66 protein-coding genes and 1 pseudogene (1 of these 67 running past the window's edge) are annotated in these 55,289 nt (G+C 69.9%); 50 read left to right on the forward strand and 17 right to left on the reverse strand.

The window, feature by feature from the left end; genetic code table 11:
* From ACZ6C1_RS32940 to ACZ6C1_RS32950, 3 genes are all read right to left on the reverse strand, one after another.
* The coding region (locus ACZ6C1_RS32940; RefSeq protein WP_469246076.1) for a hypothetical protein at window positions 1–248 on the reverse strand (248 nt) is incomplete at its 3' end.
* Between the two features lie 107 nt (window positions 249–355).
* Window positions 356–691: a DNA methyltransferase gene (locus tag ACZ6C1_RS32945; RefSeq protein WP_469246078.1), complete on the reverse strand. Its 336-nt coding sequence runs from the start codon at window positions 689–691 to the stop codon at window positions 356–358.
* A gap of 350 nt (window positions 692–1,041) precedes the next feature.
* On the reverse strand, window positions 1,042–1,614 hold the full coding sequence (locus ACZ6C1_RS32950) for a hypothetical protein (protein ID WP_469246080.1): 573 nt from the start codon (window positions 1,612–1,614) through the stop codon (window positions 1,042–1,044).
* 911 nt (window positions 1,615–2,525) lie between these two features.
* Between ACZ6C1_RS32950 and ACZ6C1_RS32955 the strand changes: the two genes are divergently transcribed.
* Window positions 2,526–2,792 (forward strand): hypothetical protein, encoded by a 267-nt coding sequence (locus tag ACZ6C1_RS32955; RefSeq protein ID WP_469246082.1) that lies wholly within the window; start codon window positions 2,526–2,528, stop codon window positions 2,790–2,792.
* 196 nt (window positions 2,793–2,988) lie between these two features.
* Here the strand turns inward: ACZ6C1_RS32955 and ACZ6C1_RS32960 are convergent, their stop codons facing one another.
* From ACZ6C1_RS32960 to ACZ6C1_RS32995, 8 genes are all read right to left on the reverse strand, one after another.
* Window positions 2,989–3,219: a hypothetical protein gene (locus tag ACZ6C1_RS32960; RefSeq protein WP_469246084.1), complete on the reverse strand. Its 231-nt coding sequence runs from the start codon at window positions 3,217–3,219 to the stop codon at window positions 2,989–2,991.
* Window positions 3,220–3,547: 328 nt separating this feature from the next.
* Window positions 3,548–3,763, reverse strand: coding sequence for a hypothetical protein (locus ACZ6C1_RS32965; protein ID WP_469246085.1), 216 nt, complete (start codon window positions 3,761–3,763; stop codon window positions 3,548–3,550).
* 81 nt (window positions 3,764–3,844) lie between these two features.
* Window positions 3,845–3,997 (reverse strand): hypothetical protein, encoded by a 153-nt coding sequence (locus ACZ6C1_RS32970; RefSeq protein WP_469246087.1) that lies wholly within the window; start codon window positions 3,995–3,997, stop codon window positions 3,845–3,847.
* A 148-nt stretch (window positions 3,998–4,145) separates the two neighbouring features.
* Window positions 4,146–4,634, reverse strand: coding sequence for a GIY-YIG nuclease family protein (locus tag ACZ6C1_RS32975; protein WP_469246089.1), 489 nt, complete (start codon window positions 4,632–4,634; stop codon window positions 4,146–4,148).
* 9 nt (window positions 4,635–4,643) lie between these two features.
* Window positions 4,644–5,864 (reverse strand): hypothetical protein, encoded by a 1,221-nt coding sequence (locus tag ACZ6C1_RS32980; protein WP_469246090.1) that lies wholly within the window; start codon window positions 5,862–5,864, stop codon window positions 4,644–4,646.
* Window positions 5,865–6,084: 220 nt separating this feature from the next.
* Window positions 6,085–6,378 (reverse strand): hypothetical protein, encoded by a 294-nt coding sequence (locus tag ACZ6C1_RS32985; RefSeq protein ID WP_469246092.1) that lies wholly within the window; start codon window positions 6,376–6,378, stop codon window positions 6,085–6,087.
* A gap of 183 nt (window positions 6,379–6,561) precedes the next feature.
* Window positions 6,562–7,827, reverse strand: coding sequence for a helix-turn-helix domain-containing protein (locus ACZ6C1_RS32990; RefSeq protein ID WP_469246094.1), 1,266 nt, complete (start codon window positions 7,825–7,827; stop codon window positions 6,562–6,564).
* On the reverse strand, window positions 7,824–8,150 hold the full coding sequence (locus ACZ6C1_RS32995; RefSeq protein ID WP_469246096.1) for a putative quinol monooxygenase: 327 nt from the start codon (window positions 8,148–8,150) through the stop codon (window positions 7,824–7,826). Before ACZ6C1_RS32995 ends, ACZ6C1_RS32990 begins: the two co-directional genes overlap by 4 nt.
* Before the next feature lie 265 nt (window positions 8,151–8,415).
* On the opposite strand from ACZ6C1_RS32995, the gene ACZ6C1_RS33000 reads away from it, so the two are divergent.
* The 14 genes from ACZ6C1_RS33000 to ACZ6C1_RS33065 all read left to right on the forward strand — a co-directional run bounded on the left by ACZ6C1_RS33000 (window position 8,416) and on the right by ACZ6C1_RS33065 (window position 18,569).
* On the forward strand, window positions 8,416–8,679 hold the full coding sequence (locus tag ACZ6C1_RS33000) for a hypothetical protein (protein WP_469246098.1): 264 nt from the start codon (window positions 8,416–8,418) through the stop codon (window positions 8,677–8,679).
* The gene (locus ACZ6C1_RS33005) at window positions 8,679–9,149 is read left to right on the forward strand and encodes a hypothetical protein (RefSeq protein ID WP_469246100.1); all 471 of its coding nucleotides are present in this window, start codon (window positions 8,679–8,681) and stop codon (window positions 9,147–9,149) included. The genes ACZ6C1_RS33000 and ACZ6C1_RS33005 overlap by 1 nt, the downstream gene beginning before the upstream one ends.
* Complete coding sequence (locus ACZ6C1_RS33010; RefSeq protein WP_469246101.1) at window positions 9,149–9,535, forward strand: hypothetical protein; 387 nt, start codon at window positions 9,149–9,151, stop codon at window positions 9,533–9,535. Before ACZ6C1_RS33005 ends, ACZ6C1_RS33010 begins: the two co-directional genes overlap by 1 nt.
* A 78-nt stretch (window positions 9,536–9,613) precedes the next feature.
* Complete coding sequence (locus ACZ6C1_RS33015) at window positions 9,614–9,823, forward strand: hypothetical protein (RefSeq protein ID WP_469246103.1); 210 nt, start codon at window positions 9,614–9,616, stop codon at window positions 9,821–9,823.
* Window positions 9,824–9,945: 122 nt separating this feature from the next.
* On the forward strand, window positions 9,946–10,140 hold the full coding sequence (locus ACZ6C1_RS33020; RefSeq protein WP_469246105.1) for a hypothetical protein: 195 nt from the start codon (window positions 9,946–9,948) through the stop codon (window positions 10,138–10,140).
* 14 nt (window positions 10,141–10,154) lie between these two features.
* On the forward strand, window positions 10,155–10,421 hold the full coding sequence (locus tag ACZ6C1_RS33025; protein WP_469246107.1) for a hypothetical protein: 267 nt from the start codon (window positions 10,155–10,157) through the stop codon (window positions 10,419–10,421).
* A 43-nt stretch (window positions 10,422–10,464) separates the two neighbouring features.
* The gene (locus ACZ6C1_RS33030; protein ID WP_469246109.1) at window positions 10,465–11,205 is read left to right on the forward strand and encodes a hypothetical protein; all 741 of its coding nucleotides are present in this window, start codon (window positions 10,465–10,467) and stop codon (window positions 11,203–11,205) included.
* Window positions 11,206–11,284: 79 nt separating this feature from the next.
* Window positions 11,285–12,463, forward strand: coding sequence for a hypothetical protein (locus ACZ6C1_RS33035; RefSeq protein WP_469246110.1), 1,179 nt, complete (start codon window positions 11,285–11,287; stop codon window positions 12,461–12,463).
* A 71-nt stretch (window positions 12,464–12,534) separates the two neighbouring features.
* Entirely contained in the window at window positions 12,535–12,975 is a 441-nt protein-coding gene (locus ACZ6C1_RS33040; protein WP_469246112.1) for a DUF6197 family protein, read from the forward strand.
* 1 nt (window position 12,976) lies between these two features.
* The gene (locus tag ACZ6C1_RS33045) at window positions 12,977–13,588 is read left to right on the forward strand and encodes a hypothetical protein (RefSeq protein WP_469246114.1); all 612 of its coding nucleotides are present in this window, start codon (window positions 12,977–12,979) and stop codon (window positions 13,586–13,588) included.
* Between the two features lie 224 nt (window positions 13,589–13,812).
* Complete coding sequence (locus ACZ6C1_RS33050; protein ID WP_469246116.1) at window positions 13,813–15,630, forward strand: hypothetical protein; 1,818 nt, start codon at window positions 13,813–13,815, stop codon at window positions 15,628–15,630.
* Between the two features lie 2 nt (window positions 15,631–15,632).
* Complete coding sequence (locus ACZ6C1_RS33055; protein ID WP_469246118.1) at window positions 15,633–16,013, forward strand: hypothetical protein; 381 nt, start codon at window positions 15,633–15,635, stop codon at window positions 16,011–16,013.
* A 94-nt stretch (window positions 16,014–16,107) separates the two neighbouring features.
* A complete protein-coding gene (locus ACZ6C1_RS33060; protein ID WP_469246120.1) occupies window positions 16,108–18,405 on the forward strand; it encodes a type IV secretory system conjugative DNA transfer family protein in 2,298 nt (765 codons plus the stop codon).
* Window positions 18,406–18,413: 8 nt separating this feature from the next.
* A complete protein-coding gene (locus ACZ6C1_RS33065; RefSeq protein WP_469246122.1) occupies window positions 18,414–18,569 on the forward strand; it encodes a hypothetical protein in 156 nt (51 codons plus the stop codon).
* Between the two features lie 291 nt (window positions 18,570–18,860).
* Here the strand turns inward: ACZ6C1_RS33065 and ACZ6C1_RS33070 are convergent, their stop codons facing one another.
* A complete protein-coding gene (locus tag ACZ6C1_RS33070; protein ID WP_469246123.1) occupies window positions 18,861–19,544 on the reverse strand; it encodes a hypothetical protein in 684 nt (227 codons plus the stop codon).
* Between the two features lie 152 nt (window positions 19,545–19,696).
* Here ACZ6C1_RS33070 and ACZ6C1_RS33075 point away from each other — a divergent pair, with 152 nt between their 5' ends.
* The 33 genes and pseudogenes from ACZ6C1_RS33075 (at window position 19,697) to ACZ6C1_RS33235 (ending at window position 51,382) form a co-directional block, all read left to right on the forward strand.
* Window positions 19,697–20,227, forward strand: a complete 531-nt coding sequence (locus ACZ6C1_RS33075; protein ID WP_469246125.1) for a sigma factor-like helix-turn-helix DNA-binding protein — start codon at window positions 19,697–19,699, stop codon at window positions 20,225–20,227.
* Window positions 20,208–21,770: a terminase large subunit domain-containing protein gene (locus ACZ6C1_RS33080; protein WP_469246127.1), complete on the forward strand. Its 1,563-nt coding sequence runs from the start codon at window positions 20,208–20,210 to the stop codon at window positions 21,768–21,770. The genes ACZ6C1_RS33075 and ACZ6C1_RS33080 overlap by 20 nt, the downstream gene beginning before the upstream one ends.
* Before the next feature lie 766 nt (window positions 21,771–22,536).
* Window positions 22,537–24,405 carry a hypothetical protein gene (locus ACZ6C1_RS33085; protein WP_469246129.1) on the forward strand — a complete coding sequence of 623 codons (1,869 nt, stop codon included), beginning with the start codon at window positions 22,537–22,539 and terminating at the stop codon, window positions 24,403–24,405.
* A gap of 65 nt (window positions 24,406–24,470) precedes the next feature.
* Complete coding sequence (locus ACZ6C1_RS33090) at window positions 24,471–25,292, forward strand: hypothetical protein (RefSeq protein ID WP_469246130.1); 822 nt, start codon at window positions 24,471–24,473, stop codon at window positions 25,290–25,292.
* Window positions 25,293–25,397: 105 nt separating this feature from the next.
* Entirely contained in the window at window positions 25,398–26,132 is a 735-nt protein-coding gene (locus ACZ6C1_RS33095) for a hypothetical protein (RefSeq protein WP_469246132.1), read from the forward strand.
* Window positions 26,133–26,145: 13 nt separating this feature from the next.
* On the forward strand, window positions 26,146–27,210 hold the full coding sequence (locus ACZ6C1_RS33100) for a major capsid protein (protein WP_469246134.1): 1,065 nt from the start codon (window positions 26,146–26,148) through the stop codon (window positions 27,208–27,210).
* 3 nt (window positions 27,211–27,213) lie between these two features.
* Window positions 27,214–27,606 (forward strand): hypothetical protein, encoded by a 393-nt coding sequence (locus tag ACZ6C1_RS33105; protein WP_469246136.1) that lies wholly within the window; start codon window positions 27,214–27,216, stop codon window positions 27,604–27,606.
* A gap of 103 nt (window positions 27,607–27,709) precedes the next feature.
* Window positions 27,710–28,054 (forward strand): hypothetical protein, encoded by a 345-nt coding sequence (locus ACZ6C1_RS33110; RefSeq protein ID WP_469246137.1) that lies wholly within the window; start codon window positions 27,710–27,712, stop codon window positions 28,052–28,054.
* Window positions 28,051–28,866 carry a hypothetical protein gene (locus tag ACZ6C1_RS33115; RefSeq protein WP_469246138.1) on the forward strand — a complete coding sequence of 272 codons (816 nt, stop codon included), beginning with the start codon at window positions 28,051–28,053 and terminating at the stop codon, window positions 28,864–28,866. The genes ACZ6C1_RS33110 and ACZ6C1_RS33115 overlap by 4 nt, the downstream gene beginning before the upstream one ends.
* The gene (locus ACZ6C1_RS33120; RefSeq protein WP_469246140.1) at window positions 28,863–29,072 is read left to right on the forward strand and encodes a hypothetical protein; all 210 of its coding nucleotides are present in this window, start codon (window positions 28,863–28,865) and stop codon (window positions 29,070–29,072) included. The genes ACZ6C1_RS33115 and ACZ6C1_RS33120 overlap by 4 nt, the downstream gene beginning before the upstream one ends.
* On the forward strand, window positions 29,072–29,290 hold the full coding sequence (locus ACZ6C1_RS33125) for a hypothetical protein (RefSeq protein ID WP_469246142.1): 219 nt from the start codon (window positions 29,072–29,074) through the stop codon (window positions 29,288–29,290). Before ACZ6C1_RS33120 ends, ACZ6C1_RS33125 begins: the two co-directional genes overlap by 1 nt.
* A gap of 6 nt (window positions 29,291–29,296) precedes the next feature.
* Complete coding sequence (locus tag ACZ6C1_RS33130) at window positions 29,297–30,028, forward strand: spherulation-specific family 4 protein (RefSeq protein ID WP_469246144.1); 732 nt, start codon at window positions 29,297–29,299, stop codon at window positions 30,026–30,028.
* 4 nt (window positions 30,029–30,032) lie between these two features.
* Window positions 30,033–30,611 carry a 3'-5' exoribonuclease domain-containing protein gene (locus tag ACZ6C1_RS33135; protein ID WP_469246145.1) on the forward strand — a complete coding sequence of 193 codons (579 nt, stop codon included), beginning with the start codon at window positions 30,033–30,035 and terminating at the stop codon, window positions 30,609–30,611.
* Window positions 30,608–30,988 (forward strand): hypothetical protein, encoded by a 381-nt coding sequence (locus tag ACZ6C1_RS33140; RefSeq protein WP_469246147.1) that lies wholly within the window; start codon window positions 30,608–30,610, stop codon window positions 30,986–30,988. Before ACZ6C1_RS33135 ends, ACZ6C1_RS33140 begins: the two co-directional genes overlap by 4 nt.
* The gene (locus ACZ6C1_RS33145) at window positions 30,988–31,428 is read left to right on the forward strand and encodes a DUF6093 family protein (RefSeq protein ID WP_469246149.1); all 441 of its coding nucleotides are present in this window, start codon (window positions 30,988–30,990) and stop codon (window positions 31,426–31,428) included. Before ACZ6C1_RS33140 ends, ACZ6C1_RS33145 begins: the two co-directional genes overlap by 1 nt.
* Entirely contained in the window at window positions 31,425–31,814 is a 390-nt protein-coding gene (locus ACZ6C1_RS33150) for a hypothetical protein (RefSeq protein ID WP_469246151.1), read from the forward strand. Before ACZ6C1_RS33145 ends, ACZ6C1_RS33150 begins: the two co-directional genes overlap by 4 nt.
* Entirely contained in the window at window positions 31,811–32,278 is a 468-nt protein-coding gene (locus ACZ6C1_RS33155; protein ID WP_469246153.1) for a hypothetical protein, read from the forward strand. The genes ACZ6C1_RS33150 and ACZ6C1_RS33155 overlap by 4 nt, the downstream gene beginning before the upstream one ends.
* Before the next feature lie 102 nt (window positions 32,279–32,380).
* A complete protein-coding gene (locus tag ACZ6C1_RS33160; RefSeq protein WP_469246155.1) occupies window positions 32,381–32,857 on the forward strand; it encodes a phage tail tube protein in 477 nt (158 codons plus the stop codon).
* Between the two features lie 94 nt (window positions 32,858–32,951).
* Window positions 32,952–33,509: a hypothetical protein gene (locus ACZ6C1_RS33165; RefSeq protein WP_469246157.1), complete on the forward strand. Its 558-nt coding sequence runs from the start codon at window positions 32,952–32,954 to the stop codon at window positions 33,507–33,509.
* Window positions 33,464–33,913 (forward strand): hypothetical protein, encoded by a 450-nt coding sequence (locus ACZ6C1_RS33170; protein WP_469246159.1) that lies wholly within the window; start codon window positions 33,464–33,466, stop codon window positions 33,911–33,913. Before ACZ6C1_RS33165 ends, ACZ6C1_RS33170 begins: the two co-directional genes overlap by 46 nt.
* A gap of 20 nt (window positions 33,914–33,933) precedes the next feature.
* Window positions 33,934–38,325 carry a hypothetical protein gene (locus tag ACZ6C1_RS33175; protein WP_469246161.1) on the forward strand — a complete coding sequence of 1,464 codons (4,392 nt, stop codon included), beginning with the start codon at window positions 33,934–33,936 and terminating at the stop codon, window positions 38,323–38,325.
* Window positions 38,312–39,214 (forward strand): phage distal tail protein, encoded by a 903-nt coding sequence (locus ACZ6C1_RS33180; RefSeq protein ID WP_469246163.1) that lies wholly within the window; start codon window positions 38,312–38,314, stop codon window positions 39,212–39,214. Before ACZ6C1_RS33175 ends, ACZ6C1_RS33180 begins: the two co-directional genes overlap by 14 nt.
* 9 nt (window positions 39,215–39,223) lie before the next feature.
* A complete protein-coding gene (locus ACZ6C1_RS33185) occupies window positions 39,224–40,156 on the forward strand; it encodes a hypothetical protein (RefSeq protein ID WP_469246165.1) in 933 nt (310 codons plus the stop codon).
* On the forward strand, window positions 40,153–41,247 hold the full coding sequence (locus ACZ6C1_RS33190) for a hypothetical protein (RefSeq protein ID WP_469246167.1): 1,095 nt from the start codon (window positions 40,153–40,155) through the stop codon (window positions 41,245–41,247). Before ACZ6C1_RS33185 ends, ACZ6C1_RS33190 begins: the two co-directional genes overlap by 4 nt.
* 2 nt (window positions 41,248–41,249) lie before the next feature.
* Entirely contained in the window at window positions 41,250–43,133 is a 1,884-nt protein-coding gene (locus ACZ6C1_RS33195) for a hypothetical protein (RefSeq protein WP_469246169.1), read from the forward strand.
* A 158-nt stretch (window positions 43,134–43,291) separates the two neighbouring features.
* The gene (locus tag ACZ6C1_RS33200; RefSeq protein WP_469246171.1) at window positions 43,292–44,116 is read left to right on the forward strand and encodes a hypothetical protein; all 825 of its coding nucleotides are present in this window, start codon (window positions 43,292–43,294) and stop codon (window positions 44,114–44,116) included.
* Between the two features lie 1,118 nt (window positions 44,117–45,234).
* Window positions 45,235–45,519 (forward strand): annotated as a pseudogene (locus ACZ6C1_RS33205) (peptidoglycan-binding protein); the annotation flags it as partial.
* Between the two features lie 39 nt (window positions 45,520–45,558).
* Window positions 45,559–45,915 (forward strand): hypothetical protein, encoded by a 357-nt coding sequence (locus ACZ6C1_RS33210; RefSeq protein WP_469246173.1) that lies wholly within the window; start codon window positions 45,559–45,561, stop codon window positions 45,913–45,915.
* Between the two features lie 25 nt (window positions 45,916–45,940).
* Window positions 45,941–46,291: a hypothetical protein gene (locus ACZ6C1_RS33215; RefSeq protein ID WP_469246174.1), complete on the forward strand. Its 351-nt coding sequence runs from the start codon at window positions 45,941–45,943 to the stop codon at window positions 46,289–46,291.
* 1,988 nt (window positions 46,292–48,279) lie between these two features.
* A complete protein-coding gene (locus ACZ6C1_RS33220; protein ID WP_469246176.1) occupies window positions 48,280–48,534 on the forward strand; it encodes a hypothetical protein in 255 nt (84 codons plus the stop codon).
* A complete protein-coding gene (locus ACZ6C1_RS33225) occupies window positions 48,531–49,562 on the forward strand; it encodes a site-specific integrase (RefSeq protein WP_469246177.1) in 1,032 nt (343 codons plus the stop codon). Before ACZ6C1_RS33220 ends, ACZ6C1_RS33225 begins: the two co-directional genes overlap by 4 nt.
* 26 nt (window positions 49,563–49,588) lie before the next feature.
* Window positions 49,589–50,179 (forward strand): hypothetical protein, encoded by a 591-nt coding sequence (locus ACZ6C1_RS33230; RefSeq protein ID WP_469246178.1) that lies wholly within the window; start codon window positions 49,589–49,591, stop codon window positions 50,177–50,179.
* A 36-nt stretch (window positions 50,180–50,215) separates the two neighbouring features.
* Window positions 50,216–51,382, forward strand: coding sequence for a helix-turn-helix domain-containing protein (locus ACZ6C1_RS33235; protein ID WP_469246180.1), 1,167 nt, complete (start codon window positions 50,216–50,218; stop codon window positions 51,380–51,382).
* A 66-nt stretch (window positions 51,383–51,448) separates the two neighbouring features.
* Here ACZ6C1_RS33235 and ACZ6C1_RS33240 read toward each other — a convergent pair whose 3' ends face one another.
* The 5 genes from ACZ6C1_RS33240 to ACZ6C1_RS33260 all read right to left on the reverse strand — a co-directional run bounded on the left by ACZ6C1_RS33240 (window position 51,449) and on the right by ACZ6C1_RS33260 (window position 53,725).
* The gene (locus ACZ6C1_RS33240) at window positions 51,449–51,721 is read right to left on the reverse strand and encodes a hypothetical protein (protein ID WP_469246182.1); all 273 of its coding nucleotides are present in this window, start codon (window positions 51,719–51,721) and stop codon (window positions 51,449–51,451) included.
* A 208-nt stretch (window positions 51,722–51,929) separates the two neighbouring features.
* Entirely contained in the window at window positions 51,930–52,136 is a 207-nt protein-coding gene (locus tag ACZ6C1_RS33245) for a DUF6011 domain-containing protein (protein WP_469246184.1), read from the reverse strand.
* An 18-nt stretch (window positions 52,137–52,154) separates the two neighbouring features.
* Window positions 52,155–53,087, reverse strand: a complete 933-nt coding sequence (locus ACZ6C1_RS33250; protein WP_469246186.1) for a GIY-YIG nuclease family protein — start codon at window positions 53,085–53,087, stop codon at window positions 52,155–52,157.
* Between the two features lie 133 nt (window positions 53,088–53,220).
* Window positions 53,221–53,361: a hypothetical protein gene (locus tag ACZ6C1_RS33255; protein WP_469246188.1), complete on the reverse strand. Its 141-nt coding sequence runs from the start codon at window positions 53,359–53,361 to the stop codon at window positions 53,221–53,223.
* 16 nt (window positions 53,362–53,377) lie between these two features.
* Window positions 53,378–53,725 (reverse strand): hypothetical protein, encoded by a 348-nt coding sequence (locus ACZ6C1_RS33260; RefSeq protein ID WP_469246190.1) that lies wholly within the window; start codon window positions 53,723–53,725, stop codon window positions 53,378–53,380.
* Window positions 53,726–53,952: 227 nt separating this feature from the next.
* Here ACZ6C1_RS33260 and ACZ6C1_RS33265 point away from each other — a divergent pair, with 227 nt between their 5' ends.
* Window positions 53,953–54,474, forward strand: a complete 522-nt coding sequence (locus ACZ6C1_RS33265; RefSeq protein ID WP_469246192.1) for a hypothetical protein — start codon at window positions 53,953–53,955, stop codon at window positions 54,472–54,474.
* Window positions 54,475–54,557: 83 nt separating this feature from the next.
* Window positions 54,558–55,289: the 5' portion of an ERF family protein gene (locus tag ACZ6C1_RS33270; RefSeq protein ID WP_469246194.1), read on the forward strand. The gene runs 288 nt beyond the window's last position; 732 of the gene's 1,020 nt are visible here — the first part of the coding sequence; it begins with the start codon at window positions 54,558–54,560; its stop codon lies beyond the right edge, outside the window.

Genomic DNA, 55,289 nt, shown 5'->3' on the forward strand with positions numbered 1-55,289 from the left:
TCGGTGGTCGGCTCCCCGCGCAGCGCCTTGCGTACCTGCTCGCCGGACAGGCCGATGGTGCGGGTGATGGTGTCGCGGTCGATTCCGCGGGCGTGAGCGGCGCGCATGGCGGCGTTCCGGCGGGCGACGTGGGCCTTGCGGCGGGGACCGCCCGCGACGGTGTTCTGGAGGATGCGGGCCCACCACAGCAGGGCGCGGCCGGTCCACTGGGTGACGGGGTGGGGTGTGGGTGCGGGCGGGTTGGCCAACGTGTTCCCCCTCGGCTCGATGACTCGATACCGACGGTGACCGGGTCCGGGCTGGGCGGCAAGAGCGCGAACCAGCCGGTGGCGACCCCACGCCACCGCAAGGCCGGTCAGGTCACGTCGTCGAAGAGCAGAGCCTCGGCAGGCTTCGACAAGCGCTCCCGGCACAGCTCCGCGTACGGCTCGTGCTGCTCTATCCCCACCACCTCGAAGCCCTCCCGGACCGCGGCCTCCAGCGTCGTACCGGACCCCGCAAACGGATCCAGCACCAAGCCCCCGGGCGGCGTCACCAGCCGCACCAGCCACCGCATCAGCGCCAGCGGCTTCACCGTGCTGTGCGCCGTACCGTCCGCCAGCCGCGGCCGCTCCTTCGACGGCGCCTTCGCCTGGTACCGGAACACCGGGAAGAACCGCGAGGCCCCGCCACTGTCGCCAGGCGTCGGCACCCGCCCCTGGCCACCTAGCGGGGAGTACGTGCCGTGCTGTCCCCCGGCGCCACGCCCCGTGCTGGACGGCGATTGGCTCCACCCGCTCTGCGTGTCCAACTCGGCTACGGGGCAGCCCTCCACGCACCCCGTCGCGCACGCATCCCCGACCGGCATCCCCTGGTCGTCGACGACCGGAGGATGCGACAAGACCACATTCGTCGGCCACCGGCCGGCAGCGGGTGTCACGTACTCGACGGGCCCAGGCTTAGACAAGTCGCGACCGTAAATCTTGTCCCGGCCTACCTCGCTGCGGACCGCCGACACCTTGCTCCCGCCATCTGCGGCAGCCACCCGACACGCCTCGATGTTCAGCGCATCGGTGCCGTGCTCCAGCACGTTCGCGGCAACCGTGCCGGCAAAAGGGCGCCGAGCGAGGATGATCGGCTCCCATGCCGGCTTGATGGCTGTTCCCAGCCCGGCAGGAAGAGCTGGTTTGCCACACCTGCCACAAATCGGCCAGCTTCGCCCCGCTTGTGATCCGCGTTCGACGGATACAGCTCCAGGTTCTCCCTGACGTTGTTCCGCGGGTTGTGGTCGATGTGATTCACGACCTCGGTGCGCAGCAGCGGACGGCCGATCCAGCGAGCCATGACCAGACGGTGCTCCATGATGTAGCCGTCCGACCGGGCCATCACCATCAGATCCGCTGGACACCTGACGTACCTGGGCCCGATGTAGTTCCCCTTGGGCCGCTTGTACGTGACCCCGCCCTTCCAGGCCGGGTTGTTCTGGCCCGACATCTGCTGTCGCCACCGCTCCGTGGTCTCCATTGACCAGGCAGCCCGCCCCTTGCCGGCGTGCACCGTGAGTTCCCGACCTCGCCTCTTCCCGTTGCAACTGCGGCTGCACGTCGGCGACTTCACGCCCTTCAGCCACGCCATAGGGCGCTGGAACTCCGTCCCGCACTCCAGGCACGTGAGCGCCGCCAGCCTGAGCCGAGGACGCCTCTCCGCCTCTGCTCGAGCTTTGCTGACCGCCCGTGCCGCGCACTCCGGAGAACACGTCTTCTTCCGAGCCGCTTGGTACCGAGAAGTCGGGGTGAAGGAAGACCGGCAGACCGTGCAAGTCAGAGACGTGGGTAGCGTCTGCTTCGCTGCTCCCGCGCACGTCCGAGAGCAGTACTTGCGCTGCTGACTCGGCGGCAGCTTCGGTAGCGGGGTCGCGCACATCGGGCAGGCACTGGCAGACAGCTCTGTCACGCGACACCGCCTTTGACTTGGGAAATCCGCTTCCATAGTACCAAGCCAGCGCACCAGTAGAGCAACTGATGCTGTCTCGGAGCTCGAATCCGGCGAGGCGTATGGAAAGGCCCATCAGGTCGACGGTGCGAGAGCCGGCGAACGCGACGAGGTGCCCGCCCGGTTTGAGGACGCGGAGGCATTCGTCCCACACGGCGGGCGGGGGCACGAACCGGTCCCAGGATCGGCCCATGAACCCTCGGCCGTCGGGGACGTGGGCCCGGTCGCCGCTGGCCCAGGCGGTGATGGCGGCCGTCACTGTGGTGGCGGGCAGTTCGGCGAGCCCGTACGGGGGGTCGGTGACGATCGCGTCGACGGAGGCGTCGGGCAGGGCGGGGAGGAGGTCGAGGCAGTCGCCGAGGTACAGGGTGGCGTGGTCGCTGGTGTGGAAGGGCTCGGGCTCGGTCAACGGGGGCCTCCGCGGGGCTCGGGGCGGGCTGCCTGCCCAGCGTGACCCGGAACCGGCGCCGGTATTGCCCCGGCCTGGTTACCCCGGCCGGTGGCGACCCCACGCCACCGGGGAGACGATGAGGACAGGTGTTCGAGCAAGGCGGGTGATCCTCATGGTCCGCACGGTGGTCTCCATGCAAGTGCAGGAGCCCGACCTCGACAGGGCATGGGACGCGCTCTCGGCCCTGGAGACGGGATTTTCTGGTCGCATGCTGACGGAGCGTCCCGGCGGGGACGGTCCGCTGTACCTGCGGGTGGCCGTCCCCGGCGATGCCCGCGACGAGGTGGCGCGCCAATTGGCAGACCTTGACCTGCCGTACGAGGCGGAGCTGGAGGAAGTGGAAGACGCGGAGGAAGTGGAAGACCCGTAGCCGCGTTGCACGCCACGCCCGCCCTCCGGAGCCCGGCTGCGCTAGCCTGCTGGCAACGGCCTGCGGAGGGCTGTACCGATGCGCGGGTGCGTCCCGTGCCGACAGAGGGTGTTGTGCGCCCACTCCGCACATGCACACGACCCGCCGCCGCAACCGAGGCGGCGGGTCGCTGCGTTGGCCTGGGCGCCAACGTCGGCTAGTGGTCGTACCCGTAGTAGCAGTTCGGCGCATGGGCCTCGGTGCTGCGGAGACCGGCCTGCCACAGGTCGTGCTCGTCGAAGAGCTCCGGCTCGCTCTGGGCAACCTTCACCGCTTCCTCAAGGACAAGCTCGTCTTGCTGCTGCGGGTTGTCGGGCTCCTGACCCAGGTCCGTGAGAGCGATGTGCATGCGGATGAGCAGACTTGCCGCCGTTCGGTCCATCGACATGCCGGACACCCTAGTGGCCCAACAGGCCCATGAATTACTGGATGGCGTGCGGTCACTCGACGGTAGGAGCCGGCACAGCGCGGCCGCGGCCGCGCCGGTGCGTGAGCGGCAGGGCCTCGGCCGCTACTGTCCCGCCCATGACGGTCCTGTCCCGCTACCCGCCCGACCGGTCCGACAGCGAACTGCTGCTGCGCCCGCGGCTACTGGTGGCCGCCCGGGCCTGCCGTACATGGGTTGCCCGGGCAATCGCAGCCGCGGCACTCGTCGCACACGTCTCCGTCGCAGCCGTCGCAGATCACGGGCGCGTACTCGAAGTCGTTCTCGATCACTACTTCTCCTCCGGGGCGATGGCGTGCAGGCCTGCACAGTCAGTGTCGTGCCAGTCGTGATTGAGAGGATCATCGGACTGGGCGCCGCCGCAGTCGCAGTTCTCCAGGAGTACGTCGTCGCTGTAGTCGTTCGTGTCGTAGAACAGCTCTCCCGCGCGCCGGGCACGCGCGTGCACTCGTGCGGCTTCGATCACTGCTCGTTGGTCGTCCGGCATCGGCTACCTCCGTGGGTCAGGCTCTCGCGGTATGAGGGTGCTTGGGGCGATACCGGCCAGTAGGGGGACGGGGCCGGCCGTTCAGGGGCGGCCGGTCCGGATGGTGATGACCAGCTGTGCGAGGGCTCCCAGAGCCACTACTTGCTCTGTCGTCATCTGCCCGACCAGGTACAGGCCGAGCAGGAGGGCGAGGAGCAGGGCGGGGTTCTGGTCAAGTCGCGGCTGGATTGTCACGGTTGGGCTCCTGGGTGCGGTCGGTGGTGGAAAGCTCTGACCGCACCCTGCATGGGGTGGGCCAGGCGGAACCGGGGTCCATCCGGCTCCGCCTGGCGCCCCCAACGCTAAGTCATAACGCATGGCGCGCGCAATGTGTTGGTGTTGCTCAGCAGTCGCAGACCGTCCCCGCTGGGCGGTGACACTCGCCTCGCCAATTCCGGATGCAGCCAGGCTGCGCAGCCGGCCTTGCTGACTCCGGGAAGCGATCAGAGAACCGCGGGAACGATGCGGTGGGCACCTCGACAAGGTCACCGAACCGCTGCTCAGCACGAAGTGGCTGTGCGGGCGCCTGCTGGCGAGCCGCACGCTGCCGACGCGGGGCTGGCAAGAGCGTCCCACCGGCGCTGCGCACGGCTTCCTGGACTACCTGGACCGGGTCGCCGAGCGCAGTCAGGTCGAACCACTCTCCCCGTACCCGGCAGGCTGCGAACGTGGCGTGTAGGTGCCCCTCGAGGCCCCTGCCGCCCTCACAGGTCCACAGCAGCGTCAGCTTGGACGGGCTGCCGGTCTGGAGGGCTTGGACTCGCTCGGCAGGAGCGGCCGCAAGACCGATCTTCACGGCTGGCGAACCGTCAGCGGCAATCACGTAGATCACATTTCCCCCTCAGACACTTGCCGGATCGAGTTGGCAGTCCCGGCAGAGGCCAGGGGCATGGGACCGGAACCCGCGGTCGCAGCGGTCGCAGCACTGCATGGGTACGAAAGCCTGCTTGGGCACCGTAGCGGTCGGCTCTGACATCCCTTCGGTGTCCGGTGAGCCCTGTCGGTCGCTGCGCTGGTCCTCGGCTCGAACGCGGCAGGCCGTGCAGTCGTCTCCGGTGTGGATGTCTACGCGGTCTTCGCAGCCGAGGTTCCCGCACTCGGCGGTGTCCTTCAGCATGGCGAGCAGTGGCCCATACGGCGGCCTTCCGTCCTGGGTCAGGTCGCCGGCATAGAACCTGGCCGCCCAGTAGCCGTCCCAGCGGGCCACCACCCGGAACTGCACCAGCTGCTGCGCGGTCCGCTCCCGGGGCGCGCCTGGTGCCAACCCGGCCAGGATCGCGTCGGAGACGTTCCGCGGCAGCCGCTCGCCCAGCGCCTGGTTCAGGTCCGGCGGCAGTAGGGCTCTCACGGCTTGCACCTGCTGCCGCTGCTGCTTGGTGAGACGGGGAGTGATGTTCTTGCCGGACGCGGCGGAGCCGCTCTTGCTCGAGCCCTTACTACCTGCACTGGCCTGACGGCATCCATTGGCGCTACGCGCCGAAGGCGCCGCATCTGGTTCTTGTGGGTCTGGTTCCCGTTGGTCTGGTTGTTGGGCGGTGGGCGATTCCCCACCCCGCGATGTGGGATTTTCCCCACTCTCGGAGGTGGGTTTTTTCCCACATCCGTCCTGACCTGCTACTTCTCCCATCGCCACGTCGCGGGGTGACGCCGTGCGCTTCGCCTTAACGTCCGGGTTGGCCTCGTAGAAGTCGGTGAGCGAGAGCGGGCCGGCATGCCCCTCGGGCGGGTTGAATCGCACCCAGTAGCGGTACCGGCGCCTCATCCCGCCCGCGTACCGGAACGGCTCAAACCGGATCGCTCCCAAGGCCGCGAGCTCGTCCCGGTACTTGGCGACATCGCGGTAGTCCTTGAGGTTCATGGCCCGGGCGATGGCCTTCTGAGAAGGGAAGGCGATGCGCTGCCCAGGGGTCCGGTTGTTGATGTGCTCCGCGAGGAAGGCGTACATGCGGTACGCCTGAGCCGTACACCCGCACAGCAGAACCCACACTGGGACGGGCGTGTAGAAGGTCGGCCACTCCACAGGGATGATCTCGTCGGCGGAGGGGTCAAATTTCTCGTTCATGACGTCACCTGCTCTGTGCTGGTGATCGTCGTGGGGGCGCTACTTCGCGTAGCGCGAGATGCCGCTACCCTCATGATGAGGACCTCGTTCTTTGACCAGGCGGGCGTTCTCTTGATCAGCGGGCTGCGATCCGCTGAGGTGCTTGAACGGCCGGGGTAGCTGCGAACTCCTCGGCCGTTCGTGCGTTCCAGGGCCGGCGCTCCTCGAGCGCGTAAGCCCCTCACGTGCTTTTCCTGGCCCGCGGCTTCCGGTCCCGGCCACGCCCGTGCGGGTTCGGGGGCTCGGCCTCTAGGTGGTCCAGGAAGACCTTGGTGTCCATCGTTCGAGCGTTGGCGACCTTGCCGTACGGCGTTTGGCCGGGTCCGTCGCCGAACGCCCACTTCTTTCCGCGCGTACGGGCGAGGTGCCGGACAGAGTCGGGGGTGGCGTCGGGATCGATACCGAGGCGCCGGAGCAGCTCCGCGCCAGTCGCGAATGTGACGAACGAGGGCAGGTCGGCAGGCCGGTTCTTCATCGGTCCCTCCAGGGGTGGAACCGACTTTTCACGAGTCTCGTAAAAGCGCGTAGGCTCATCACGAACCCTTCAGCAGAGGTGGTTCACGTGGCCGTCTGTCTTCGCAGGTCGGCGGCCACGGGACGGTCGGCCGGTTGTGGTGACCGGTCGGCCGTCATTGAGCGATCTGTCTAACGGTCGGTCCTACTCCAAGGCATCAGACCTCTCTGCCAGCGCCATCAGCTCGGGTGGCGCGCCAGCCCCTTCGACCAGGACTAGTTCCTTGATGGCCTTCCTGGCTGCCACGTGCGTGCGGACCGTCTCCGGGATGAGCTCCTCCGCGCGCAGCAGACAGGCGACAGCCTCGCCGACATTCCTCCGCTGCGCGTGTGCTCGCCCCAGGTCCATGAACAGCCGGCCCTGACGCTCGGGCGAGAGGGCTTCGGCGTTCACAGATCGGCCGATGTCCAGGGCCTCGCCAGCGTCGCCCAAGTCCACCGCGGTTGAGACGGCCTGGATCTCAACGTTGGTCACGCCGAACTCGAGGTTGAAGTCGTTCCGGTCCTGCCCTATCCGCTGGGCAAGAGCCCTGGCCTTGGCGATCTCCTCTCGGGCTTCGGATCGCTGGTGGGCGCGGGCGTGGACGAGCGCGAGCACCAGGTGAAGGGAGCCCAGGACGGACACGCCCTCGACGGTGAGGTCCCCACGCTGGTCGAGTTCCTGGAGTGGCTCGATGGCGGTGCGTGCAGCGTGCTCGGCCTGGCCGAGATCCCGGAGCCGCACGAACGCCTGGACCATGCGGTACACGCCAGCGCCTACATGGAGCGGGTCGCCCGATCGTTCGGCGGCCCAGATGGCCCGGTCTGCTGCCACCCATGCCGCGTCAGCCTGGTTCTGCCGCACGAACGCGGCGGCCAGAGCCTGATACGTCCGCGCGAGTAGCAGGTAGGCGGCGCTGCTCTGCTCCCGTTCGACGATTCGTACGGTCTGTTCCAGATCGGGTAGCAGGTCGGTCAGTCGGGCGCTGACGTCCGCGAACTCGCCGGCGTGGGTGAGGTCCCACATCTCATCGACCGCGGCCTCCAGCTCCTCGAGCGACTTGGTCGGCACGGGACGCGCCGCCCCCAGCAACGTTCCGATGGCCGGGTGCCCGGAGATGAGCCGGCGCGCCTCGTCCAAGTCGTTGGCCTTGAACACGGTTGCCGGAACGCTGGTCGACGTGTCGCTGGGTAGCGGCGCGCCGGGCCGGAGCTGCTGCATCGACACGCCGAGCGAGTCAGCGAGCTGCTGCAGCACGTCCATCCGCTCAACCGGCTGGACGCCCCGTTCAACCTGGGACATCCAGCTGTCGGTCTTCTCCATCCGAGCGGCCAACTGCTTCTGCGTCAGACCGCGGTCTTTCCGGAGCCGCTGGACATGCATCCCAAAGGCGCGGTTCTTCGGGTCGACCTCTTGGCCCTTCGGTTTCACGTCGCCTCCGGTCCGGCCGGCCTCTTGCCGACCTGCTCGTGGAGGAAGGCCACCTCGGTGCTGGACAGGTACTGCTCCCTCTCCTTCAACATCTGCTTCACGTGCGGCTGCTCTTCGTGGGCCAGGAACGCCGCCTCATCGGCGTACAGCTCGTAGAAGACCCGCACCAGCGGTTCATCCACGGGCACGTGGCTGACGTACACCAGGGTTCCCGGCTCGTCGCGGATGCCCTCCATCGTGCGTTCCACGAGGGCGTCGAACCGCTTTGCTGCGTCGGCGTCGCGGGTGGTGAACCGCACGCTGAGTGCGTATCCGCTTGTCACTTCTCCTCCTTGAATCGTCATGGACACAGTCTCACATCTGAAGTGTTAGTGCTAGCCTGAAGGAAAACTTCGGTAACTGTGTTGACTCGCACTGAGGGTGCGAGTAGCGTCATGGGTGTCGCCAAGGCGGCAGCAGAAAGGGCCCGGTGCTGACACACCGGGCCCTGGACGCAGACCTTGCCCTACCTGCTCTACCAGGAGGCCGATCCGCATGGACAAGGATCGCACACGCAGTACCAGTCCCATCCCAGTGTCCGACCCGGACATGAACACCGCTCTGGCCCAGGTCGTGGCCCGTGAGATCGGGCCCCGTCAGCCGGGGGTCGTCTACTCCGACGGCGTCACGAACCTCCGCGTTCTGGACGTGGTCACCAGCCCGTCCGAGGCCCGCCGGATTCTCCGGCGACGAGCGGCGCAGTTCGCGGTCATCGTCCGCGACCTCCACCCGCGTCCCGGCCAGCAGGCCGAGTACGCCACGTGCGCCGTCTGGACCGGCTCGGACCGGGTCCTGAAGGCGGTGGCGGCGTGATGGACAGCAACGACCTCCAGGCCCTCGAACTCCTCGCGCAGCTTCAGCGCCTGACCCCGGCTGGTGACGAGACCGCGATGCGGATCACCGTGCGGAACGCGAAGGGCGAGTGGATCGGCGACGCGCCGCTCTCCGCCCGGGCCGCCGCCGCGCTGACCGGGGCGACCGAGTCGACTGCCAACTACCGCGACTGCCCCGACCCGATCGACTACACCCTCCTGGCGGCCGCCGTGGACGACAGCGTGTCGACCGCCGAGGCCATCGCCTGGGACACGAACCTGCACGAGCCGGGCACCTACCCGGACCCGTTGATCGTCGCTCAGGTCGAGGACCACTTCGACGGCGTCGACCTGATCGCGCTCACCGACGCTGTCCTCAGCAGCGTCGCCCCGGCCGACCGGATGCGTGCCACGCGCGCCATCGACGACATGCTCGGGCACATCCCGACGGACATGGACGACGACCTCTGATGTCCGGCCCGGACATGGCGATCCCGCCCCTCGATGACGACCTCGAGATCCTCCTCGACGACCTCGACGGGCTGCGCTGGCTCCCGGGCATGGCGCAGATCCTCGACGGCTTCCGCGAGACCCTCACCGCCACCCACACCCCCGACGAGACGCAGACCCTATGCGCCGGGATCGCCGGATCCACGGGAGCGGACCTGCTGTCCCTCCTCGGCCGGACCGTCCAGCACCTCACCAACTCGTCCACCAACCCCGGCCTCCGTGCCCTGACCGAAGACCAGCAGAAGGCCGCCCTCGCCGCTGGCGAGAAGACCGCCTTCGCCCTCGACGAACCCGACCTCCACCAGCCCGCGGCTGACGCGGCCGGCGCGATCAGCCCGGCGCTCTGACCACCCCTCCCGGCGGGGCCCGCGCCGGATGCCGACAACGGCCGGGCCCCGCCACCCTCCAACGCGAAGGAACCCGCTATGGGACGGATCGCCCGCATCCTCCACATCCAGACCGGCGCCGAACGCGAGACCGGCAACCCAGGTCGCAGCCACGACGAGGCCCAGCACACCCGCCAGCAGCAGACCGGCAGCCGGATCCAGGAGACCCGCGACCAGATCGACGCCATCCGCGCCGAGCAGGACGCCGCCTGGGAGCACTACCAGCGCACCGGCAGCTACCCCAGCTAACCCCCTCGACCGCGGGGCCCGCCCCCCTTCCGGGCCCCGCACCCCTCCTGGCCCAGCCCGGGACCGCCCCACCCACCCCCCTGGTGGGGCGGTGCCGAGCCCGACCAGCAAGGGAGCACCACATGCACACCGGCACCGCCGACGACCTCGCCGACAAAGAACAGCGCGCCCGGCTCCTCGCCTACCAGCTCGCCGACCTCCTCAACCGCCTCGACCAGATCCACCCCGGCTCCGTCACCGCCCACGGCGGCCACGTCACCGGACTCGCCGTCACCATCCGCCCCATCGACGGCACCTGGACCGTCCTCCCGAACTGAAAGGGACCACCCCCGTGACCATCACCGCCGCCCAGTTCCGCGCCAAGCAGATCCGCAACAGCTACGGCGACATCCCTGCCTGGCAGCCGGCCGACTTCGACACCTTCGAGGTCCTCGCCGACATCGCCCACCCCGCCTACACCGCGGCCGCCGCCACAGGCCGCTTCGTCCTCGGTCGCCACGCCGAAGGCACGCAGGTCGTCGTCGACCTCGCCACCGCCGACGAGCTCGCCCAGCGCGCCGCCCGCCGCGCCAACCCGCCCGACACGGCCGCGGCCTGACCCCCGTCACCCCGACCGCCTGACCACCGGAAGGACACCCGCCATGGCCCGCACCATCTCCCTCGCCCACAGCCTCGACGACTCGCGCCTCCCCAAGGAGACCCCTGTGACCACGCCCGCCGTCGTCCACCACCCGCACTTCCTCTCCGCCGAGACCCAGACCACCGTCTGTGGCACCCGGATCAACTACCGCTTCCGCGCTTTCACCGGTCTCGAGCCCGAGCCCAAGCACCTGCCCTACGACCCGGACATGCCGCGCGACCAGTGGCGGGCCCTCGCCGACGAGTACGACGTCGCGTACAAGCTGTGGAACATTGCCCGCTACCGGCGCGAGCTGAAGCCCGCCCTGAGCGCCGCTGAGCTGGCCTGGCAGACCTACATCCGGGCCCGCAAGGCCATGGACGCCACCTTCCACGCCTTCCGCGACCTCACCGACGGCCGCTGGCGCGCCCAGACCCTCCAACTCGTCGACGCCCACACCACGGCCCGCGCCGCCGCCCAGACCTTCGACACCGCGGGCCGGACCATCGTCGACCTCGTCGACAAGTACCGCAGCCGCGTCAGCTACGACGACCTGCCGTACTGGGAGGACGTCGCCAAGGAGATGGGCCTCGACGCCAGCGCCTGGGTCGTCGGGGACAGCGACGACTACCAGCGCAGCAGCTACTCCTTCAACCCCCACACGCCGCTCGTCGGCCGCTTGGAGAAGGAGATCGAGCGGCAGCGCGCCCAGATCAAGGACGTCGCCGCCCTCGCCGGCGACCCGGCCGACAGCCACCGCTGACCCCCCCAGGCGGTCGGCCCCCGCTCAGGCCGACCGCCTGCCCCCCCCGGTTCCACCGCACGAAGGGACACCACCACCCGTGAACCCCACCCCGGCCGGCCTCGAGCCGCACACCCCCGCCACGGGGGAGCAGCCCCGTACCGACGGGGCCACCCCTCACACCCCCGTTCGCCACCTCACCACCGGGCAGGTCTGGGTCCTCGCCCTCGCCACGATCCCGATGATCGCCGTCGGGATCGGCGGCGCGGTCGGTACCTACGCCAACGCCAAGTCCCAGCTGCACCAGTCCGAGACCGCGATCGGTGTCGTAGCCGCCGGCGAAGGCGCCGTCCTCGTCGCCTCCCTCGTCATGATCGGCGTGACGATGCTCGGCCAGGCCGCCCCCCTCGTCGTCCGCGCCGCGCTGTGGCTCCTGCCCGCCGCCGCGTCCGCCCTGGGCCTGGCCATCGCCCCCGGCCCCCGCGAGGCCGTCGTCTACGCCCTCACCCCGCTCGCCATGACCGCCTCCGCCGAGGGCATCAGCTTCCTCGCCCGCCGGATCGTCGCCCACACCGGCGGAGTCGACGTCGAGGCCCAGCGCCGGAACGCCGACATCATGCGCCGGATCGCCTACCACGCAGCCCGGGCTCAGCGGCACCCCAAGGACTCAGTCCGCTCCCGGTCGGCGCTCAAGGCGTGGAAGCTCATGAGCCGGATCGGTGACGGGGACGCGGAGCTCGGCTCAGGGCTCATCGCCGTGCAGCGTGACCGGCTCACCCAGGGAGCCGACGTGGCTCTCCTCGCCATGCTCACCGGCACCGTTGAGCCCTACCCGGCCGTCCCCGTGAGCCGGGCCCTTGAGCCGGGTGAGCCGACAGTTGAGCCGGTGGGCAGCACGGTGAGCCTGGCCCAGCCCACCCCCATGGCACGCGACCAGCACCTCCCGGCCCTCACCGAGCACCGCCCGATCATCCAGCCCTCTGACCAGCAGCTTCGCCGTGAGCCCGTCTTGAGCCCGGCTGAGCCGGTCCTGGCCAACCCCCACCAGGCCGCCGGTGAGCCGACCGGTGAGACGACCCCCGCTGAGACCGATGAGCCCGAGGCGGACACCGACGAGAAGCAGCAGCAGATCCTGACGCTGGCTCACCGGCTCAAGCTCGGTGAGCGGCTCACGAAGTCGACGGCGGCTCAGATCCTCGGCGTGAGCCCGGCGACCGCGGGCCGTCGGCTCAAGGAAGCCCGCGAGCGGATCAGCGAAGGAACGGGGCTGTACCTGTGAGCCGCGTCCGCCCTCTGGCCGCTCAGCCCGCGGCCCCAGCCGTCCGCCAGCCCCCCGCCCCCGCGGCGCCCGTGTCCGTCCCGGTCCTCCGCCCGGGGCGGGTGCGGCCGCCGGCCCCCGACTACCCCTCCCGTACGCACCGCCTCCTGCCCCCCGCCGTCCGCAACCTCATGGCCGACCTCGGCTGGTGGCAAAACCCCGTCCCGCTCGGGCCGTCCGCTCACCTGGAGCAGACAATCGCCGTCCTCGAACGGTACGGCTGGGGCAAGTCCCTCGACTTCAGCCCCACCGGCCGCATGTGCATCCGAGGCGCCCAGACCCTCCTCGAATACACCGGCCACGTCACCCCCACCGCCCGCCACCGCGCGGTCGCCTACCTGCAGCACACCCTCGCCCAGGACGGCACCGACATGCCGTTCTTCGCCTGGAACGACCTGCCCGAACGCACCTGGCCCCAAGTCGAAAACCTGCTGGTCACCGCCGCATCCTGCGCCCGCACCCGAGGAGAGTGAAATGAACGACCACAACCGCGAATTCGACGAGATCACCGCCAACTGGAACACGGGAAACACAGTGCCGGAATACCTCGACAACAACCCCTACAACGCCCCCGCCACTACCGTGAAGCCCGGTCTGACGAAGCGCGGAAAGGCCGCCCTGGGAATCGGAGCAGCCGTTATCGCCGGAGGCAGCCTCATCGGATACCAGGCCCACGCCGCCAACGTCGCCGAGCAGGAAGCGAAAGCGCAGGAAATCGCCCTCAAGGCCGACGCTCTCGAGCTGGAAAAGCTCCGGGAAATGAACCGGGCCGCCGAGGTCAACCGCAAGGTCGCGCTCACCGTGGAGCAGGCCCGCCAGGCGTCCGTCGACACGTGCGTCAAGGGCAAGACGCACCTGGTCGGCAAGGGCTACGGCGCCCCCCGCTACCGCGACATCGTCGACGACTGCCAGGCCCAGTACACCGCCACCACGGGCCTGACCGACATTCAGGCGGCCAGCTCCTCGCAGGCCTCTGCCCCGGCCGTCGGCGGGGACGTCAACGAGGGCCTCCTGATCGGCTGCGGAGTCCTCGCCCTGGGCGTCCTCGCGGCCGCCAAGCGCAGCACCCGCAGCAACCCGGCCTGACTACTTCTCACCTCTCACCGCCGCGAAAATCACCCCTCCCCGGCCCCTACAGGCCCGTGAGCGGGTCCTTTTCGCGGCGGGAGTAAGGGAGAAGTAGCCCCCACCCAGTGAGGATTGTGATGTCGACCGACAGCCCGACCGCGGCCGTCCCGGGCCCCAGCGACCCGAACTCTGCGGCGTCGAGCACCCCTGAGAAGGGGCAGGCGCCGGGCCTTCTCGTGTCCATGATCGCCCCTGTGGAACCGGCCCGCCCGGCGGCCTTCACCCTCGACCCGGCAGCGGCCGGCGCGCCCGCGGTTGCCGGTGAGGCGGCCCTGGACGGCGCCTCCAGCGCCGCCTATCACGCCGAGACCGACACCACCCCCGCGACCGCCACCGGCGGCTCCACGGCCCGTCAGGGGCGCGCCCAGCAGAGCGTGTTCAAGGCGTGGCTGCTGGCCGGAGCCGCCCGCTGGGCAAAAGGCGGAGGCACCCACAACAAGCGCCTCGACCTCGCCAAGGCGAAAGCCCAGGCCAACCAGGTCAAAGAATCCCGCACGGTCAACATCAAAAAGGCCGACGCCCCCGCCGCGCCCGCACCGAAACCCGCTCCCGCGTCTGCCGGAGGCGGAAAATCCCTGGGCAGCAAGGGAAATGCGGGCGGCGCGGTAAAGGACCCGAAGAACACAAACAGGAATTCCCCGAACGGTCCCGCCGGGCGCGGAAATGCAGGCCCGAATTCCGGTGCCGGAAACCGTGGCGGAGGTGGCGGCCAGGGCTCCGGTGGACGGGGCAGCGGCGGCACAGCACCGAAGCAGCAGACGAAGGCCGACCAGCCCAGCAGGGCACCCAAGCCCGCGCGGCCCGAGACTCCGGCCAAGGCGCCCAAGCAGGACACTCCCCACACCCCCAAGCCCTCTACGCCGAAGCCTTACAAGGCGGACACCCCCAAGCAGGGCACCGGCACGGGCCCGTCGAGCGGCGGCAAGGGATCCCAGGGCTCCTCCGGGTCCACCGGCAAGGTCGGCAAGGACGCCCCCACCCCCAAGCCCCCCGGCCCCGCCCCGGCCACACCCACAACCGGCGCCAGCGGTGGCAAGACGCCCGGTACCAAGGACGCCGCCGCGCCAGGCCGTACGGGCGGCAAGGTCATCCTCGACAAGCTCCGCCCCAAGCGTCCGGCCCCCGCCGGCAACACCCCCAGCGACGGCGCCACCAAGGCCAAGGGCACCAGCCCCGAGCCCAAGAGCACCGGCAGCAGTGAGCCGAAGACGACGGACGCCACCAAGAACGAGCCCCCCGCCCCCGCGCCCGACAAGCCGAACCCCGCCCAGCCGAAGCCGCAGCCCGGCCAGCCGAACCCCGCCGCAACCCCGAACGGCAAACCGTTCTCCACCCGCGAATCCCGCGAAGCCGGCTACCGCGACGGCACCCGCGCCGCCCGCACCGTCGCCCACGCCAAGGCCTACAAAGACGGCGTCAAAGACGGATACCGCGACACCACCGAAGCCGCCCAGCGCGAGAAAGCCCGCCTCGACGCCGCCCACGCCGACCGTAAAACCGCCCGAGACAAGGAGCAGCCGGTGACCAGCAGCGCGGACTACCACCAGCCCCAGCCGATCGGCGTGAAGGAAGTCACCGGCACCCACGTCCACCTCGGCGACGGCGCCGCCCGCCAGTCCATGACCCGCAGCGAGGTCCGCTCCTTGAAGTCCTTCGAGCGGCGCCTTCAGGAAAAGGCCGACACCATGACGAAGGTCGCCGAGGAAACCCGGGGCCTCAAAGCGCACGCCGAGCAGCAGGCGAAGCGCGCCATGAAGCTCCTCGAGGACGCCAAGGCCGTCAAAGGCGGCGAGAAGCTCACCGGCGCCCTGACCAAGCTGGCCGAGGCCGCGAAAGTCCAGGCCGGGAAAGCCGAGGAGATCCACAAGCGGGCCGTCCGCGGCGCCGAAGCCTGCCGCGTCGTCCTCACCAACGCCGAAACCCGCTACGGCGGCATCTACCAGGCCGTCGTCGACTCCGACGAGCTCCTGCCCGCCGAACTCGACTTCTACAGGAGCTGACCATGGCCGACCTGACATACAAGCAGCTGCAGAAGGCCGTCGCCGATCTCCAGGTGAACACCGCCCGCGCTGCCGAGGCGATCCGCTCGAGGGCCAAGCGCATCGACGAAGACGCCCAGGACACCGCCCGCGTCGCCGAAATGATCGCCTCAATGAACGTCGACAACGACACCGTCGCCGAGACCAAGCAGGTCGCCCGGATCATGCAGGGCGTCTCCCAGGCTGCGATCGCGTACGCCTCCGCCAGCGACACCACCGCCAAAACCGCCAAGGCCGCCCACGACCAGGCGCAGACCACCCACAGCGGAATCCAGGAGGCCGTCTCCCGCTCCAACGTCACCAACGTCTTCGACCTGAACCGCGAGTGGCTCCGCCAGGAATAGCCCCGGCCGCCCCGCCGCCGGGAGGCCATCAAGCCGCCTCCCGGCTCTCACCCCGCCCCTGCCCGCCTCCGCCCAGTTCGAAGGAGCCCCCGCCATGACCGACCCCACCCCCACCCCCGGCAACAGCCCGGCTGCCGTCAGCGCCTCCTCCACCGAACGCAGCATCGCCCTGGCCACCGCGGCCGCCCCGGTCGTCACCGGCGTCGTCGCCCCGTTCCTCGACGGCGGCGCCGCCTTCACCGCAGCCCTCGCTTACGGCGGCATCGCCGGATTCAACATCGCCAACTACGTAAACAAGCTGCCACCCGGCCTCACCCGCAACCTCCCCGCAGGCGACATCGCCGAGGCCCACAAGTCCCCCCTGTTCATCTCCACCCTCACCACCGGCATGGCCCTCAGCCTCGGCACCCTCGGCGGCCCCGAATACGCCGACGCCCTCCTCGCCGGCGCCCTCACCCTGCCCTCCGTACCCGGCATCCTCTCCCTCGGCTGGTGGGCCGCCGTCGCCCTCGTGCCCCTCAAGCTCCGCCGCGTCCTCGCCCGCACCCACCGCGCCACCACACCTGCCTCCGCCCCCGCCGCCGGGCCCGCCCAACCGCTCCTTCAGCCCCCGGCCACCGGCGCCCAGCAGATCCTCCAGCGCTGGGCCGCGCACATCTCCCACCCCACAGGAGGCACCCACAAGGGCCAGGAACTCGTCGTCCGCACCCTCAGCCCCACCCGCTGGACCGGCACCATCACCGCCCCCACCGGCGCCGCCGTCACCGTCACCCCCGCCGTCATCTCCTCCGTCTACCAAATCCCCACCGACTGGATCCGCCTGACTTCCGGCGCCCACGAGGGCGAACGCCACCTCACCGTCAACCTCCAGGGCCCCGCCGAGCTCGACCCCACCACCCTCGCCGGCGCCTGGAAAAAGTGGGTCGCCCCCGCCGTCATGAAGGGCTCCCACCTCGAAGAAGTCCAGACCGACCCCGCTACCGGCGGCGAAGTCGCCGTCGTCGTCGCCGACGAAGACACCCCCCGCCTCACCACCCCCAGCCAGGAAGACCTCGCCGGCGCCCTGCGCACCACCACCCTGCTCTGCTCCTACTCACCCACCCCCGGCAACCCCCGCCGCGGCGTGATCCGCCTGATGAAGCACAACCCCCTCGAGGAAGGCACCCCCTTCCCCGGCACCCACGTCCTCAAAATCAGCGAAGGCGGCTACGTCCAGATCGGGCGCCACGTCTCCGGATTCCCCGCCCGCGTCCAGTTCACCGACCCCGTCCTCGGCGCCCGCCACCTCTTCATCGCCGGCGTCACCGGCTCCGGCAAGGGCGGACTCGTCCAGATCGTCGCCCTCGCCGACCACGTCAACGGCCACGCCATCATCTACGCCGACCCCAAGGGCTCCTCCAACCCCGACGTCGAAGCCATGGCCACCTACTCCGGCCTCGGCGAGGAAGGCTGCATGGGCGCCCTCCGCGTTGCCTACACCCTCATGCAGTGGCGCATCGAAGAATCCGCCCGCCTGAAAATGAAGAACTTCCAGCCCACCCCCGACCGCCCCTGGGTCCGCGTCATCCTCGACGAAGCCCACGTCCCGCTGTCCGAACTCGTCGAGCACAAGAAGGAAGCCGGCATCATCCTGGAGGCCCTCGCCGCCAAGGCCCGCTCCCTCGGCATCATCCTCTGCGTCGTCAACCAGGCCGTGAACGCCGACAAGCTCGGCGGCTCCACCGCCCTGCGCACCAACGTCATCCAGGGCGGATCCCTCGTCATGTTCCGCACCGACTCCGACCAGGCCCACCTCGCCACCACCGGCTTCGAAGGCGTCGACCCCGGCCAGATCCCCGCCGCCTGGGACGTCGACCGGCCCCTCATCTACGACGAGAAGGTGGCACTCCAGGACCCCCGCTCCACCTTCGGCCTCGGCTACACCCTCGGCCCCGGCGGCGCCGCCGAGATGATGCGGACCTTCCTCCTCGAGTCCGCCGCCCCCTACATCGACCACGATGCCGTCGCCCGCCCCACCGACTGGCGCGACCTGGACCGCGTTGACGAAATCGCCGCCACACCCATCCTCAGCGAAGGCGACGCCGACGGCGACAGCCCCGTCTTCATCACCAGCGGCGTCGACCTGCCGAAGAAGCCCGCCACCGCCGACGAGAAGATCCTCAAAGCCCTCTCAGACCTCGACGACCCCCTCGGCCTCGAAACCGTCTACACCCACAAGGACACCATCGCCGCCATCACCCGCCTCGAAGGCTCCACCCTCGACAACGCCCTGTCCCGCCTCGTCAAGAAGGACAAGATCCACCGGCAGATGAAGGACGGCAAGGAAGTCCGCGGCTCCTACGGCTACGGCCCCGCCCCCGCCGACGAGCCCACCCCAGAGCCGGGAGAGTAGCCCCCACCGTGCCCAGCACCACCCGCACGATGAAGGTCACCGCCCGTCTGTCCGACGGGCGGCTCCTCATCGCCCACCTCGACCCCCGCGTCACCGCCCAGCACAGTCCCCTCAAACGCGCCCTCCAGGCCGCTGGCATCCCTCTCACCAGCCGCGACCAGTAACGAGCGACTCAAGTGACCGAAGGCCAGAACACGCGAATCGGGGAGGGCGGGGGATACCGGCCCGGACAACCAGCCCCCCGTACGCCAGCATCAGAAGTGCACAGCCTGGCCGGGAGCCCGGTGTCCCCGCGCCCAACTCCCGGCCAGGCCGTAACCCCCACACATGACGACGCGTTCCCGGGGCACAAGGACGTCGACCCGAGCTCGGCCGGCCCACCCCCGACCGCCGCCGAGCACAGCGGCCCCGCCACTCCCCCCCCGAGTGGCGGGGCCGCCCCACACCTAGGGCGCTCAGCCCACCGGCTTCCACACCCCGCACCGCTCCGACGTGAACTGGCCGTCCGACTCACGGACCGTCACCGTGATCTCCCGCGCCGACGTCGCGAAGTTGTTGTCCAGGATCTCCCCAGACGACGACGTCCGCTCCCAGTAGCAGTCCCTGATCTGGCCCTTCACCCGGTACCTGCCTGGCGGGATCCTAGAGAACCCGGACGTCTCGTCGGTGTCGAACGTGCCGGCCTCGACATCAGCCGCGTCATTCGTGTGCGGCGGCTTCGGCGACACCTCATACGAGCCGTCACCAAACCACTGGTCGTACCGCCCCGCGACCGCCTCCTTCACCGCGCTCGTCCACTCCGGGCACAGCTTCGGCACCCCGGCCTGCAAGACCACGGCGCCGTAGCCGTCCATCTGCCCCGACTCCACCAGCCACTGCGGCCGTGTCGACGAGTCCGCCGCGCTGTCCGGCAGCGAATCGCAGATGTCCTGCACGAACGCGGATGGCGACGTGTAGTGAATGCCTACCTGCCATCCCTTCGAGTCGGCGAGCTTGTCGAACTCCCCTGCGGGCGTCGGCGGGTACTCCGGCACCGTCGGCGTCGCCTCCGGCGCTGTCGTCTCCACGGTCGGCGGCGAGCTTGCCGCGGCCGGCTTCCCGTCCGTCTTTCCCCCGCAACCAGCGGCCAGCACCACCACGACCAGACCAGCCGCAGCAGCCCCCACCCTTCGCACATGTCTCATGCCGCGCAGAATCCCACCCTCCACCACCCGGGGGAGCCAGAACCGTTGAATCGGGGATCATTCGTGACAGGGCGCGGGGCCTGACCAAGAGCGGGAGCCCCACCGCCATGCCTGCATCCCGAGCGAAGCAAGCCCTCACCGCTCAGCGTCGAGCAGAGATGCTCCGCATGAAGCTCGAGGGAAAGTCCATCGCAGCGATCGCCGAGCACTTCGAGATGAGCCCGAACGCCGCATCGAAGGACCTGACCCGCGCCGTACGCAAAGCCCGGGACCTGGAGATCCAGGAAGCCGAGCTCTGGCGCCAGATCCAGTCCGACCGTCTCGAATCCCTCCTCGCGGCCGTCATGCCCGACGCCCTCACCGGAGAGGTCCGCTCGGTCGAACAGGCACGCAAACTGATCGTCGACCTCACCGACCTCCTCGGGGTGAAGGTGCCCGTCCGTACCGAAATCTCAGGACCGGACGGCGGCGCCATCCCGTTCAGCAGTGGCGAACTGTCCGAGCTGCAAGCCCTGATCGACATCTCCGACCAGGAGCACGCCGACATCCCCGTCTTCGACCACGACGAAGACGACGAAGACGACGAAGACGAGGACGACCAGGACACCGCGGACGACGATGACGACAGCGACGACTGACCGGCAGTCCGAGTTCCTCGCCCGCTACCGCACCCTCCCCGCCGAGCAGCGCCGCCGGGTAGCCACACGCGCCACCCGCGAAACCCGGCGCAAGCTCGCCCGCATTGAACGCGACATGGCCCTGGATCACTCACCTGGCGCCATGGCCGCGGTCCTCACCGAAGGCCGGGAGAAACAGGCAGCACACCTCGCGCTGATCGACGGAGCGTTCCGCCGCATCGCAGCCGGCGAACGACTCCAGGTCATGCTCACCATGCCCCCACGGCATGGCAAGAGCCAGCGCGCCTCCCGGTGGGGGCCCCTGTGGTACCTGCGCCGTCACCCCGAACACCGCATCATGATCGCTTCCTACGGTGCCGACCTCGCCGACGACCACGGCAGATGGGTACGCGACCAGCTCCGCGAATACCCCACCGCCCTCGGCATCCGCCTCCACGCCGCCTCCCACGCCGCGAACCGCTTCGACCTCGAGCAGAAGCGCGGATCCAGCGTCCGCGGAGGCATGGTCACCGCTGGCGTCGGCGGCGGCCTCACCGGCAAAGGCTTCAACCTCGGCATCATCGACGACCCCTTCAAAGGCCACGACGACGCCGCCAGCCCCGCCCAGCGCGAACGCGTCTGGGAGTGGTACCGCTCCGTCTTCTTCACCCGCCGCGCCCCCGGCGCCTCCATCATCCTGATCAACACGCGGTGGCACGAAGACGACCTCTCCGGCCGGCTCCTCGCCCACGAGCCCCACCGCTGGCTCCAGATCGACCTCCCCGCCATCGCCGACCGAACCGACGACCCCATCGGCCGCGCCATCGGCGAACCCCTGTGGCCCGCCCAGTACGACGCCCAGGAACTCGCCGACACCCGCGAGTCCGTCGGCGAGCGCATCTGGTACGCCCTGTACCAGCAAAAGCCCCGCCCGCTTGAGGGCGGCGTATGGAAGTGGGCATGGATCACCGGCAACCGGACCAAGGAAGAGGCCTGGCCAGGCATCACCCCAGCGCGTGTAGTCGTCGCCGTCGACCACGCCGGAGGTGACACCATCCGCAACGACGAAGTCGGCCTCGTGTGCGCGGCCCGCGACGACGACGGCCACCTGTACGTCCTGGACGACCGCTCCCGCACCATGGGCGCCGACACCTGGGGCACCGAAGTATGCAAACTCGCCATCGACCGGCAGGCCGACGCCATCGTCGTAGAAAACAACTTCGGCGGCGACATGGCCGCCCAAGTCGTACGGCAGGCCTGGACCGAGCTGGAACGCGAGGGCGACACCGGCGGCATGCTGATGCCTGCCCTCATCGAGGTTCACGCCAAGCAGGGCAAACGGCTACGCGCGGAGCCGATCGCGCAGCTGTACAAGCAGGGCAAGGTGCACCACGTTGGAGAGTTCACCGAGCTCGAAGGACAGATGGTCACCTGGATTCCCGGCATGGACTCCCCAGACCGCATGGACGCCGCCGTGCACGCCCTGACAGAGCTCGCCGACCCCGCCTCAGCGGCCGTCGGAACCGGGAACTACGCGGATCGACGCCTCGCTGGACGTAGATGAGGTGGCAAATCCACGTCCACGGGACGCTGAAAACGTGTCACGAAACCGCGAAAGGTGCCGTAGCGGGCCGTCTGAGGCCCGACACGGATCCGGAGACGGACAGCGGATGGCGAAACAGGTCCGAGAAGGGGTCTGTACGGCCATCTGCGGGCACGAACATCCTGGGAGACCAACCTGGCGGGGCAGATTTTAAAATCTCGGTGATACATTGGATTTGCACGGAAGCACGGAAGTACTGCATGCCGTGCGCTCAGGAAGAGAAACGTAGGAAGACAGATAACAGGAAACCGCCCCCCTGGCTGTGGGAGACGGTCCCTGCGGATCGGGTGCTACTCCTTCGTCGACGCCGCGTGCAGCCACACGAAGATCGCGAAGACGAGGTTCCAGAAGCCCCAGTCCGTTGCGGTGTTGACCATCGTTCCTCCTTCCTGGTCGCCGGTCTCGTAGCCGGAGGCGGGTACCCCCGGGCATATGCGAATCCGGGGGTGCCTTCCAGGAGTTGGTGGTCACGCCGCGCCCGAAAGTCTACGTCCTCCCAGACCCTCCGAATGACCTCTCGCACACGCATTCCGGGGCATCTGGCATATTCACCGCAGAATTCCTCGGGCCGGAGACTTTCGAGTAACTCGAATGGGTGAACTCCCCCCATTCTGCCGAGCATATGAACCGACCGGACCGATCACCTGAGCGAACCGGAGGGACTGAACCGCTCACACGCCCGTACCCTGATCACAGGGCGCGGGGCCTGTGTGCGGAGGAGCGCTCTGTGGGCCTCAAGTCCCTGGTCATCGACGCCTGGTCCTGGCTGAACTACAAGCCGATCTACAGCGACCCCACCCTCGGCATGCCCAACCGCCGGGCCTTCCCCGAAGCCCACGCCTCCTGGGTGCCGGCCGCGGACGAACGGCGCCTGGCCGCGTACAAGCTCCTCGCCGCGTACGACAACAACCAGGCCGGTGAACTCGCTGAGCTCCGCGACGGCGCCGCTGCCCGCGACCGGCGCGAGTTCGGCGACCCGAGCATGTTCATCGACACCCTCGTCGCGCACGTCATGGGCCGCGAGCAGACCATCACCGTCCCCGGCGCCGAACAGGACACCGACACCACCGACGCCGCGGCCGCCGAACGGGTCCAGACCCTGCTGCGCGAGTGGGCCGAGACCGAGCTCCTCGCCATGCGGATGCTGCAGACCGAACGCAAGGCCGTGTCCCTCGGCGACGGGGTGTACCTGCTGTACTGGGACGCCGACAAGCGCCGCGTGCGGCTCCGCAGCTACGACCCCGGCTTCTACTTCCCCGTCTTGCCCGAGGACGGCGACGGCGCCGACTTCCCCGAACGGATCCACCTCGCCTGGGAGCTCCCCGAGGACCCCAAGCGCGGCCTGAAAACCCGGATCCGGCGCATCACCTACGAGCTGGACTGGATCCGCCCCGCCACCGCATCCGGCGTCGACCGCACCGGCCGGGCCGTACGCGCCCCCGTCATGTCCGAACCCGCCGACGGCACCGGGCCTGTCCCGGTCCTCGGACAGGGCGACGTCTTCGACGAACGAACCGGCGGCATCTCCCGCCAGTACGCGTGGAACGACGAACCCTCCTACCGCACCTGCTACCTCACCGACGCCACCTGGGAACTCGGCGACATCAAGGGCCCCGTCGACGTCGACTCCCTGCCCCTGGACGCGGCCCGCTTCGCGACCAGCCCGGCCGGGGAAGTCCTCGACCGCCTCGACCTGCTGATCGACTTCATCCCGGTCATCCACGTCCCCAACACCGTCCCCCCGGCCGAAGAGCACTGGGGCCAGTCGTCCCTCGCCAAGGCCTTGCAGGTTTTCGACGAGTTGCAGGGCACCGACACCGACTCCTCCCGCGCGTCGGCCACCACCGGCTCACCCATGATCGCCCTGTCCGGCAAGCGCACCGGCACCCAGCGGGAACTCGCCGTCGGGCCCGGCGTCATCGCCGAGATCGGCGAAGGCGGCCGCATGGACGTCCTCGACACCTCCCGCGCCCTCGCCGAGCTCCGCAACCACGCCCACGACCTCGCCGACCGCGCCGCGAACGTCGTACGCCTCCCCGCCGTGTCGCTGGGCACCATGGACCCCTCCAAGGTCCCCTCCGGCTACGCCCTCGAGCTGTCCCTGGGGCCGCTGGACTCCCTCATCTCCGCCATGCGCCTGGCCCGCGATCACAAGTACGCCCTGCTGCTGAAGTTCGTCCAGCGCCTGTCCATCGCCGGGCAGCATCCCGACTGGGCCGGTATCCGCCCACTGCCCGCAGAGCTGACGTGGGGCCCGTACACGCCGACCGACAAGGCCGCGGCCCTCAAGGAGGTCACCGACGCCTACGCCGCGCACGTCATCTCCCTGGAGACCGCGGTGCGGCGCCTCCAGGACGCGGGCTGGCCCATCGACGACGCCGAGCAGGAGATCACCCAGATCGAGTCCCGCAGCTTCGAGCAGGCCCGGTTCCTCGCCGACGCCCTTGGCAACCCCGACGAAGTCGCCGCGTTCCTCGGCCGCCAGGCCCCCGACGAGCCCGCCGTCCCGCCCCTCCAGCTCCCGCCCCTCACCGGCGAAACCACCGGAGACGAGCCGCCAGAACTCCTACCCGGGGGGAGCGGGGGCAACGAATGAGGAAACGTGTGCTGTCCTTGATCTCAGGCGCGGGGCCTGGAACCTCTATGGGAGGACCTGCCCTCATGCGTCGCCCCGCGCACCGCACCACCCCGGCCACCGTCGCCTGGGCCCACCCCTACACGGGTGTCGAGGCCATGGCCGTGTTCTACAACGACGGCGGGACCCCGACCCCGCCCGCCGGCCCGGTGCCGACTCCCGCCGAACTCGCCGGCCGCCTCACCCCGCCCCCGGCCGCACCTCCCTCTCAATCCGGTCAGCCGACGACCGATGACGGTGAGCCGTTCGTCACCATCACCCAACGTCGACTCAACGTGATCATGAGGGACGAGAAGGAAGAGGGGCGACGCTCCGCCTACCGAACTGTTGCCGAAGCCGCCGGTCTGGACCCGGACAGCTTCGACCCCACCGCGTTCGCGCAGATGTTCAAGCAGGCCGACGAAGCCCGCAAGGCGCAGCTGTCCGAGGAGCAGCGCCGCGCCGAGGAACTCGCCCAGCGCGAGCGTGACCTCGAGGCGCAGAAGGCCGCGAACGACGCCCGCGCGGCAGAGATCGCACGCCGGGACCGGGAGTCGAAGATGCGGGCCGTCCTCGTCCGGCTCGGTGCTACCGGCGACGACCTCGACGACGCCGCCGCGCTGCTGTCCGGACGAGTCGCCGACGACGCCGACGACACCGCCATCACCGAAGCCGCAACCGCGCTGAAGGAACGCCGCGGTGAGCTGTTCGGCGCCCCCGCACAGCCCGGGGCGCTGCCTCCCGCTCCGTCCGGCGCCCCTGCGGGCGGACCCCCGCCGCGCACCCCCGCCGGCACCAAGGACGCCATCCGCACCGCCGCCCGCAAGCGGGCCGCCGACATGGGGCTGCGCAACGACGACGCAGCCTGACCCACAGACCGCACAACGTAGGGACCACGCCCTCACCCCCGTGGACGGCACCACCCCCAAGCGGTGCCCTCACGTATCCCGCGATATCGCGAAAGGGGCTACGGCGTGGACATCCAGCCGTACACCACCACCGAGACGCTCGCCGTCGGCCGCCCGTGGCTGATGAGCATGCTCGGCATCGAAGCCAACCAGTCCATCACCCTCGACCTCACCGCGTTCGACGAGAACCTCCACTGGACGGAGGCGTCGAAGTACCAGCCGGAGCGGAAGCTGAAGTCCGGCATCCCGCTCGGCAAGAACGCCAGCACCGGTCTGTTCGAGCCGTATGCCGCGCTGACCAACGAGGTCCAGACGGTCACCATCACCGGCTCGCCGACCGGCGGCACGTTCACGCTCACGTTCTCCGGCCAGACCACAGCGGCCATCGCGTACAACGCCACCGCCGCGGCCGTGCAGACCGCGCTGGAAGCGCTGTCGAACGTCAACCCGGGTGACGTGACGGTCACCGGCGCGGCCGGCGGACCCTACACCCTGACCTGGGGTGGCCAGTACCTGGGCGAGAACGTCGCCCAGCCCACCGCCACCGCCTCGTTCACCGGCGGGTCCACGCCTGGCGTCACCATCGCCACCACCACCGCGGGCGGCGCCGCCGGCTCGGCTTCCGGCACGCAGAACTTCGCCGGGTTCCTTTTCACCGAGGTGTCCTTCTTCCCGACGTCCACCAAGGTCGCGGCGCCGCTGATGGTCCACGGCCAGATCGACGTCGCCAAGCTCCCGGTTGCTTTCGACCCGACGGACCTGTCCGCCGAGTCCAACCAGTCGTTCGTCTACAAGGTCTGAGAGGGGACCCCCCATGCCTAACGACATGCTCGAGGTCCTCCTCCGGGACATCAATGCCACCGAGATCAACGCGTTCGTCCGCGAGATCCAGACCCCGGCCGACTACGAGCTCACCCAGTCGGTGATCCCGGAGCGGACGGTCAACTCCGTCAAGTGGGAAGTGCGCGGAACCCGCCGCCGGGTGGCCGCCGCCTCCTACCGCGCGTGGGACGCCCAGACCAAGGTCGCCACGCGTGAGATCACGCAGTTCGCGACCTCCGGCAAGCTCCTGCCCCTGGGGCAGAAGTACATCGTCGGCGAGCTCGAGACGATCCTGGAGAGCGTCTCGCGCGGCATGGACGGCCAGGACCTGGTCGACGCCATCTACGACGACGTCGCCGCCCATGTGCTGTCGATCAAGCACCGCATGGAGCTCGCCGCCGGTGACCTCCTCGTTGACGGCAAGTTCACCCTCACCGGCGAGAACGGCCTCACCCTCGAGGCCAACCACAACGTCCCCTCCGCGAACATGCCGACCGCGCCGACCGCGTGGACCGACCCGACCGCCGACATTCTCGGCGACGAGATGCGCTGGATGGAGGTCCTGCGGGCCTCCGGCGCGCCGCTGCCCTCCCGCGCCCTCACCTCGTACAAGACGTGGGCGCTGATGCTGGGCAACGACTCCTACCGCGCCGCCTACTACGGCTCGGTGAACTCCGCCTCCACCATCCCCACCGCGGTCCTCGCCCCGAACGAGGTCAACGTCGTCCGCGGCCGCTACGGCCTGCCGCCGATCACCACCTACGACGTGAAGATCCCCCTCGATAACGGCACCGACGTCCGCGCGCTGCCGGAGAACATGTTCTTCCTCCTGCCGCCCAACACCCGCCAGATGGCAGAGACCCAGTACGGCCTCACCGCCGAGGGCCTGGTGCTGTCCACCGGCGGCAACCCGTCCATCGAACGCTCCGAGGCGCCGGGCATCATCGTCACCTCCGGCTACCAGGACGACCCGGTCCAGGTGTGGACCAAGGGCTCGGCGGCCGCGCTGCCGGTCATGTACACCCCGGACATCCACATCGCTGCGACGGTGTGGTGAGCCATGGGCGCCCAGCTGAGCAGCACCGTGTACGTGCAGGATCCCGACACGCGGCAGACCGTGACCCTCGACGCCGGGACGCTGCCAGAGCCGCGCCTGGCGGCCCTGGTGACGAACCCGGCCGCCTGGGTGGACGGGAAGCTGCCGCGCCTGCCGAAGACCGCCAGGGCCGAGACCGAACCGCCCAACGGCCCGGCAGGGGAGGGCAGCGGCCCTTCCGGGGACGGCCCGGGCGACGCCTCTGGCGACGGCTCGGCCACCACCTCCGACGACGCTGACCAGACGTCCGACGAGCCCAAGGCCACCACGGCCACCAAGACGGCCGCGAAGAAGACCGCGGCCAAGACTCCGGCTCGGGGCCGGACGGCCGCCGCTGAGGGCACCGGCGGCCAGTAAGCGGCGTGCGGGCCCGTCCCCCCTGGTGGGGGCGCCAGGGCCGGGCCCGCACCCCGCTGTCCCCCCTTCCCGCCCCTCGCCCACAACGCCCGTGGAGGAGCCCGTGGACACAGCCGTACGGGCCTGGCTCACCGGCCAGCTCGGCACCAGCACCGACCTCGCCGACCTCGAAACCCGCTACACCCGCCTCGGTACCGCACGCGCCGTAGCCCTTGAGGTCCTCTACGAACGCCGTGCCGCCCTCGTCCACGACCAGCCCGCCAGCGTCAGCGTCTCCTCCGTCGTCTCCGTCGCCTACACCGAAAACATCAAGGCGATCGAACGGCAGATCGCCGAGCTGCGCACCGGCGTCCCGCTCGCCCCGGACGAAACCGACCCCGACGGCGACGGAACTGCCCAGGACGGCTCCATCGCCCTCATCCGCCTCACCGCCAGGCCCCGGCGATGACCACCCCCACCCGCCGCCGCACCCTCCGATCCCGCCTGCTGGGCTACATCACCGACGCCACCAGCCGCCTCACCGCCGCCTGGCGGATCATCACCCAGGCCCAGCAACTCCTCCTGACCACCCTCGCCCGCATCCGGCCCGGCAGGGGAGCCGCCGCCCGCATCCGCGCGGCCGCGCTGCTGTTCCAGCGGTCCCTGTCCACCTTCAACCGCCACACCGCCGCGTTCGTCGAACGATGGGCCGCCACCGACCTGCCCCTCGTCTACCGCGAAGGCGCCTACACCGCCCTCGACCACGCCGACCGGCCACGCGGCATCTGGTCCTGGACCACCCACCACCAAGCGGCCGTCACCACCCTGACCGCCCAGTACTACACCGACCTCATGGGCCGCCTCCGCGAAGCGGTACGCCGCGCGCAGGTCTTCCTCCGCGACGCACTCGCCGCCGCACGAGCGGTCACCAGCCGCGCCAACGCGCCCACCTTCGACCCGGCCGCCCTGTACCAGCAGCACCCCCTGGACACCGTCGTCTACGCCAACGACGCCCGCCACCCGGTCCCGGCATGGGCTCGGGCCGCCCTGTCCTGGCAGGCCGTGACCGTCGCCAACGCTGGCAGCATCGGCACCGCATGGCAGCAACTCGGCTGCCGCCAGGTCCTGGTCAGCGACGGCGCCGACTGCGGCTGGACCAGCCACGCCGACCCCGACCGTGCACACGGCACTCTCCGCGACATCGCCGACGCCCTCGCCCATCCCTCCGCTCACCCTCACTGCATCCGCGAGATGCTGCCGCACCTCGGGAGTCGCGCATGACGTCCGCCGTGTTCTGGAAGCGACTCCACCTCACCCTCTTCTTCGCCTGGGTGGCCGTGCTGCCGCCGACTGTCCTGTGGTGGAAGGACTCCATCCCCTACCTCGTCGGCATGTCCTGGTACGCCATCGCGATCGGCCACATCAGCTCTTGGCAGGCCGCACGCGCCGAACACGCCGAACAGGGCGAGGCGGGGGGAGGCTCGTGATGCGGGTGACCGTCCGCTGTGGTGACCGCCGGGTCACGCTGCAGAGCACAGGCAAGCCCGGCCCGAAGACGGTGCGCGCCATGGAGAAGGCAGCGAAGAGGCTGTTCTCCATGCTGCCGGCCAGCGTCGACGAGCATCACGCAGAGGCCTTCGGCTTCGCCCTGTCCGCTGACACCGAACGAGCAACCGAACCTGTGGATTACGAGGAAGAGGGCTGAACGGCCATGCCGCTGCCACCGACGATGGGCGCCGGGATCCCGCTGTACGCCCACCCCGCCACCAAGGCCTCCGCCTGGGCCGCCATCACCATCGCAGGCGCCCCCGTCCACTGGATCGTCCTCAACCAGGCCAACGGGCCCGGCGCCACCGAGGACGCCGTCCTGTACGACGCCGCCCGCGAAGTCCGCGACGCCGGCATCCGCGTCCTGGGCTACGTCCCCCTGAACTACGGGGAGCGGGACGACTTCTTCAACAACGCCGACGCCGACACCTACGCCGACCGTGGGTTCTCCTCCAGCTTCCTCGATCAGTGCCCCGCGGACACCGGCCACCTCGAGGCCGTCGCCCTGACCGTCCTGCGCCAGCAGGAACACGGCATGGACTACGTCGTGCTCAACCCCGGCGTCGTCCCCGCCCGCGGCTACTGCGACATCGCCGACCAGGTCGTCGTCTTCGAGGGCGACCTGGCCGCCTACCGGGCCGCGACGTTCCCGGAGTGGATGAGCGAGTACCCGCCCGAGCGGTTCGCCCACCTCGTCCACGGCGTCGGTCACCCCGACGAGGCCGAGGAATGCGTACGCCTCGCCCGCCAGCGCGGCTGCCACACAATTTTCACCCACTCGACCGTCTACGACCCCGAGACGAACACGTGGGACGGCCTGCCCGCGTACTGGTCCGAGCTCTCCCGTGCCCTCTCTTCCCGGCCCTCACGGCCCGCCCCCGGCTGGAAGGACTGACCCCGTGACAGTCATCGACTATGACCTTGAGTTCCTCGAGGACTCCCGCCACATCGAACTCATTTCGATCGGAATGGTGGCCGACGACGGCCGCGAGTACTACGCCGTGAACGGGGACCTGGCTGCCAGGTGGGGGCACGGAAGAAAGGTGCGACGCCGCATCCGCAAGCACAAGTGGCTGATGGAGAACGTCGTCCCACATCTGCCTAAACCGTCGGGCGACTGGAACAACCACATGCCCGAATCGTGGCTGTTCAACTACCACGACCCAGCGGTGAAGCCTCGCGAGCGGATCGCGGACGAGGTCATGGACTTCATCCGCGCTTCCGGACCCGACGTGCAGCTGTGGGCAAACTACGGTGCCTACGACCACGTGTGCCTGGCCCAGCTCTGGGGACGGATGATCGACCTGCCCGAAGGTGTCCCCATGTTCACCCACGACATCCAGCAGGAACGCTCCCGCCAGGGCCTCGCCTGGGACGACCTTCCCCAGCAGAGCAACGGCGAGCACAACGCCTTGGCGGACGCGCGCCACAACCAGGCCGTCCGCCGCTGGCTGAACGCCAGGGAGGCCACGGCATGACCGACCCCACCATGGGTGACACGCCCCGTCAGGTCCGCATCACCACCGACGGGGTGCTCGGCCACGTCGAGATCGACGGAGCCGACCTCACGTCCATGCTCCACGGCTACACCCTCGAGCACCGCGCCAACCAGGCCCCGCTGCTTGTGCTGTACGCCCACCCGAACCGCCAGGGCGCCGAGTTCGACGGGATGGCCCACGTGGCCATCGGTGACCCTCCGGACCCCGGCCCCGTCATCGCCGACTTCCTCCGCGGAATCGACCCCGCTGCCCTGGAGAACGCCGCCCTCAACCGCGACGACCTCGACGACGAGCGGTACGCGCTCACCCGCGCGATGCTCGCCCAGCTCGCCGACTGGGCTGAAGGCCGCTCCTGATGGCCGGCCTCGACAAGGCGCTCGCCGGCGTCGTCACCTGGATCAACACCAACCTCCTCGTCGACACCGTCCGCGTCACCGGCCCCGCCACCGGCGACCCCGTGCTGAACGAGGAGACCGGGCAGCTCGAATACCCCGAGGGCGGTGTGCTCTACGAAGGCCCCGGCGCGGTGTTCCCCGCGTCCTCCCCGCCGATGGCCGTCATCTCCGACGCCAGCCAGCCCTGGGTAGATGAGACACGCTCCACCTACAAGCTCCTCACACCGACTACCGCGCCGATCCCCCCGAAGGACGCCCTGGTCAGCGTGATCACTGTCGCCAACCCTGACCGCAGCGGCCTCCTGGGGCGTACATGGCAGGCCAGCGACCCCGGCCGCGTCGGCACCGTCGAAGCAGTCCGCGTCACCCCCCTTGACCAGCAGCAGGGGGCAGCCGCGTGACCCCGGATGAGCTCGCCGACCGTCTGGAGAGCGCAGCGGGCGACATCGGACCTGCGATCCGGCGCCGCATGCGGCACGTCGGCACGCTCGGCGTCGCGCAGATCCGCGGCAACGCCTCCGGGCGGCCCGGGCCGAACGTCATCACCGGCCAGTACCGGGCATCGTGGAAGGCCGTGACCCGCAGCATCCCGCACGGCGCGCAGTGCACGCTGGGCACCACCGCCCCCCAGGGCAGGCGCCTGGAGTTCGGGTTCTGGGACATGACCGACTCCATCGGCCGGCACTTCTTCCAGCCCCCCTACCCCCACGTCCAGCCCGCCCTGCCGTTCCTCGGGGCCACCCTGCGCGAGCAGATGGGCGAGGCCGTCGAGGAGGTCCTCTCATGATCGCCCGCCTTCCGGTGTCCAAGGCTCTCCAGACGCTCCTCGCGACCGCGACCGGCATGCCCGTCGGCCGAGGCCGCATCCCGCCAGGCACCGCCCCCAACACGCTCGCCGCACCCCCCTATTACCTCCTGTACCTCGTCGACGCCTCGGTCGACGGCCCGCCCCTCGCCGACGAGAACCCCGACGCTTCCTTCGTCTACCAGGTCACGTCAGTGTCCGGGCCGGACCCGGCCAAGCCCGGCTCGACGGGGAGCATCGACCAGGCGGAGTGGATGGCAGACAAGGCCCGCACTGCGATCCTGGCCCGCGACCCGGCGACAGGGCTGTGGCTGCGCACGCTGACGGTCCCGGGAGTGAAGAACACCGGCCGCAGTCTGGAGACCGAACCGGGGGAGTCAAGTGATCCCGCCGATGCCATCATCAGCTACGTACAGAGGTTCAGGTTCGGCCTGACCCCCGCCTGACGGACAGTCGGGCGCGCATGACCGCACCGCGGCGGGACCCCACGCGGACGCCACTGGCACGTGGCCGCCTCACAGCCGTACGCATCACAAGGGGTCCCCACCATGGGCAGGTTTTCCCGCAAGGGCGTAACGAAGATCCTCTTCGCTGAGACCATCGCCGCCTCCTCCTACATCCCCACCCGGGCCGAAATCACCAGCGCGACGTCGCTGACCAAGGCCATCGCCGCCGTCGACGGCTTCTCCTTGGAGAACCAAGAGATTGAAACACCGGATTTGGAATCGACGTTCACCTCGAAGATCCCGGGCGACGACCAGGCCGCCGACTCGAGCCTGACGTTCTACGAGGACGACACCACCTCCACCCTTGAGGAAGCCCTCGCCAAGGGCACCACGGGTTTCATCATCATCCTCCGCAAGGGCGACGTCCCCGCCTCCAAGAGCATGGATGTCTACCCGGTGCGCGTCGCGTCCAAGTCGTCCGCGATCACCGTGGACAACGAGGCCGCGAAGTGGATGGTGAAGTTCTCCATCACCGACACGCCGGCCCTCGACGCCGCCGTCCCGGCCGCCGGTCCCTGATCCGCCCCCTTCAGCTCCCGGCCGGGCCCGACGTGTTCGGGAAGGGGCGCGGCGGCGCCCGGCCGGGTTCCCCTTCCCCGACTAAGGACCACGCATGCCCGCCAAGACCAGCACCGCACCCACGCCGCCCCCGGCCGCTGTGGCCGCCGACGCCCACTGGACCGCCACCAGGGACAAGCTCCGGAGGCGCCACCGGCCCACGGCCACGATGACGATCTGCGACGACCACACCGTCAAACAGAACCTCGACGACGCCCGCAGGGCCCAGCGCCGCGCCGCCCTCCAGCTTGAGGCGGACCCCGACAACCAGGTCCTCCAAGACGCACTGGCGGGCGCCGACGAACGGCTCGCCGCAGCCCAGACCGCGTTCGACGAGGCGGCCATCGTGCTGCGCTTCCAGGCCCTGGAACGCCCGGCGTTCGAGGCGCTGAAGAAGGACTACCCGCCGACCGAGGAGCAGGCCGAGGACGGGCTGATCATCAACCCCGAGGCCATCGGCCCGCCCCTGATCGCCGCCGCCTCTCTGGACGGCATCACCGAGGACGACGCCCGCTACTACCTCGACACCTGGGCCGAGTCCGAAGCCGCACAGCTGTTCCAGACCGCGTGGGACGTCCAGGGCATCGTCCGGTTCGACGTGGGAAAAGGCTGATCGCCGATGAGCAACTGCGCACCGAGCTCGAGCTGTGCGACCGCTGGGGCATCCCCCACTCCCAGTTCCTCGGCGCCGGAGACGGCCGCTGGACCCCCCGCGACCGGGAGAAGGCCCTCGCCTACCGCGCCTACCAGCGCACCGTGTGCCCGCAGTGCGGCACCCGCCACGACGACTGGGACCACGGCGGACCTGACGAAGAGGACGCCTACGTGGCGGTCGGGCAGCGCTGCGTCGGCTGCCAGGTCATCGCGGAGAAACAGGCCGAGCTCGAAAAGGCGGGCGCCGACCTGGGCGGCATGAAGGTCGCGCTCCTGCCGGCCGCCGTGCATGCGGCGCTCCAAACGGAGCGGGAGATGAAACGGCAGCAGCGCGGACGCCGCAGCTGGGACGACGACGAATAAAGGGAAGGGAGGGGCGGGCGGTGGCCAACTGGAACCTGTCGGTCGACCTACGCGGGCAGGGCAACCACCTGGCGAACGCGCTTCAGCGTGACGCCCGGCACGCCCGCACCCTCGCCACTGCCGTACGCTCCGCCCGCAGCGAGATCCGCACCCTCAGCCAGGCGGCGCAGACCACGGCGGCGGCATTGCGGGGGCTGGGCCAGCAGACCGACACTACCCGTGGCCGGCTGCTGCGCATGGGCAGCCAGGCGGGCCGCTCGGCCCGGGACCTGCGCCGCCTCGCAGGCGAGGCCGACCGGCTCCAGGCCCGCCTGGCGCGCATCGACCGTGACATCCGCCTCCAGGTCCGGCTCGACGACCAGACCGGCCCCGCGGCCGCTGCCATCCGGGCCTCTGTCGCCGGTCTGCAGGCGCAGAACCTGAGCCTCCGCGCCGACATGGACACGGGAAACACGGCCGCCGCCGCGCTGGCCCTGCGTGCCGTGCAGGATGCCGCACAGGACACTGCCCGGACGCTTCGCACGCTGCGAGGCCGGGCCGCTGCGACGGCCGCCGCGTTCGACGACATGCGCACCAGCGCCCTCGGCGCAGCTACCGGCGTGCGGTCGCTGAACACTGCGGCCCGCACCACTGACAGCAGCCTGACCTCCCTGTCGGCCCGGGCGCAGGTTCTGCGCGACGACTTGAGCAGCCTCAGCGGCTCCTTCGGTGCGGTCGGAGCCCGCGCGGGTGCACTGGGGGGCTCCATGGGGTCAGCCAGCAGCTCGGTGGGCAACCTGTCGGGCCGCTCCAGCCGGCTCATCGTCGTTGCCGCCGCCCTGGCCACCGCCCTCACCCCGATCGCCGCAGCGGCCGCCCCACTGACCGCCGGTCTGGCTGCGGCGGCCGTCGGGGCCGGGGCCTTCGGCATCGCCATAGCCGGACAGATCAATCACCTTGTCGAGGCCTCCGAGGCGCAGGAGAAGTACGACGAGGCGGTACGTGAGCACGGCAAGGCGTCCGAGGAGGCCGCCAAGGCCGAGGCCGAGCTGATACGCCAGACGGCCGACATGCCGGCCGCCACCCAGGAGGCGGCCGCCGCGTGGTCCCACTTCAAGGACGAGTACGTGGCCATGTCGGATGCGCTGGCCGACGACACCATGCCGATCGCTACGAAGTCGCTGGCGCTGATGGGGGACCAGTTGCCGCGCATCGAGTCGATGACCGCCGGAGCCTCCCGCGAGGTGGACCGGTTCGTCACCATTCTCACCGGCCTGTCGCAGTCCCCGGGTGTCGATGCTCTCGCCGAGCGGTTCGAGGAGTTCACCACCGAAACCCTCGCCCGGGCCAACACCGGCATCATCAAGTTCGTCACCGGCCTCGACCAGGGCGAGGTGGGGGGAAACTTCCGCGAGTTCATGGACTACGCGAAGGAGGTCGGGCCGCTGGTCGGTGACACCATCACCGAGCTGACCCAGGTCCTGGTCCACCTCCTGACCGCCACCAGCGACGTCGGCGTCGGCGTCCTCACGGTCGTCAACGCCTTCGCCGAACTGGTCAACGCCGTCCCCACCGAACTGATCTCCACGCTGCTGCAGGTCGTGTTCGTGTTCAAGGCCATCCAGCTCGCCGGTGCTGGGCTGGCCGCGATAGGCCCCGGGATCGCCGCGACCGCGGTGAGTACCGCGACCTTCGCCCGCGCCGCGCGCTTCGGCGGAGTCGCCTCCGCAATCGCCGGAGTCACCCAGCAGCTCACCCTCATGCAGCGCGCCAGCGTCGTCCTGTCCGTCCTCGCGCTGGCCGTGATGGGCATCAACCAGCTCGCCGACGCCGCCAAGGGCGCCCCGCCGGACGTCGACAAGCTCGCCACCTCGCTGAAGGAACTGGGGCAGTCCGGCCGGTTCACCGGCGAGCTGCAAAAGACGTTCGGCGACATGGACGGACTGGTCAAGAAATTCCGTCAGGTCCAGAAGGAAACCGAGACGCTGGACAAGGTCGGCGACATCGCCGACTACATGCCCGGCGGCCGCAGCATCACCGACCTCACCCGAAAGGTCGACGAGCTCGCCCGCGGCAGCAAGTCGCTCAACGCGGTCACAGAGGACTTCAAGGGCCTGGACGAGACACTCGGCCAGCTGGCCTCCTCCGGGCACGCCGAGCTCGCCGCCGAACAGTTCGCGAGCATCCAGGAGTCGCTGCGTCTCGAGGGCGCCGACCCTGCAGCGATCAAGGAGGCGTTCCCCGAGTACCAGGCCGCGCTCGCCGCGCTGGCCGCAGAGCAGAAGATCACCGCAGCGTCCATGGGCGTCTTCGGCCAGCAGGCCCTCGCGACGCAGGCGAAGCTGAACGCGCAGAAAGGCGCGGTCAACGGCCTCCGCCAGGCGATCGTCGACCTGAACGACACCAACCGCTCCGCCTACGACAGCCAGATCGCGTTCGAGGAATCACTCGATGCTCTCACCGCGTCGTTCAAGGAGAACGGCGCCAGCCTGGACATCAGCACCACGGCCGGCCAGAAAAACGGCCAGGCCATGTCGCAGGTCGCCAAAGCCCACGACGAAATGGTCACCGCCGGTATCGCCGCAGGCGAGTCCCTCGGGGCGATGACGGCCAAGAGCGACGCCCTCCGCACCACCATGATGAAGCTCGCCACCGAGGCGTTCAGCGGCAGCAAAGCGAAAGCCACCGAGTACGTCAACACCCTGCTGGGCGTACCCGGCGAGATCAAGACCCTGGTCCAGCTCGAGAACCAGGAGGCCATGAACGGCCTGCTGGAGGTCCAGGCCGAGATCAACAAGACCCCCGGCGCCAAGTCCGTCACCGTCTCCACCCTGAACGGCGCGGCGATCAGGGCCCTTGAGGCGGTCGGGCTGAAGACCAGGCAGCTGCCCGACGGGCGCACCGAGGTATACACCGCGAACGGGCAGGCCCTCGGCGCCATCGGCACCGTGTCCACCGCGATGCACAACCTGAACGGGATGACGGCGAACACCACCGTCATCACCACCTACAAGATCCGCGGGAACCCCAACGTCCCCTCCGGCACCTACTTCGGCTCCACCGCGGGCCGGTCCGCCGACGGCAACATCTACGCCGGGGCCCGCGTGCAGCAGTTCGCCGAAGGCGGCATGCGCGAAAACCACGTCGCGCAGATCGCCAAACCACAGCCTGACCTGCGGATATGGGCGGAGCCCGAGACTCACGGGGAGAGCTACATCCCTCATGCCAGGTCGAAGTGGCCCCGCTCCCGCGCCATCACCGAAGAGACCGTGCGCCGCCTCGGCGGTGACCCGTCCAGCATCCAGTGGAACGCCGACGGCAGCGTCACGGACTGGCGGTACGACCCGAAGACCGGCAGCCTCTACAGCCCTTCCGAGGCTGTCCGGGCAGGGCAGAAGACCCGCAAGGTCAAGGGCAAGGAAATCAGCTACTTCGACATGGGCGCGTTCGAGAAGCGGCTACGCACCACGTCCGACATGACCCGCCGCTGGAACCGGGACCTCGCCATCGTCGCCGACCGGGTCGGCGGGGACGTCGCCGAAGCGCTGGCCGCCATGGGAACCGACGGCTACGAGCTGACGAAGAAGATGGCCACCGGGTCGGTGAAGTACATCAACAACATGGCCGCCGCCCTGCGCGGTCTGGCCGCGACCGCGAGGGCATCGCTGACGGACTACACGCGGCAGATGTCCAAGGCCACCGCCATGGACGCCAGGTTCGCCACGAACCTGGCCACCCTCGCCGGCCGCGGCTACGGGGACCTGGCCAAGCAGCTCGCCGCCCAGGGCGACCAGGCCGCCATGGACCTCGCCGCGGCCGCCGTGTCCGACTCGAAGAAGGCCGGCGCGGCGAACACGGCCGCCAAGCAGGCCAACAGCGCCCTCACCGGAGACCAGGTGGAGCAGCTGGTGGCCATCATCGCCGCAGTCACCACCTCGAAGACCGGCATCCACGACGTCGCCGCCACCACCGGCCTGGGAGAAGACGAGATCATCGCCGTCGCCAGCAAGGCCTCCGCCCAGATCAAAAGCTCCCTGGGCGCCCGCGCGACGAAGTTCCTCGCCGACCTGGCCCGGGCGAGCAAGGGCCTGTCGTACGCCAACGGCGGCATCCGCGAAGGGATCTACTCCACCGTCAACGGCGCCGTCACCTTCGCCGAGCCATCCACCGGGGGAGAGGCCTTCATCCCGCTGGGGGCGAACAAACGCCGCGCCGCCACCCGCGTGCTCCGGGACGTCGCCAACAGGTTCGGGATCGGCCTGACCGACATGGCCGCATCCCGGCAGGTCGTCGTCATCAGGGAGACCGGCGACACCCACGTACACGTCGCCCCGCTCCGTACCGGCGCGACGGCATCCGAGATCGGCGCACAGGTGGGCTGGCAGATGCGCCGCGCCCGCAGGGGAGGGGTGACCACTCGTGCCGGAGCCTGAGATCACCGACGGGCAAGTCGACCTGTGCGGCACCGTCATCGGCCGCAGCACCACCGTCAACATCATCGACATCACCGGCCTGGGCCGGCCCCCGGTCCGCGACAACGACCACGACCAGCCCTCCAGCGACGGCTCCTGGCCCGGCCCGGACTACTTCGCCCCCCGCTCCGTACAGATCAACGCCGCCATCAAGACCCCCGGCGACCCGGTCGCGTGCGAGGACATGCTCCACACCCTCCAGCAGCCCGCCCACGACCCCGCCATCCGCCTGGCCGGCGGCGCCACCATGACGCTGCGCATCAAGCGCCCCGGCCGCACCGCCAAGCGCCTCGAAGGCCGCCTGCGGCGCCTGGAGCCCGAGTACGGGCAGGTCAAGCACGGCTACATGCCCCTCGACATCGAGTTCGTCGGCACCGACCCCACCTGGTACGCCGACACCGAATCGACCGTCGAGATCCCCCTGGGCTGGCTGACCGGAGGAGGATTCGCCGCCCCTGTCACCGCCCCCATCTTCGTACAGTCCGGCACCACCGCGGCAGACCGCCCGGGCTGGGCCGACAACGAAGGCGACGCCGACGCCTGGCCCGTCATCCGCATCACCGGACCCTGCCACGACGTCACCATCACCCACGCCGAGTCCGGCCGCCAGCTGCGCATGCCGACACTGACCCTGGCGGCCGGCCAGTGGGTGGAGATCGACACCCGGCCCGGACACCGCACCGTCATCCGCGAGACCGGCGGCAACGCCTCCGCACTGCTCGCCCCCGCCTCCCGGATCGACCAGTTCTCCATCCCGCCCGGGCTGAACGAATACCGCTGGACCGCGTTCGACAGCACCAACACCGCCCGCATGCGCCTGACCTGGCGCGACGCCTACACCGCCCTCTGAGGAGACGCCATGGCGCTCATCCCACAGCCGATCCTCGTCGACGGCGCCACTCACTCCGCCCAGCAGTTCCGCCTGCTGGTCTCCGACCTCGCCCGCGACAACGAGGGCATCACCCGCGGCACCGACCTGAAGGTCACCCAGCTCGGCACCCCCGGCGGCTCCGTGCAGGTCGCCTCCGGCACCGGCGTGGTCCGCGGCCGCGCGAACACCTTCCAGGGCTCCTACGCCGTGGCCAACACCGGCGCGACGAACGTCGCCATCGCCGCGACCGGCGGCGCGGGCCGCTCCGACATGCTGATCCTGCGCGTGGAGGACCCCGAGTACGAGGGCACCCTCGATCCGGCCACCGACGACATCGCCTATTTCCAGGTCATCCCCAACGTCTCCGCGAGCGCCACCGCGATCCCCGACGGCCGCACCGGCATCCCGCTGGCCCGCATCGACATCCCCGCCTCCACGTCGACCATCACGAACGCCATGATTGTCGACATCCGGAAGATCGCGAACCCCAGGCGGGAGCGCCAGACCTACACCCAGTTCCCGGCCAGCGCCTCCGCCAACATCACCAACAGCAACGGCGTGTGGCAGAACTTCTCCACCGCCGCAGGCTGGAACATCGCCATCCCCACCTGGGCGTCGAAGGCGAAGATCCGGGTCGACGCCCTGCAGCTGAAGTACACCAACCAGTTCATCGGCGCTTTCCGCGGCCTGTTCGGCGCCTCCCTGGCCACCCAGTCCGTCGTCCTGGACACCAACTCCACCGGCGTCCACCGCCAGCCGGCCGCCGCCGTCGACGAGCTGACCATCACCGACGCCTACCGCGGCACCACCCAGCTCCTGCGCGTCCAGGCCACCGGCACCACCGGCAACACCGGCACCCTCACCGCCGACGCCTCCACTTCCTTCTTCGCCGACGTCGAGTTCCTCGAGGCGCCCCGGTGAGCCCCGCCCGGGTCCTGACCCAGCACGCCCTGACCGGCGAATGGCTCTCCCACGCCCTGCCGCTGCGGGACCTGGAATACGGGCCGGAACTGTCCGGCCCCGGCTCCCTGACCGGCTCCCTCGCCCCGCGGCTGCTGTCCCAGCACCCCACCCTCCTCGACCCCGGCACCACCTGCATCTACGTCGAGGAAGACGAGCAGATCACCTGGGGCGGCCTGGTGTGGGACGTCCGCACCCAGGGCGACAGGCTGACGGTGGAGGCCGCGTCCTGGTCGTCCTACGCCCAGCACCGCCACGACCTCGACGGCGAGTTCGGCGGCCGCGGCCCCTACGTCTACACCGACCGCTGCCAGGTCATCCGCGACATCTGGGCCTATCTGCAGTCCGCGGCGGACGGCGACCTCGGTGTCGTCGTCGACACCACCACATCCACATCCACGGTCGGCACCCCTGCGGACGTCTACCACTCCAACTTCTGGGAGCACCCCAACCTGGGCGATCTGATCGACGACCTCGTCTCCGGCGAAGCCACCCCCGACTACACGTGCGCCACCGCGTGGAACGCCGACAGGAGCGACGTCGTCAAGCAGATCCGCCTGGGCTGGCCCCGCCTGGGCGCCCGCCGCAAAGACATCTCCTTCTCTTCCGGCGTGAACATCCTCGAGGACCCCGAGGTCGCGCTCGCCGGCGACGACTACGCCCAGGTCGTCGTCGCCGCCGGCTTCGGCGACGGCCGCGCCAAGCGCCGCCAGATTTCCGCCGTCCGCAACGGACGGCTGCGCCTGGAGCACGTGATGGACCTGCCCGAGATCAAGGGCGACGACATCCTCGCCGCCCGGGCGAACGCCGAGAGGGCCTGGCGCCAGACCCTCGGATCCGTCGACCAGATCACCCTGCGCAACACCCCTGCCGCCCCGTTCGGGTCCTGGCAGGTCGGTGATGACGTCTACACCCGCGTCCACAACGCGTGGACCGACTACACCGGCTGGTGCCGCATCACCGGCTGGACCATCAAGCCGGACGCGCCCGGCGGCCCGCAGGCCACCGTGCAGCTCAAGCCCGCCGACACCTACCAGTACGGAGGCGTCTGACCGTGGACATCGGACGGAAGCTGGCTCAGCTCGAGCAGCGGCTGGCGGCGATGGAGCGGCAGTCCCGCCTCGGCTCGGCCAGCATCGACGACACCGCCATCGAGGTGCGTGACGCCGACGGATCGCTGCGCGCCCTGGTCGGGCAGCAGGCCGACGGCACCACCGCGGTCAACGTAGTCAACGGCCCCCCGCCCCCCAAACCGGCGGCGCCAATCGTCACCTCCGTCCTCGGCGGTGTCGCCGTCTCCTGGGACGGCCTCTTCACCGACGGGGCGGTCGTGCCGCTGGACTGGGCACGCACCGAGGTCCACGCGTCGCCCACCACCGGGTTCACCCCGACGGCCGCCACCCTCACCTCGACCATCGAGACCGCCCAGGGCGCCACCGTCGTCGTCCCCACCGACGACCCCCTCTACATCCGGCTGGTGGCCCGCAGCACCTCGGGCACCGCCTCCGACCCGTCCGACCAGGCAGGCCCGCACGGGCCCGCCGCCGTGGTCGCCAGCGACATCCTCGACGGCATCGTCACCGAGGTGAAGCTGGCGAACGACGCCGTCACCGCCGCGAAAATCGCCGCTGCTGCTGTCGGCACCACGGAGATAGCCGACGACGCCGTCACCACCCAGAAGATCATCGCCGGGGCGATCCTCGCCGCGCACATCGCCGCCGGTCAGATCGTCACCGACAAGCTCGCCGCCGAAGCCGTCACCGCGGCGAAAATCGCCGCGCTGGCCATCACCACCGACAAGATCGACGCCAACGCCATCACCACCGCGAAACTCGCCGCCGGGTCCGTCGACGCCACCGCCCTCAAAGCCGACGCCATCACCGGCAAAACGATCACCGGCGGCACCATCAACGGCGCCGAGTTCCACAGCGACGACGGCGCAGGCGCCACCGTCGACATCGAAGACGGCTCCGTCACCGCCACCGCCGCCTCCGGCTGGAAAATCCTGATCGACCCCACCCAGACCCTCCCGGTCATCGGATTCCTCAACCCCTCCGGCTCCACCGCCGGCGCCATCAACGGCAACGACGACGCCTCCTGGCCCGGCCTCAACATCAGCTCCGGCCCCTTCACCGACGGAGCCATCACCGACTGGCGCTGGCTCACCTACATGGGCCCAACCCCCTCGGCCAACCACTGGTACACCCGCCGCATCCGCCACTCCAACCCGTCCGTCGTCAAGGGCGGCTCCATCTACCTGGGCGCCACCTACTCCCAGCTCGGCCTGGTCGACAGCGCCTCCCCCTCCACCAACACGATCTTCCAAGTCAGCGACGGGGTATTCACCTGCGACGAGGGCCGCGTCGCCATCGACCCACCCGCCTCCAGCAACGCCGCCCTGTTCGTCAGCGCCAAAGCCGGCCACACCGGCGCACTGCTGTGGGCGCAGCTCGACGGCACCGACAAATTCGCCGTCACCCCCTCCGGCCACCTGACCGCCGCCGGCACCATCACCGGCAACGAACTGGCCATCACCGCCACCACCTGGTCGTCCTACACCCCCGTCGTCTCCGGCGCCGGCGCCGCAACGTTCTCCACCCGCGACGGCTGGTACTTCAAAATCGGCAAACTCGTCTTCGTCCAGACGCACATCGCCCTGTCCGCCGCCGGCACCGGAACCGGCACGGTCACCATCTCCCTGCCCTCCACCCCCTACCGCGGCAGCGCGAACCGGCGCCAGTACCTGCCCGCCTACGCCGGAGGCATCGCCGCAGGCACCAACTCCGGTGTCGGCGGCACCGCCGTCGGCAACATCAACTTCTCCGGCAGCGGCGCGCAGATCGACCAGCTCCGCGGCCCCACCGACATCCTCATCCGCGGCGACAACCTCTCCGCCACCTCGATCATCACCCTCTCCGGCTGGTACCGCGAGGCCTGACCCGGGGCAACACCCCACCCGCACACCCGTACGCTGATCACAGGGCGACCCTCCGCCCCACGCTCCACACCCCGAGGGACTGCCACCCCGCCCCACCGGCCGGGCGCTGGCACACCATCACATGCTCTGGGCGCGGGGAGATCCAGGAGCACGGGCGAGTGCCCGCACACGTCACGGTCCACGAGTACCCGGTCCAGCCACACCTCGGACGCCACCAGGCACTGGACCCGCGCAGCCTCGCCTACCGCCGCCCCTACGACGGCCACACACTGCGCCCCACCAGCTGGGAACCACGGGTCCCCGTACTGGACCAGCAAAACCTCCTCGCCCAGGGCATCAGCACCTCCGCCGACTACGGCCTCGACACCGACCTGGACGCACTCGGATCGTGCACCGGCAACGCCGCCACCGCAGCCCTGTCGATCCTCCTCACCCCCGAACAAGCTGCAGCCGCCGGCCTCAGCCTCACCGACCCGGCCGCCGCCCAGCACTTCGCCATCGGCCTGTACGCCGACGCCACCAGCCACGACGTCTGGCACGAGCTGACCTGGCCCGCCCAGGACTGCGGCTCCTCCGGCCTCGGCGTCGCCAAGGCCATGCACGACCGCGGCCTGATCGACCAGTACGGCCACGCCACCACCACCGAAGAGCTGTGCGCCCTGCTGCAGACCGGGCCGGTCCTGATGGGCATGCCCTGGCACGCCGCGTTCTCCGAACCCAGCGCCGAGGGGTTCATCGACAGCGACCCCACCTGGCCGGCCTCGCCTCTCGAAGGCGGCCACGAGGTGTGCATCACCGCCCTCGAGGCCGTCGCCACCGAGGACGACGAACTGCTGCCCTCCCACACCGTCCTACGCCTGCGGAACTCCTGGGGCTCGTCGTGGGGCGACCACGGCGACGCCCGCATGTTCCTGGCCACCTACCTCGCCCTGAGACCCCAGATCGACGTCATCCAGCCCCGCAAGGACGGAGTCCTCCTGTGACAGCGGCGTACCACGTCGCGGTCGACCACCTCGACCCCGACACCCTCGAGACCACCACCACCTACTACGGCGTCGTCGACCAGGACCACGTCGACGAGGTCCGCGCCATCGCGGCCCTCGACACCAGCGAACGCCACGTCAAGGACCACCCCCGCCACCGAGGCGCGTTCATGGTGCTCCGCTCCGACGGCGACCTCGACGTCTACGTCCCCATCGACGGCCCCGACTCCCAGGTACTGCGCCCCGACCCCTTCAGCCGGGACGCCACAGCCACGGACGCGGCGCGTCTCGCCGTCGACACGGTCACCGGTGAACCACCCCTCCCGCGCGGCGCCACCGGCCCGGCGTACATCGCCGGCGTCATCAAGCTGGGCGACCAGTCCATCGGCGGCGCCATGGACACCCCCAGCGCCCCGCCCCGCGTCACCTGGCACACCACCGAGTCCCCCGCCGGCCAGGCGTACTTCTACAGCGTCGGCGCCTACCTCATCCGGGTCGGCGCCGAGCCGCAGGTCATCTACGACCCGGTCTCCGACCTCCTCGGCCAGTTCGGGCCGCTCACCCAGTCCGGCCGCGCGCTCCGCAACGACGGCGACCGCCGTACGAACCGCGAGGGCAGGGTCAACATCCAGGTCGAGGTTCTCGGCCGGGCCGCACAGCCGTGGACGGCGGGCTTCGACCCGGCTGCCAAGCCGAACTTCCGCAGGTTCCTCGCCGCCGCCCGCGCGCACGGCGTGCCCGACGTATGGCCCGCCGGGAAGCCCCCAGCCACCGCCGCCGCGGCGACGAAGCGGGACCGCACCATCTGGCAGACCAAGGGCGGTCACTTCGGGCACTCCCAGGTCCCGGGCAATGATCACTGGGACCCGGGCGGCATCGACATCAGCATCGTGCCGGGCAAGCCCGCCCCCACCAGCCCCACGCCCGAGCCGGGCGGCGGCACCACCAGCGGCGCGAGCACGTACACGGTGAGGAAGGGCGACACCCTCTCCTCCATCGCCAAGGCCCACAAGACCACCGTCGGCCGCCTGGTGGCCCTCAACTCCATCACCGACCCCGACGAGATCCGGGTCGGGCAGAAGCTCCACCTGCCCACCGCCACCCCGATCGCCCCGGCCAAGCCAGCGACGCCCGCGAAACCCGCTCCGTCGGTGTACGAGCCGTACCCCGGGGCGGCGTTCTTCCACACCGGCCGACGCAGCCCGATCATCACCGCGATGGGCCGCCGCCTCGTCGCCGAAGGCTGCGGCCGCTACAACCACGGGCCCGGCCCCCAGTTCACCAACGCCGACCGCCGCTCCTACGCCGCCTGGCAGAAGAAGCTCGGCTACACCGGCACGGACGCCGACGGCATCCCCGGCAAGAAGTCGTGGGACGCCCTCAAGGTTCCCCGGCAGCTCTGACCACCCCCCAGCCCCGCCCCACCCATCGAGGAGACAACCGTGAAGATTTGGGGACGCGAACCGGCCGCTCTGCTGGCCCTGTTCGCCATCATCGTCAAGCTCGTCGCCGCGTTCGGCGTCGACGTGTCCGTCGACCTCCAGGCGTACATCAACGGCGCGGCCGCCGCCGGCATGGGCCTGCTCATCGCCTGGAAGACGAGGGACGGTCTCGGCGCGGCGGTCATCGGCTTCGCTCAGGCCGCCCTCGCGCTCGCCCTCGGCCTCGGCCTGAACTGGAGCGGCGACCAGCAGGCCGTCGTCATGGCGTTCGTGACCATCGCCGTCGGCATGTGGGACCGCACCCAAGTCACCGCCCCTCTCCCGCCGAACGCCACGAAGCCGGCCGTGGTCTCTTGACCCCCTGGTTACCCGGAGCACCGACATGGCCGATGAGCCGACGAACGGTGAGCTGAGTCGGCTCATCGGCCAGCTCGACACCCGATTCCACAGCCGATTCGCTGAGCTGAACTCCCGCCTCGACAAGGTCGTCAGCCTCGATGTCTACACCATCCAGACCACGTACGTGGAGCAGCGTCTGGCCAGTCTTCAGAGCGACATCCAGCGGTGCGCGGACGCGAACGCGAAACTCGAGGACGATTTCGAGCAGTATCAGCGTGACGTGGCACGACAGCGGGAAGACGAGCGGCAGAAGCGCCTCTACCAGGCAATTCTTCCCATCCTTCTTGGCCTGTTGTCGGTAGCGGTAGCGGTATGGGCGGTGGTCTCCCGATGAGCGATACCCGACGCAAGCCCAAGCCGCCCGGACGCCGGCGCATCCCGATGCCGCGTGCCGAGCTTCTCGTGGCCGTGACCTTGATCTTCGTCGTCGCGTTCCTGGGATGGATGGCCGTACAGGTCGTCTCCCTCACCCATGAACTGCGCACCGCCAACCACGCCCGCGATGCCCTCGCCCGACAGGTCGAGGGCCTGGGCGGTGACCCCGTGGCCGGCCCGGCAGGCTCCCGCGGTGAGGCGGGAGAGAGCATCGTGGGACCCACCGGCCCATCAGGACCGGCCGGGCCACCCGGATCCCCGGGCCCGACCGGCGCCTCCGGGAAACCTGCCCCGACCCTCACCCCCAGCCCGGGCCCGGCTGGCCCGCCGGGACGAGACGGGGCCCCTGGGCCTACCTCCACCGTCCCAGGCCCGCCCGGCCCAGCCGGTCAGGACGGCGCACCCGGTGACCCCGGCGAACCCGGCCAGCCGGGCCCGCCGGGGTCACCCGGACAGGACGGTTCTCCCGGACAGGATGGACAGGACGGGTCTCCACCCGCCGAGTGGACGTACACCGATGCTGACGGCGTGACCTACCGATGCCGCCCCGCTGACGACTTCGACCCCGATGCGCCGCGCTATACCTGCACCCCGGTCAGCGGCCCGTCCTCCCCACCCGCCCCGGACCCCAGCCCCACATCCAGCACCGAGAACCGCACTGGGCTCCTGGGAGTCCGTAACCGCCCCAGCGAGGGCGTGACCTCGGCCTTTGTCCAATAAAAACTCACACTAAATAACTCGATCTTGCTAACCTGCCAGCTTCGCCAAGGGGTGCGACCCGGCCGTACACGTACATCACCAGCAAGGGTGGGCGGTGTCGCTGGTGGACCGGATCTTGCGCCGGTGCTGCCCTGCTCTGGGCATGGCAAGGGCCCGTCACCGGTGCGGTGACGGGCCCGAGTCGGGTGCGGCGAGGTGGAGTTCCTGAGCCAGAAGATCAGGAGCGGTGCTCAGAAGCGGCTCTCGACCCAGAGGATCAGCAGGCTTACGGCGCCGCTGCCGACGCCGTAGGACACGCCTTGGACCAGGCTGGCGTGGACACCGTGTCCATGCCGGCGCATCCATTTCCGCAGATGGCGCGCTATGCGGGAGCGTCGGGTGTCCACGGGAGCGCTGTGCTTGTTACCCTGCATGCGGTGCTTCCTTCCGTGTCGTCGCGTGACGGGGCACTACGCAGGGAGCCCTCCCGACCAGTGGCCTAGGAACCGGAGTCGGGGTATAGGGCTCCCTTTGCACGTCAAAGTCTACGACGGGCGACTGCAGTTGAGAGGACGCCTGAGGTCCGGTCCCGGTCCCAGTAGGGTGCGGCATTCAGGGCTGCCTGTTACTCGGACCTGATCTGGAGCGCTTTGGCTACATCCTCGATACGGTCTGACTACGGGTGGTGATGTGCATCACATCGGAGTGTCAGTGCGTTACCCGCATGCAGCACGCGGCCTCCGTACGACCGGAGAACACCTGCACCTGACTTGTGAGGGTCTTATGGTCCAGCAGCACGCCCCTTCCTGCCTGCTCTACTCGGCCAACTGGCTTCGCCACGCCGTGGCCGCAGTGGGACTCCTTCTCCAGGATCCGCCCGAGCCTGCCGGGGACCGGGTTTGGGCGGAAGCACTCGCGGACGCGATCGCGTACTTCGCGGAGCTCCCTGGCTGGGAGACGGTGACCCTTAAGGACATTGTGGATCATGTGGACTGGCTGGAGAGATCACCCAGCCGGGAGTGGTTCCTCGCCCAGTGCTCTTGCGGGGCTTCGAGCGTCTAGTCCGGCGTGAGGTGCCGGAGCTTAGGATCGATCCTGACGAAGAATCGAACACATCGAACAGTCGCGAAGTGCTGGCTCTGCACAAGTTGCCACCGGTCTAATGGATCGCACGAGTGCCTGATGAGGGAAGGGTCTGATTCACGATAAGCTCACATATCGCCAATCAAGATCGGGTAGAACACGGGTGTGAGCACACCAGACGATGAGGCCACCGCGCACCTGCTCGTCACGGCCGCCTTCCACGACGCCGCCGCGACAGCCGACGAACGAGGCGACCCGATGGTCGGCGACTTCTCCCGAGCCGTCATCCGCCAGTTCGAAGAACACCAGCACCTCGAAGGCGCCCTGTACGCCGTCGTCATGAAATACGCCCAGGAACACGCCTCCGCCGACGAGGTCGCCGCGCTCCAGCGCTGGATCGCCGGGGTGAGCAGGCCATGAACGACCGCCTCCCCGCCGCCGCCCCGGGTCCGCTACTGCCGGCCGAGTTCGACCCGGAGCTGCGCGCCCGGCTCGCCGCCCTGGACACCGCCTCCGACGCGCACGCCCAGGATCAGCGGCCTGCCAACACCCAGCGCTCCTACGCCTCGGACTGGAAGACGTGGACCGCGTTCTGCGCCCAGCTGCAGATCCCGGTCACCGCCGCCACCCGCGGCACGCTCCGCGCCTTCGTCGACTACCTGTGGAACCGTCAGAAGCGCGCCTACTCCACCATCGACCGCAAGCTCGCCGGCGTCGTCGTCACCCTGCGGCGCCCGCCGTACCGCGTCATCGTCGACCCGGACGCCACCGCAGCGGCCAGAGAACTGCTGAAGGACTACCGCAAGAAGTCCGCCGAGGCGGAGGAGCCGGAGCGCGGCCGCGGCCGAGCGCCCGCCATGCGTCTGGACGACCTGCGGCTGATCGTCGGCAAGTGCGACACCGACATCTTCGGGCTCCGCGACCGCGCCATGCTGCTCCTCGGGTTCGCCATTGCCGCCCGCCGCGCCGAGCTCGCCGGCCTGCGGTTGCGGAACATCACCGACGACGTCGACGGCAAGGGCCTGCTCGTCAGCGTCCGCGTGTCCAAGACCGAACCGCGCACCGTCCCCGTCCCCTACGGCCGCAGCGCGGCGACTTGCCCGGTGAGGGCCTGGCACGCCTGGCGGGATGCTGCGGGCATTACCGACCCCGACCGGCACGCCTTCCGCCGCATCCACCACACCGGCGCCGTCCAGCCACAGGGCCTCACCCCCCAGCGTGCTGGCGACATCATCACCGCAGCCGGGCTGCGCGCCGGATTCGAGGACCTGTTCACTGGCCACTCGGTACGCTCCGGGATGGCCACGGAAGCACGACGGCAAGGTAAGGACCGTAAAGCTATTGCTGCTATTACTGGGCATGCGGACGGCTCGAAGGTCCTGGACGGCTACATGAGGATCGTCGACCAGTGGGGAGAGCAGGACAATGCCCTTGTGGGCTTGATGTAGACCTGCCGTGCACGAGGAGAGGACCCATGACCGTCCATCTCGCTCCAGGCGTCACGCTGGAGGGATTCGACCCACTGGTGCAGGAAGACGTCGACAGCCTGAAAGGCATGTTCACCGACTACCTGCTTGAGGAGTTCGAGCGCATCGGCGAGCTGGCCTTCGGCAACCCCGTCGCGGAGTACCTGACCACTACCTTCATCCGGTGTGATGGCCAGAATGCCGGATTCATGGCACTGGATGCTGGACACTACGCCGTCGAGATCATCTACGTGAAACCGGAGTTCCGCGGCCGAGGGCTCGCCGCGCTCACCCTCCAACAGACGAGCCGGGTCTGCCCCCAGAAGCTCGCCGTGAAGACACCGCTGTCGCCGGGGGGCGAGGCTCTCGCCAACCGTCTGGGGCTGGCGAAGGCTGACAACTTCCCTCACGAGGTGGCCAAGAACCAGGAGGCCTTGCGCATCATCGTGGAGGGAATCAAGAAGACCTGCAAGCACGGGAAGCAGGCCGGAGACCCGAGGAAGCCCTGCAGGCGCTGCTATCAGAAGTACCTTCGCCACTACGCCGCGTACGGTCTCGGCAAGTACGCCGAGGGAGCGCGGCGGCGGGCCGGAAAGTAGAGAGAAGGACGACGGCACCGTGATCGGAGACAGGGCGTGAGCGAGCGGGTGTACGGCGCGTCGTCGGTGCGGCAGTTGGCGGCGGTGGTGGAGACGGTCGCTCCGCGCGATCCAGCGCGCTGGGATACCCGCCGGCCGATCCTGGGCGCCGGGGGGCTGCCGGTGCAGGTGTCGCGGGTGCGGGCGAACCAGCTGTGGGCGCTGGTGGGGATGCTCGACCGGGCCGCGACGCTGGCACCGGAGTTGTTCCCCGTGCAGTCACCCCAGGCCTGGTTCCGGCCGGAGCCGTTGCGGACGTTCTGGGCGCTGGTGGCGGCGGGGGAGTTGCGGGATCCGAGGCGGTCGGAGCGGGGGCCGTTGCCGCTGGCGTCGCAGCGGGTCGTGCGGGACTGCGTGGGGATCCTGGCCGAGCTGGTGGTGCCGGGGAAGGCGGTGGCGCTGCCGCGGCTGGGTCAGCCGGAACTGAAGGAGACGGTCGACGCGCGGTCGCGGGCGGTGCTGTACCGGGAGCTGGTGGACATGGCCGGGCGGGGCCGGTGGGATCCGGACGTGGCGGGGATGTCGCTGGAGGAGCGGGCGCGGCTGCTGGCGATGGTGGCGATCGTGCTGGACTCGGGGGCGCGGTCGGGTGAGGTGGCGGCGCTGCGGCTGGATGATCTGGCGCCGGGGCTTCAGGCGGTGGGGGTGCGGCGTCGGCAGCAGAAGGCGCCGCCGAACCGGGTGGAGGAGATCGCGGCCCTGGCTGAGGTGCATCCGGGGCGGGTTCGGGAGGTGCTGCTGGGGCGGCTGGAGCAGGTGTCGGAGGCGACGAGGCAGCGGGTGCTGGCGGCGGTGGAGGAGCTGGGGCCGCTACCGGAGGTGGAGTGGTACCGGCTGCGGCCCGGGTCGCGGGTGGCGGTGCGCCGGTGGCTGGAGGTGCGGGAGCGGGTGGTGGAGGCGCTGCCGTTGACGGGGGGCAGGTCGGCGATGTGGGTGACGCTGCAGGCGTCGAAGGCGGGGCCGGCCGGGATCACGGTGCGGGCGGAGTCGCTGGGCCGCTCCTACACACGGGGCATTACGGCGCTGAACCTGGTGATGGCCGGGGCGCATGGGTGGTCGCCGTTGCCGACGACGATGGAGCAGTTGCGCCGGGCGGTGGACGCGGTGCCGCTGCCGGGGCCGCCGGCGGGCGTGGCGGGGCCGGGTTCCGTACGGTCCAGGTAGGGCGCACCTGACAGGACGGGCGTCTGGGCGGCCTCGCGGTCACTTCGCACGTGCGCGGGGCCGCCGTCAGTAGCGCGGCGCGCCCCACACGTCGGGGGTGTCTCCGCAGCATTCCGGGCACATACAGCGGCAGGTATCCCACCGTCCGGTGCACTTGCCCTGCTCTGCGTCGTCCTCGTGCGCCCTGACGCCGGGGCAGTACGGGCCCGGATCCGGGCAGTCGCTCACGGCCATCTGGTGCGTGTCGCACCACGTGGCCATGGCGGTGGCCAGTTGTACGTCGCCCTTCGCTCCGGCGTACTGCATCGCGTCGTCACGCCAGGGGCATAGCGCTTCCACGGCCGGTGGGGGGCATGAAGGAGCGGCTTCCCCTGGGCAGGTGAGCCAGGTTCGGCCGTCCGATGCGCGCCACTCTGTCCACTCGGTAAGCCCGTACGGGGCGCGGGGGTTGGTCCGGTTCGAGGCGTGGATGCCGCATGCCGGGCAGTGAAGGTGGCCGTCGGGCCCCTGGGGATGTGGGTGAGTGGCCAGCATGTGACGGTCTCTCCTATGTTCCGGGGATCGTGTCCTGGTCGACCTCGTGGACGGGCGGGGCCGGTGGTCGGCGCGCGGGGTCGCATGCTTCTCCGTAGCCCCGGAGCCGTGAAGCGGGCTGGGTGAGTTCGCGGCCGCAGCGGCGGCAGTAGCGGTGCCGGTAGCCGGTGGCGGGGTCGTCGATGAGGGTCGGCTGGGTGGCGGGGCGTATGCGGGCCATGGGTTCGAGTGTTCTCGATCAAGCGTCCAGCGTTGCCCAGCGGGCACGGCAGGCGGTCCGCTTGCATCGGTCGCTGTGAGGCACCGTGGAGGCGGGCATCAGCCCTCCCGATCCGGTGCCGATCTCCTTGGACTGAGCGCAGGCTGCCACGGCTGTCCTACGGGTAGGCCAAGTGCCTGTGACGGCGGCGTGCACTAGCGGCCGGCGGTTGGTCCGGGCAAACCTCACCTTGCCCATCAGCCCGCCTAGGACTTCTCCGTCTTGGGTGAGTGTCCGGGCGGCGTGGTACTCGGTGGTCTCCGCCAGGTAGGTATCCAACTCCACGCATTGAGCTACGGGTGGTGCCGGGCTGTCGACTGGGAGGACTCCGGATGCGGCACGGAGTTCGTTGATGTAGGCGATCAGATCGGGCTCCGGGTGGAACCATTCGCGGCTTCGGCCTGAGGCGAGCAAGTGCGTGAAGCGGTGATGCAGTTGTCGCTCGCGGACGAGGTCGCCAGGCTCTGTTGCCAGGGCCTCAGCGTGCAGGGACATCATCCGGTGGCGAAGGTTCGTCGTAGTTCCGATCTTGATGAGGTGTTCTCGCCGTGCGAAGTAGACGAGCGGGGCGTGCCGCTTGTTCTGCGGGACCGGATGCGTTCCGTACCCGTACTTGCGGGTCCATGTCGTAACGGTCTGGGTCAGGCCTACCTCCAGCTCGCGCACCTTGACGGCTCCAGCGGTGTGGGCCAGCAGGGCTGCCGCTTGCTCCTCGTGGTCGGGACAGAAACGCAGCGGGTCCTTCGTGGTGGCCAGCATGCGGCAGTCACCGAACGCGCAGAGACGTGTGGTCACGGGCGTCGGAATGACCTGAACGCGCGTGCCGCATCCGCACCGAAAGGCGTTGCGGCCGTCGCGCCCGTACTGGGTCAGGGATCGACCGCATCCGCACCTGACGGCGAACTTCTGCATGGTGACGTGTTCTCCCAGTTCAGAGACAGGGGTGGTGAGGTGGCGAGTTCCCGGAGTAGACTGCGCGTGCGCGATGCGTGTGACATTCAGGCCACCACCCCGGCTGGGGCGGTGGCCTTCGCTGTGCCCGGGGTCAGGAGGAGCGGCGGTTGAGGTGTTCGGCGAGCTGGAGTGCGCCGACCCGAACGAGTCCGCACCATACGGCGCCTGAGCGGGTGTCCAGCACGTACCAGCCGGAGCGGGATTTGCGGATCTGGTATCGGTCGCGATTCATGGGGTCCCTTTCGTGGTCAGGCGGCGAGCTTGTGGTCGGCCTGCTCGAAGCGGCTGGCCGCGATCGGGTTGGCGGGGCGGTAGACGGCGAGGCGGGAAGTGAAGGCCGAGTGGCTGTAGAGCTTGATGTCCACGGTTTTGCGGGTGCGGCCCTTCAGCTTGATCCGGGTTTCGCGGGTGGCGGTAGCGGTGACGCCACGGGAAAACGCACCGGCGTACCGCTTGGCGGTGGCGGGGTCGATACCGGCGGCAATGAGGTGGGTGCGGGCGGTCTGCGGGGCGCCGGTAGCGATGGCCTTGCAGGCACGGCGCTGGGTGCGCTGGTCGCGGATGCGCTGGCGGAGGATCTGCTGCTTGCGGTTCATCGGTGCCCCCTGGTGTGTGGTGATGGCTCCACCCTAGCCGGTATTGCATTGCGATGCAATGCAATATGGCGTACGGTTGTAGCCACCGGGCCACCCCGGGATCGCGACACTGGCGCCATACCGTATGGCGTGCGCAATCCGATATGGAGGACACTGGCGTGGCAAACACCCCCACGCGCCCGCCGAACCGACGGTCCGAGCGGCGCCCGCCGAGAGGACCCCGCCCCGTGACCCGCCCCCGGATCACCGCCGACACCGCCCGCGACCGCCTCACCGCAGCCGCCGAAACGCTCCGCACCAGCAGGACCAAGACCCACAAGGAAGCCGCCGAGGCCATCGACGCGATCCTCGCGCCCGGCGGCTGGCGCCTGCTGCGCCCCAAGGAAACCGGCACCGGCGGCGGCAACCTGCCCCTGGGCATGGACAAGGCCCTCAAGGCGGCCCTCGTCGCCGCGGCGGAGGAGAAGAACGCCGTCCTCAGCGAGGACGTCAGCGAGGGATTCCGCCGGTTCCTGGCCGGCCAGTGGATGCCGGACAAGCCCCGCCGCGCCACCCGGAACTCCGGCGCCACCCGCAGCCGCACCAACCTGAACGTCCGGCCCGACGGCGAACTGCGCGAACTCGTACAGCAGCGCCTGCCAGCCGCGTCCGAGGAAGCTGGGTGGCGGATCACCGAGACCCACGTGGCGATCGGCTGGCTCCTGCACCACTACCAGATCGACCCGGCCGCCCTGCCGGCCACCGAGTAACCCGGCCCGGCGCGGCGGGGTGCTGGACGCCGACAACCACCCCCGCCCGCCGCACCGCGTGACAACCCCATAGGAGAGACCTCATGGCACCCGCCACCGAGGCCCCCGCCACCACCCAGGCGGAGGGCCCCACCTCGCACACCCAAAACCAGGCCGCTCCCAGCGTCTACGTCCTCATGGCCCAGGTCATGAACGACGTCCGCAACGTCGGGAAGAACGGCGAGAACAAGTCGCAGAACTACCGCTTCCGCGGGGTCGACGACTTCATCGGCGCCCTCGCCCAGCCGCTCCGTGACCACGGTGTGGTCATGATGCCGGAGGTCCTCGACTACGAGGCGTCCGTGCGGGGCAAGCAGAACGCCGTCCACATGCGGGTCGCCTTCCACTTCTTCGGCCCGGCCGGCGACAAGGTCACCGCCGTCACCCTCGGGGAAGCGTCCGACGTCGCCGACAAGGCGTCGAACAAGGCCATGTCCGCCGCGCTGAAGTACGCCCTGCTGCAGACGTTCATGATTCCGGTGGACGCCGGAGCCCTCGACGAGGGTGACCGTGACCACCCGGTCGGTACCCGGTCCCCGGCCGACGGCTACGTGGAGCGGCTGCGCAAGCCCGCCGTGTGGAACAACGTGACCGCCCTGCTGGCCATGCACACCGAGGCCGGGGCGGAGGGCCTGCTCGACGCGACCGTGAACGGACCCGACGGGGAGACCACCCTGGGCAACCTGCTCAAGGCGCGCGGCACGCAGCTGAAGGCGGAGGCCGCCGAGCGCGAGCAGCGCAAGGCGCAGGAAGCACCGCAGGCGGCCGCTCAGATC

Source organism: Streptomyces sp. NPDC041796 (assembly GCF_055590785.1).

Coding starts and splice junctions, on each gene's coding strand:
- ACZ6C1_RS33080 (WP_469246127.1), top strand. CDS start 20,208: ATGACGACAGCGACGACTGACCGGCAGTCCGAGTTCCTCGCCCGCTAC.
- ACZ6C1_RS33000 (WP_469246098.1), top strand. CDS start 8,416: ATGAACACCGCTCTGGCCCAGGTCGTGGCCCGTGAGATCGGGCCCCGT.
- ACZ6C1_RS33245 (WP_469246184.1), bottom strand. CDS start 52,136: ATGGCCCGCATACGCCCCGCCACCCAGCCGACCCTCATCGACGACCCC.
- ACZ6C1_RS32985 (WP_469246092.1), bottom strand. CDS start 6,378: ATGAAGAACCGGCCTGCCGACCTGCCCTCGTTCGTCACATTCGCGACT.
- ACZ6C1_RS33075 (WP_469246125.1), top strand. CDS start 19,697: ATGCCTGCATCCCGAGCGAAGCAAGCCCTCACCGCTCAGCGTCGAGCA.
- ACZ6C1_RS33230 (WP_469246178.1), top strand. CDS start 49,589: ATGACCGTCCATCTCGCTCCAGGCGTCACGCTGGAGGGATTCGACCCA.
- ACZ6C1_RS33090 (WP_469246130.1), top strand. CDS start 24,471: ATGCGTCGCCCCGCGCACCGCACCACCCCGGCCACCGTCGCCTGGGCC.
- ACZ6C1_RS33225 (WP_469246177.1), top strand. CDS start 48,531: ATGAACGACCGCCTCCCCGCCGCCGCCCCGGGTCCGCTACTGCCGGCC.
- ACZ6C1_RS33060 (WP_469246120.1), top strand. CDS start 16,108: ATGACCGACCCCACCCCCACCCCCGGCAACAGCCCGGCTGCCGTCAGC.
- ACZ6C1_RS33155 (WP_469246153.1), top strand. CDS start 31,811: ATGATCGCCCGCCTTCCGGTGTCCAAGGCTCTCCAGACGCTCCTCGCG.
- ACZ6C1_RS33010 (WP_469246101.1), top strand. CDS start 9,149: ATGTCCGGCCCGGACATGGCGATCCCGCCCCTCGATGACGACCTCGAG.
- ACZ6C1_RS33045 (WP_469246114.1), top strand. CDS start 12,977: ATGAACGACCACAACCGCGAATTCGACGAGATCACCGCCAACTGGAAC.
- ACZ6C1_RS33105 (WP_469246136.1), top strand. CDS start 27,214: ATGGGCGCCCAGCTGAGCAGCACCGTGTACGTGCAGGATCCCGACACG.
- ACZ6C1_RS33030 (WP_469246109.1), top strand. CDS start 10,465: ATGGCCCGCACCATCTCCCTCGCCCACAGCCTCGACGACTCGCGCCTC.
- ACZ6C1_RS33145 (WP_469246149.1), top strand. CDS start 30,988: ATGGCCGGCCTCGACAAGGCGCTCGCCGGCGTCGTCACCTGGATCAAC.
- ACZ6C1_RS33250 (WP_469246186.1), bottom strand. CDS start 53,087: ATGCAGAAGTTCGCCGTCAGGTGCGGATGCGGTCGATCCCTGACCCAG.
- ACZ6C1_RS33020 (WP_469246105.1), top strand. CDS start 9,946: ATGCACACCGGCACCGCCGACGACCTCGCCGACAAAGAACAGCGCGCC.
- ACZ6C1_RS33050 (WP_469246116.1), top strand. CDS start 13,813: ATGATCGCCCCTGTGGAACCGGCCCGCCCGGCGGCCTTCACCCTCGAC.
- ACZ6C1_RS33120 (WP_469246140.1), top strand. CDS start 28,863: ATGACGTCCGCCGTGTTCTGGAAGCGACTCCACCTCACCCTCTTCTTC.
- ACZ6C1_RS33005 (WP_469246100.1), top strand. CDS start 8,679: ATGGACAGCAACGACCTCCAGGCCCTCGAACTCCTCGCGCAGCTTCAG.
- ACZ6C1_RS33255 (WP_469246188.1), bottom strand. CDS start 53,361: ATGAATCGCGACCGATACCAGATCCGCAAATCCCGCTCCGGCTGGTAC.
- ACZ6C1_RS33260 (WP_469246190.1), bottom strand. CDS start 53,725: ATGAACCGCAAGCAGCAGATCCTCCGCCAGCGCATCCGCGACCAGCGC.
- ACZ6C1_RS33100 (WP_469246134.1), top strand. CDS start 26,146: ATGCCTAACGACATGCTCGAGGTCCTCCTCCGGGACATCAATGCCACC.
- ACZ6C1_RS33125 (WP_469246142.1), top strand. CDS start 29,072: ATGCGGGTGACCGTCCGCTGTGGTGACCGCCGGGTCACGCTGCAGAGC.
- ACZ6C1_RS33185 (WP_469246165.1), top strand. CDS start 39,224: ATGGCGCTCATCCCACAGCCGATCCTCGTCGACGGCGCCACTCACTCC.
- ACZ6C1_RS33130 (WP_469246144.1), top strand. CDS start 29,297: ATGCCGCTGCCACCGACGATGGGCGCCGGGATCCCGCTGTACGCCCAC.
- ACZ6C1_RS33115 (WP_469246138.1), top strand. CDS start 28,051: ATGACCACCCCCACCCGCCGCCGCACCCTCCGATCCCGCCTGCTGGGC.
- ACZ6C1_RS33165 (WP_469246157.1), top strand. CDS start 32,952: ATGCCCGCCAAGACCAGCACCGCACCCACGCCGCCCCCGGCCGCTGTG.
- ACZ6C1_RS33015 (WP_469246103.1), top strand. CDS start 9,614: ATGGGACGGATCGCCCGCATCCTCCACATCCAGACCGGCGCCGAACGC.
- ACZ6C1_RS33160 (WP_469246155.1), top strand. CDS start 32,381: ATGGGCAGGTTTTCCCGCAAGGGCGTAACGAAGATCCTCTTCGCTGAG.
- ACZ6C1_RS32980 (WP_469246090.1), bottom strand. CDS start 5,864: ATGAACGAGAAATTTGACCCCTCCGCCGACGAGATCATCCCTGTGGAG.
- ACZ6C1_RS33140 (WP_469246147.1), top strand. CDS start 30,608: ATGACCGACCCCACCATGGGTGACACGCCCCGTCAGGTCCGCATCACC.
- ACZ6C1_RS32960 (WP_469246084.1), bottom strand. CDS start 3,219: ATGTCGATGGACCGAACGGCGGCAAGTCTGCTCATCCGCATGCACATC.
- ACZ6C1_RS33215 (WP_469246174.1), top strand. CDS start 45,941: ATGGCCGATGAGCCGACGAACGGTGAGCTGAGTCGGCTCATCGGCCAG.
- ACZ6C1_RS32950 (WP_469246080.1), bottom strand. CDS start 1,614: ATGGCGTGGCTGAAGGGCGTGAAGTCGCCGACGTGCAGCCGCAGTTGC.
- ACZ6C1_RS32965 (WP_469246085.1), bottom strand. CDS start 3,763: ATGCCGGACGACCAACGAGCAGTGATCGAAGCCGCACGAGTGCACGCG.
- ACZ6C1_RS33055 (WP_469246118.1), top strand. CDS start 15,633: ATGGCCGACCTGACATACAAGCAGCTGCAGAAGGCCGTCGCCGATCTC.